We start from the raw sequence: 44,350 nt of genomic DNA on the forward strand, positions 1-44,350 counted from the left end.
CGAGATGCTTCGGCTCCGCTCAGCATGACGGTTTCTCTATTCTACCTACCGCTGGCTTTCGGCGTTGCCTGCGAGGTAGCGCCTTTGCCTGTTTCGCTGCCATTGAGCAGGCGCAGCGTGTAGGTGTAGCTGTACTTCTTGTCCAGCAAGCGGTACTGCTCGTGAGGTAGGGCGCCCCAGCTGTCGTCGCCGCCTACACCACGCTGTTTCAGGTCGAGGTGGAGGTAGGTTTGCTGGTGGGGCGGCAGGTCGGTGGGGTGCTGCTGCTTTTTGGTGAGGCCGGGGTCGAGGTCCTCGGCACGGTAGGGTAGGGCGCTGAAGCTCAGGGGCTGCTGCCCTTCCACGCGCAGGCCCTGGCCGGCGGCATCGGTGAGCGAGAACCAGCGCACATCGGTGTGGTAGCCGTTTTCCTGGGGCCGGATGTACCCCTTCACAAACTGCCCGGCCACTGAGTCCTGGTACGTACCCAGGAAGGTAGCGGTGTTACGGTCCTGGTAGTTTTCCCAGGGGCCGCGGCCGTAGTAGCGCAGCTGGCGGTAGCGCTCGGGCAGCTCCAGGCGCATCCCGAAGCGGGGCAGCTCGGGCAAGTCCTTGCCAGTCATGTCGATAGCGGCCGTTACCTGCACGGCACCATCGGGACCGATGAGGTAGGACACCGTGTAGGGCACGCCTACCGTCGTCAATAGATACTCCACCTGAATAGGTAGGCCGGCGGCCGACTGCTCGCCTACCGTCACGTTCTTCACCTCGCGGGCGGCGTGGGCCGTGCGCCACACGCCGAGCTGTTGGGGCATGCCGTTGCCGAAGTCGTTGTCGGTGGGGGCGCGCCAGAAGTAGGGCTCGGGGAAACTGCCCAGCGTGCGTTGGTTGCCACGGCGGTAGTCGGTGAGGCGGCCCTGCTTGGTGTTGAACTCGCCGCGCACGTCGCCCGAGGTGAAGGTCAGCTTGTCGCCCTCGCGCTGCACTTGCAGGGTGCCGCTGGTGGCTGGGGCGGCGGCGAAGTAGGTAGTGGCCGGCGTCAACAGAAACTGCTCGCGGGCTACCTCGTGGCCGGCGGGCAGTAGTGGCGCGGCGGCTTTGGTGGTGGCAAACACGTTCAGCACGTACTCGGTGCCGGGCTCGGTTTTCAGCGAGGGTAGGCCCAGCTTCACCTCTTTCTTCTCACCAGCGGCCAGCTTGCCCACGGCAAAGGTGCCGGTTTTGGCCACCGTGCCGTTGCGCAACAGCTCCCAACGGAAGTTGTAGTCGTTCAGGTCCTTAAAGGAGAAACCATTCAGCACCGTCACGCGGCCACTGGCGGGTTGGGCCGCCGAGAAGCGAATATCCTGGTACACCTTTTTCACCTCCAGCAGGCCGGGGTGCGGGGTGCGGTCGGCGGCAATCAGGCCGTTGGCGCAGAAGTTCTCGTCGTTTTGCAGCAGCAAGCCGCCCAGGTCGCCGCCGTAGGCGTAGAAAATGCGGCCGTCGGCGGCGCGGGTTTGCAGGCCTTGGTCTACCCAGTCCCAGATAAAACCGCCCTGCATGTGTGGCGAGCTGCGGATCAAGTCCCAATATTCCTGAAAGTTACCGTTGCTATTGCCCATGGCGTGCGAGTATTCGCACATGATAAAGGGCCGCTTCTTGTCGGTGGCCTCGGCGTAGGCCTTCATATGGTTCATGCGGGGGTACATGGGGCACACAATGTCGGTGTCCTCGTTTTCGCCGGCCTGCTCAAATTGGACCGGGCGTGAGGGGTCGCGCTGCTTGATCCACTTGTAGGCATCGTAGAACACGGGGCCGTTGCCGCACTCGTTGCCCATGCTCCAGATGATGACGGAGGGGTGGTTTTTGTCACGCTCCACCAACCGCTCGATGCGGTCGAGGTGGGCGGGTGCCCACTCGGGCAGGTAGGCCGGGTGCTTGCTCTTATCGAATCCGCCCTGCCACTCGGCGCCCATGCCGTGGGTTTCGATGTTGGCCTCGTCTACCAGGTAAAAGCCCAGCTCGTCGCAGAGGCGGTACCACCGCTCGTCGTTGGGGTAGTGCGAGGTGCGCACGGCGTTGATGTTGTGCTGCTTCATCAAAGCCAAGTCCTTGCGCATCAGCTCATCCGTCACCACGCGGCCGGTGGTGGGCTCCAGCTCGTGGCGGTTCACGCCGTGCACCTCCACGGGGCGACCGTTCACCATCAGCTGCGCATCCTTGATTTCCACCTTGCGGAAACCTACCTGGCAGCCCGTCACGGCCAGCGGCTTGCCTTGGTTGTCTTCCAGCGTCAGGCGGCACTGGTAGAGGGTAGGAACTTCGGCCGACCACGGCCGCACGTTTTTCACGGTGCCGCTGAGCTTCACCGTTTCGGCGCCGGCCGCCACGGGCTGCTGCTGGCGCAGTACGGTTTTGCCGTTGCTGTCCAGAATTTCGGCCGTGAGGCGGGCCGGGGTGCCAGCAGCCGCACCGAAGTTGCGCAGCATGACGTCGGCCGAGAACTGGCCATTTTTATAAGTAGGGTCGAGGTCGGCGTGGGTGAAGAAGTCCCAGATCGTGCGCTGGGGTAGGCTGTAGAGGTACACGTCGCGGTCGAGGCCGGAGAGGCGCCAGAAGTCCTGGTCTTCGAGGTAGGAACCGTCGTGCCAGCGCGTAACCTGCACGGCCAGCGTGTTCTCGCCCTCTTTTAGGTACTTGGTAATATCAAACTCGGCCGGCGACTTCGCCACCTTGCTCATGCCCACGCGCTGGCCGTTCACATACACTACCGCGTAGCCCGAGATGGAGCCGAAGTTTAGCAGCACTTCCCTACCCGCCCACGCGGCTGGCACCGTGAAGGTGCGCCGGTAGCTGCCCACCGGATTATCGCGCCCGCCAATGAAGGGCGGATTTTTGGGGAACGGGTAGGTGATGTTGGTGTAAATGGGCGTGCCGAAACCCTTGATTTCCCAGTTGGAAGGCACGGCAATGCTGGCCCAGCCTTTGTCGTCGAAGCCGGGCTGCTGGAACGTGGTAGGGCGCTCGGCGGGGCGAGGCACGTAGTTGAACTTCCACTGCCCGTTCAGCGACTGGTAGTAGGGCGAGCGGGCGTAGTCGTTGGCGGCCACGTCGGCGGGCTTGTCGTACACCATGAAGCTGGCGTGGGGCTTCTCCTTGTTCTGCTCAAACACCCGCGGGTTTTCCCACTCGTTGGGGGTGTTTTGGGCGGTAGCCGCGCCGCTGGTTAGGAGCAGGGCGGCCGTTAGAAAGTGAAAGTTGCGCATCGAATGGATGAGGTAAGCGAGGCAGATAGCGGCGTGGTTGGCACCGCGCAATAGGCCTCAGAAATGCATAGGCAATAGTACGCCACTCCCCGCGGAGCAACCGGGGGTATTTCGGGACAATGGCGGGGTGATATTCGTCGGGTGCAGTGGCCGGCAGCTTTTACCATGTGGCGAAGACACTGACCACAACCGCATTTAATCATCTGATTATCAACTCGCCTATTCTACCTCTGCCTCTCATTTACCCCTACCCTGCACCCGGATAACGACCAGCGAATAGGGCTGCGCTGTGTAAGCAAACGCTTTGCGCGCTTTGTAGCTCACCTTTTTAGGCAGTACCGTTTGCGGACTGGCCAGGGTGTTCTTCGCGTCCTTGTCGCCCGATAGCACGGTCAGCGTAGCGGCAGACGCCAGCCCTTTGAAAGAAGCCAGGTTGATCGGAAACGTCTGGGCCTGGGGGCTGGCGTTGATCAGCTTCAGAATCACATCGCCGGTTTGGGCGTCGCGCACGCAGGAGGCAGCCAGGGTCGTATCGGCGGCCGCGCTGGTAGGAAGCGTGACTACCCCCTGATGGTATGTATTGCCCTGGTTGTGACCAAAGAGCTGCTGCACGTAGTAGTTCACCGTGGGCACGATGGTGGTGTTGGTGAAGTAGATCATGTCGGGGTTCCACTGCGTGTGGCCTTCCTTAGCCAGGAGCGGCGCGTAGGACGCCAGTTGCACCACGTCGCCGTTGCGCTCTAGGCTGGTCATGTAGGCAGCTTCGGCCAGGGCGTTGTACACGGTATTGCCCCACGAAGCGTATTCCCCCAGATACACCTTCGATTTGGCCCGGTCGTAGCGGTCGTAGCGCTGGTTGTTGGCCCAAAACCACTTCGGTTTTTCGTAGTAATGCTCGTCTACGAGCGGCACGTCGAGCTGATTAGCCAGCGCCCAGCCCAAGTCGTAATCTTCGCCCTTCGGGCCAGGCCCTACCGTGCCCACAATTTTCAGGTTGGGGTACTTGGCATGCACCGCGTTGTAGAGCAGCGTGAAGCGGCTACGAAAATCAGGGGTAATCTTGTCTTCGTTGCCGATGCCCACATACTCCAGGTTGAATGGGGCGGGGTGGCCGGCCGCGGCCCGTTTGGCGCCCCAGGACGAGGTAATGGGGCCATTGGCCCACTCCACGAGGTCCAGCACGTCCTGCACGTAGGCGTCCATCTCGCTGAGCGGAATGGCCTGCTGCCCGACGCTCCCAATGCGCCACGAGCCGCCCGAGTTCTGGCAGCTCACGCCGGCCGCCACCACGGGAAGCGGCTTGGCCCCAATGTCTTCGCAAAACTGAAAATACTCGAAGTAGCCTAGCCCCGCGGTTTGGTGGTAGTTCCAGATGTTGCGCTGGGCCACGCGCTGCTCTACCGGGCCAATAGTTTTCTTCCAGTCATACAGGTTATCCAGCCCGTCGCCGTGGGCCAGGCAGCCGCCCGGAAAGCGCACAAATTTCGGTTTTATGTCGGCAATGGCCTGGGCTAGGTCGGGCCGCAGCCCGTTGGAATGGTTATGAAAGGTTTTCTGCGGAAACAGCGACACCATGTCGAGGTCGATAACGCCTTTGCCGGTGACCAGTACCACCAGCGTGGCTTTGTCCTCGGTAGTGCTGGGCGCGAGGGTAGCGCTGTACTGCTGCCAGTCCACCTTCTGCGCTGACAACGTGGTTTCGGCCAGCACCTGGCCTTTGGCGCCCCGCAGCTGCACCAGTAGCGGCACGGCTGCCCCCGATTTCACCCGCGCCCACATCGAGAAGCTGTACTTCTCCCCTGCCCGCACCGGTATACCATCGAAACCGGTGTTCTTTAGCCCCAGTCCTTTCTGAAACGGGTTTTCCACGCGCAGGGTCGCGTAGTGCGGATTGTTGGCGTGCAGAGGCGCCGCGCTTTCCACCGACACGCTGCCCATAGCGTAGCCTTCGTGCAGATACTCCCAGGCCGTGAGTGAGTTCCAGCCGTCATGGTCGCTCGGGGCGTACTCGAAGGAGCGGTTCTGCACCAGCTCGGCGTACAGTCCGCCATCGGCCGCGTAGTTGATGTCCTCGAAGAAGATACCGAACAAATCGGGGCTGATGGACTTGCCGGCCGGCGCAGCCTGGCCCAGCGTGAGCAAGGGGGTAAGAACAGCCAGAATGGCCGCACAAACGCAGCGTACAGGAGTGGTCATAGGCAAGGGGTGGTTGGGTTATGGTAGGACTACGGTTGCATTACGAAGCCCCTGTGCGCCGGCGGCGTCACGCTCACGGTCACTTGTACAGCGCCGTCGGGGCTATCCACGCGGATGGGCTTGGCGATGGTAGTCAGGCCTAGTGGACCAAGAAAGGGTAGGAAGCACGTGAGGGCACGCCGGTAGTGAGAGGACATCAGGTGGGAATTTAGAGGGGCTTGTGACACCTTTCAGAATGAGTAAGGCTATAGCGGCGGCGTCTTATTGTATCGCTCCCCTCAAGTTACCGTTTATCCACGTAACGGTACATCTCGCTGGCAGCCAGCAGGAAAGCCCCTACCCCAAAGTTGGACGTAGAACTCTTATCGACCACTTGGCCGGGAATAGCCTTCTCGCCAATGGGCTGCACGTAGCCGATGGCGCCGTCGGGTTGCAGGGCGGTGGTGGTGAGGTACTGCCAGCCCCGCATGGCCGTGGGCAGGTACTCTTTCTTATCTAGCACGCCGTGGTTGATGCCCCACAGGTAGGCGAAGGTGTTGAAGGCCGTGCCGCTGGTTTCGGGGCCGGGGGCGTGCGCGGGGTCCAGGAGGCTGCGGGTCCAGTAGCCTTCGGGCTGCTGGGCTTGCTTGAGGGCGGCGGCCAGACCGCGGTACTTGCTCAGGTACTCGTCGCGGTGGGGGTCGGTGGCGGGTAGGTCTTGCAGCACGCGGGCCAGGCCGGCAAATACCCACCCGTCGCCGCGCGCCCAGAAGTCCTTTTTGCCGTTCGCCGATTTATGCTGGGGGTACACGTATTTGGCGTCGCGGTAGTAGAGGCCGGTTTCCTGGTCGTACATGATGCTGTTGGCGTAGCCGAAGTACTCATGCAACTTACTCAGGTACTGCGGGTTGTTGGTGATGGTATAGAGCTTGGTCATCACGGGCATCACCATGTAGAGGCCGTCGGCCCACCACCAGTAGTCGTTTTGGGGGGTGCTCATTTCGTACTCCATCACCTCGCGGGCGCGGGCAATGCGTATCGGGTTGGGCTTTAGCTTGTAGAGGTCGGCGTAGGTTTGAAAGCAAATCTGCCAGTCGCCAAACAGCACGTGGTCAGGTGTTTCGCCGTACTTGTACTTCCAAGTGGCACGGTCGTCGGAGGTAGCGCCTTTCCAGTGGTTGTGCTCGGCCCAGGTTTCCGAATACTGCCGGTATTTCTCGTTGTTGGTGACAGCATACGCCGCCATGTTGCCGGTATGGTAGGCGGCCACGTCCCAAAACGCCCGTTCTTGCGGCGGGTGCGTGGCCTGCCAGTGGTCATTCACCTTCGTGATGAGTGCCAGCACCTCGGCCTTTTTCGGCTGCGTGTAGGAGGTGGCAGCCGTTTGGGAAGTAGTGCAGGCGGTGGGTAGCCCCAGCAGCAGGGTAGCGCCGAGTAGGTAGGTCGGAAGGCGGTTCATGGGGTGAAAGAGGGCGTTTGCAGAAAATAGTTGCCGTCCGCCGGTCCGACGCCTGCGGCGTCGAACCGGCGAACGACCTTTACGGCTGGTAGGGCTTGCCCAGCACCAGCTTGTTGCCCGACACATCCAGCGCAAACAGGTGGGGCACACGGTGGTAGCGGCCCTTGATGTCCTGGTGGCTGTGCGCGGCCATCAGGAGCTTGCCATTGAGGGTGCGGAACAGCATGCCGTGGCCATAGTTGGGCGGGGTAATGGGGTCTTTTTCCTGCACCCAGGGGCCATCGAGGGTGCCGCTGGTGGAGTAGGCCACGCCCTGGGTGTACACGTCATAGATCCAGCTGGTCCAGATCATGCCCAGGCGACCGGTGCCGGTCCGAAACAGGTAGGGACCATCGGTTACTTTGTTGGGGCGGGCCGGCCCGGTGCGCGGGTTTTCGCGGCTCCAGGGCGAGTCGCTAGCCCGAAACAGCACCTTGCTCTCCCCTACCGTACCGCTCAGATCAGGCTTCAGCTGTATCTTTTCGATGGTGCCATTCTGGTTTTGCAGCCACTCGTGGCAGTATACCATGTAGGGCTTTTTGTCCTTATCTACCCACAGCGTAGCGTCGAGGGTAGGTTTGTTAGCGGGCAGGTAGGTGGCGTCGCCGCCGGAAACGGGCACGTAAGGACCGCCCGGCTGGTTGCTGACCAGCACGTGGCAGGCCCGGCGCTCAATGGGCGTGCCCTGCACGGTGTCAATCTTGACGGCTTGGTTGGTGAAGGTGGCAAAGTAGTAGTACTTGCCCTGGTACGGGTGGATTTCAGCGGCCCAGATCATCGGTTTCGGCCCCATCCAGGAGGCAGGATCAGGCTGGGCCACGGAATAGGGTCCCGACCAGCGCTTCATGTCCGGGCTTTTCCAGAGTAGGCCGCCGGTGCCGGTCATGTAGTATTGCTTGGTTTTCGAGTCGGCGAGGATAAATGGGTCGCTCAGCCGGATGGAATCCAGCGGCACATTTTGCTGAATCATTGGTTTTCTAGCTTCCTGTGCCTGCGTGGCCACGGCCAGTACCTGGCAGCTCAGCAGCAGCGCCCAGCCTGTTTTTATCCCTATCATCTTTGCTTGTCTTAGTCGTTATTACTTCACCCATACCGGCTGAATACCGGCGTGGGTAGGCACCACAGGCTTGATGCTGCCATCAGCATTAAATTCCATTTTATCGATGCACACCTCGCGGTTGTAGCCAGCGGCGTCGCCCATCCCGATGCCCTTGGGGTAGGTGAAGCGGTGGTAGACCAGGTACCACTCGTCGCGGCCGGGCACCTGGATGGTGCTGTTGTGGCCGGTACCGTAGATGCCCTGCGACGGGTCTTTGGTGATAACCAGATTGTTGGCGGGCACCGTAATCTTGCCCAGCGGCGTGGTAGAGGTGCCGTAGCGCACCTGGTAGTTGGGCGAGCGGGTGTCGTCCTCGCTCCACATAAAGTAGTAGGTGCCGTTGCGGAAGAACACGTGGGCGCCCTCACGGAAGGTGCGGTCGGGCGTCATCACCTGCGTGGTGCCGGGCTTCAGGCTCACCAGGTCGTCGTTCAGCTCGGCGCCGGCCATGTAGCCGTTGCCCCAGTACAGGTAGAGCTTGCCGCTCTGCGGGTCGCGGAACACGGCGGGGTCTATCTGCTGGCCGCCCTTCACGCCCTCAGGAAGTTGGTTGAGTAGCGGCTTGCCGGTGTCCTTGAACGGGCCGGTAGGGCTATCTGACAACGCTACCCCAATCTTCGCGCCCGCGCAGAAGTAGTAGGCGTAGCGGTAGCCGGTGGCGGTTTTCTGCTCGATAATGCAGGGCGCCCAGGCGTTTTTCTTCTCCCAACTCACGTCCTTGGGCAGATCCAGAATCACGCCTTCGTCCTTCCAGTTCACCAAATCGGGCGAGGAAAACGTTTTGAAGTAGGTGCCCGACCAGCCCGTGAAGCCGTCGGAGGTAGGGTAGATGTAGAACTTGCCGGTTTTCTCGGAGTGCAGGATGGCCGGGTCGGCGTAGTAGCCGTTCAGGGCCGGGTTGTGCGTTTCAGTGGCCGATACGGTATAGGTGCGCTGCTGACTACCCTGCCCTACCGTGTAGGTCACGGGGCCATTGGCGAAGTTCTGCGGGCCGCTCGGCTTTACTGCCAGCCCAAACGCTGTGAGTTGTGGGTCAAACTGTTGCAGGCTGGCACCCGGCATTGCCAGATACGCCACCTTGCCGGCCGCGCTATCTACCAGCGTATTCTGCTGCCGGATGGCCTTGTTCTGGGCCGTGCCAAACAGGTCGGCCGGTGTCAGCCAGCGGGCGGCGAGGCGGGTGGCTTCCTCGGCGGTAATGGGTAGCACGGTGCCGTGGCGGGGGTGGAAGTTCATCTGCACCTCGTCGTCAATCACCTTGAAATGCTCGAAGTCAGCAGTGCGCGTGAATTGGTAGCGGCCCTTGCCGTACACGTCGTACATCAAGATGTAGTCGGTGCTGTTGTTGAGCTTGAAGGTGCCCGCACCCTCCACGGCCTCTTTGGTTTGCTGCACGTAGGGGTCGCGCTGCTTATAGCCCTCGGTCAGCTTATCCGACACGGCCACTTTGATGCCGTTGCCCTGGCCTTCGGTCTTGAAGAAGAGGTAGTACTTGCCGTCCTTCTCTGCAATGTCGCCATCAATACAAGAGCCGTTGGTAGGTGAGAAAAACAGCTGTTTGGGCTCGCCTTCCAGGTCCGTAAAGTCCTTGTTGGCGTAGGCGTAGTAGATTTTGTCGGGCTCCGAGCCATACTGCAAGGAGAAGTACACCATATACTTCTTGGCCTTGGCGTCGTAGATGGTTTGCGGGGCCCACACCCGCTTCAGGTTTTCTTGGTTGGGATATTTCTTCTGAATGTTGACGACGCTGGATTTCCAGTTGATCATATCGTTGGACTTCAGCAGCACCATGCCGCGGTTGCTGCTCCAGCCCTTGGCCGACACCATATCGGTAGCTACCATGTAGAAGGTCTTGCCGTCGTGGCCGCGCAAAATGTGCGGGTCGCGCACGCCCCCGGTCTCGCTGATGGCCGCCGAGCTGACGATGGGCCTGTTGCCGTTGAGCGCGGTGTAGTGGTAGCCGTCCTGACTGAGCGCGAAGCGAATGGCTTCCTGCTTTTTGTCGTTGCCGGTGAAGTAGGCGAACAGGTAGGCAGTGGTTTTCGGTGGCTTGGCGGCGAGCTTCGCGGGGCCTACCATCGCAAGCACCAGCAACACCCCGGCCATGCGTCCGAAGGAGCGGTATTGACCGGTGCCAGCGTGCGTGGCGCATCGGCGGCGAAATGTAGAAAGAGAGAACGTCAGCATAGGAAAAGAAAAGTATCGAAGTGGGCGCAACGCAAAAGAGTCAAATTTTGGGAGGGTAGCCAGTGCGGGCCGCGCAAAGGCTAATTTGCCCCCCTTCTTTGACCGTTCCGCCGCTACTGTGGGGCCGCAGCGGCAAGATCTAATTGGCCAGCTGATAGGCACGCCCTTTCTTGGCCTCGAATACCAGCACATAGCCACGGGCATCGTGGGTAGGGGCGGCCCGTACGCCCTTAATGCGAAAGGGCCGGGCGGCCCGCACCGCACACCGCCCCCCGGCCAGCGCCGCGAGGGTAGCCGTTTGCAGTTGGCCGTGTTGCCAAGCCATACCCACCTCGAAGCCGCCGCGGGCGCGCAGCCCCCGCACCTGGCCCGTATTCCAGGCCGTGGGGAGGGCTGGCAGCAACTCGATTTCGCCCAGGTGGCTTTGCAGCAACAGCTCGGCCATGCCCGCCGTGCCCGCAAAGTTGCCGTCAATCTGAAACGGCGGGTGGGCATCGAATAGGTTGGGGTAGGTGCCCCCGGCGCCCCTACCCGTGGCGGGCATATAGCGCAACAGCTGCCGGATGAGCGTGTAGGCGTGGTCTCCGTCGCGCAGGCGGGCCCACCAGTTTATTTTCCAGGCCTTGCTCCACCCTGTGCCCTCGTCGCCGCGGATTTCCAGCGTCTTGCGGGCCGCCCGGAACAGCTCGGGCGTTTGGGCGGACGAGAGCTGCCGGCCGGGGTGCAGCCCAAACAGGTGCGACACGTGGCGGTGCTGCGGATCGGTTTCGGGGAAGTCGCGGTACCACTCCAGCAACTGACCCTGCTTGCCCACGCGTGGTGGGTACAGCCGCTCCCGGCTGGCTACCAACTGGGCGCGCAGTTCGGCATCCACGCCTAGCACCTGCGAGGCCTCGATGACGTTGGTAAACAAATCCCAGATGATGGCCATGTCCATTGTGGCTGCCACCGACACGCTCTGCGCCTTGCCGTTCTGGTCTTTAAACTGGTTTTCGGGGGAGGTGGAGGGGGCCGTCACGAGGTAGCCGTCGGGGCCTTCTACCAGCCAATCGAGGCTGAATAGAGCGGCTTGCTTCATCAGAGGGTAGGCCTGCTCGGCCAGGTAGCGCTTGTCTTGGGTGAAGGCGTAGTGCTCCCATAGGTGCTGGCTCAGCCAGTTGCCGCCCATGGCCCAGTTGGCCCACACCGGGTCGCCGTGGCCTACGTCGCCCACGGGGCTGGTGGTGGCCCAGATGTCGGAGTTGTGGTGTGCTACCCAGCCTCGGGCGCCGTAAAACTCGCGGGCCGTGTGGGTGCCGGCCTTTGCCAAATCGTGCAACCAGCGCAGCAGCGGCTCGTGCAGCTCGCTCAGGTTGGTCACCTCAGCGGGCCAGTAGTTCATTTGGGTGTTGATGTTGATGGTATAGTTGGAACTCCAGGGCGGGCGCACCTCCCGGTTCCAGATGCCTTGCAGGTTGGCCGGCGGCCCACCCGGCCGCGACGACGCCATTAACAGGTAGCGCCCATACTGGAAATACAGCGTTTCCAGGGCCGGGTCGTAGGCGCCGCGGGCGTAGGCTTGCAACCGCTCGTCGGTGGGTAGGGCCGGGGCGGGGTGCCCGGTGGTGTCGGCCACCACCAGCGCCACGCGGCCCAGGTAGCGCTGCACATCGGCCACGTGGGCCCGCTGCAACGCCCCAAACGACTTGCTCGCTGCCCGTTGCATATTTTCCACCGCCATGGCTTTCTCGTCACGGCCTTCTTGGTCAGGGCATTTGTCGAAGCCGTTGAAGCTGGTAGCCGCCACCACGTACAGCACTACCTCGTTGGCCTGCTCAATGTGCAGTCCCGCAGGACCAGCCGATACGCGCCCGCCAGGTGCTACGGCCCGCACGCGGTACTGAAACCGCATGCCCCGGCAGCCGCTGGTATCGTCGTACACAATGTGCTCCTGGTCTTTGGGGTTGTAGTAGTTCGGGTCGACGTGGGCGGGGGCTTTGCCACTCACGACCAGCTCCTGCCCCTGCTCCACGGTCCAGCTGTGGTGTAGGGGGCTGCTAGACGCTACGTCCAGCGTGAGAGCGTGGGCCCGGCTGGCCCGCAGGCGCACCAGCAGCACGTTGCCCGGCGCCGAGGCCAGCACCTCGCGGGTGTATTCTACGCCGCCAACCGTGAAGCGCGTCGTAGTCGTGGCCGATGGTAAATCCAGCTCCCGGCGGTAGGCGGTAGGGGTAGCGGCGCCCAGGTCTTGCTGCAACACCAGGTCGCCCAGCGGCAGGTACGATTCGGTGAACAGGCCCTGCATGTGCCGCACCAGTTCGTCGGCCTTGCCATAATCTTGCTCGCGCAGCAAGGCCTCGCGCACCTGCGGCAGGTAGGAAGCCGCCTGCGGGTTAACGCTGGCCGGCACAGGACCGCCGCTATATAAAGTGCTTTCATTCAGCTGAATCAACTCTTTCTCCACACCACCAAACACCATGGCCCCTACCCGGCCATTGCCTACGGGCAAGGCTTCTACCCACTCCGTGGCCGGCTTGCTGTACCACAGCTTCAGGTCGGCGGGGGCGCGCTGGCTCTTGAGAGTCTTAGCGGTAGCCGGATTGCCATAGGGGTGCCCTTCCTGACTGCGTACGGCGGGGGTGGTAGCAGCGGCTGGCAGCGCCAGCAGCCCCCACAAAACCAACAGACAGAGAGAGTATTTCATCAGGAGAATATCAAGCGAGAAGATAAATAACACAGCACGCAGGGGCCGGGCTGGCAACAGTTCCGCCCCGACCGCCTACCCTCCAAACGGCATAGGGAAGCAACGCCCTGCAAGAGGTTCGGTAAGTTATAGCTTCACGGTTAGCTTCTTGCCCGCATAGCGAACCTCTTTGGCGGGTTCGGTGCCCTCGCCTACTCCGGTGCCGTGCTGCTCATCTACCAGTACCACCCGGAAGGTGCGCTCCTGCGCCATGCCCGGAAACGAGCCGGCGCGGTTTTCTACTGTCAGCTGCCGGGCCTTGTCGTTCCAGCGCAGGCGAATGGTGGCGTAGGCGCCTTTTTCGTAGTTGTAGTTGTCGTTTTCGTCCTCGTAGAGCATAAACTCGCCATCGGCGCCGGGGTACACGCGGAGTTCCAGCGGCGCATCGGGCTTCTCGCCGGTGTACTGTTGCAGCGGACCCAGGGGCAGCACGGAGCCAGCGCGCACGTAGAGCGGCATCAGGTCGATGGGGGTGGCGCGCTGCACGGTTTGCCCGCCGTTGTGGCGCTTGCCCGTCCAGAAATCCACCCAGCTTGTGCCCGCTGGCAGGTATACTTCGGTGTTTTTGATAGTCGAGAAATCGGGTGGTACTGGTTGGTTTTTGTCGGGTCGGTTTACGTACTGCGCCTCCACTACGGGCCTCACCAGGAAGGCCGGGCCGAACATATACTCCGAGCCCATGTCCACTACCTTAGGGTCGGTGGGGAAATCCATCAGCAGGGCCCGCATTAGCGTGCCGGCGCGGCTGGTTACGCCCCAGGCGTTAGCGTAGAGGTAGGGCTGCAATCGGTAGCGCAGGTCGATAAACTTCTTCTGCGCATCAAACGCCCAGCTGCCCTTCTCGCCAAACTGGTAAATCTCGCGGGGCGTATACTCGCCGTGGGCGCGCATCATGGGCGTGAAGGCCGCAAACTGCTGCCAGCGCGTAAACAGCTCCTGAAACGCCGGGTCCTGCACGCCCTTCGGATACTCGCCGGACGGGAAAAAGCCGCCAATGTCGCTGTTCCAGTACGGGAAGCCGGCCAGGCTCAGGCTGAGCGCGGCGGCCGGCTGCTTGGCCAGCACATCCCAGCGCGAGTTCACATCACCCGACCATACCATAGTACCATTGCGCTGCTGCCCGGCAAAGGCCGAGCGCGTGAGGATGAACACGCGCTTGGCCTCGCTGGTCTCGCGCTGGTGCTTGTACACGCCGGTGGTACTCATGAGGGGGTAGGCGTTGCGCACCCGCCGGAAGCTACCCAGCGCCGTTTCGTTGTCGTCGTCGGTATCGAAGGGGGTGAGCTGGTCGGGCTCGGTGGCATCGAGCCACCAGCCATCCATACCCAGCCGGAAGATGTTCTTATTCAGATAGCTCCAGTAGATGTCGCGGGCCGCGGGGTCGAAGGCGTCGTAGACTTTCACGTGGGGCGTGCGCGGCCAGGTGATGAAGTCGAAGAGCATGTCCTTGGCGGCAAACTCCTGGTAGGCCTTGGTCTTTTTGCCAAACGAGGGCCACACCGAAATAATCTGGTGGGCGTGCAGGGCGTGCACCTCATCTACCATGCCCTGCGGATTGGGGAAGCGCGGATTGCCGAACTCCGTGGAGTTCCAGTAGTCGTTGTCTTCGCTCCAATACTGCCAGTCCTGCACAATGCCATCGAGGGGCACGCCCAGGGCGCGGTATTTCTTCACTACACCCACCGTCTCCTCCTGACTGCGGTAGCGCTCTTTGCTTTGCCAGAAGCCCAGCGTCCAGCGCGGAAACATAGGGGCTTGCCCGGTGAGGCAGCGGTATTGTGCCACCACGCCATCGGCCGTGCCGTTGCCGTTCAGCAGGTAGTAGTCGGCGCAGTCGCCCACCTCCGAATCGAATAATGTACCCTGCTCATTGTCAGCAAACTGGGTGGTGGAGTAGTTGTCCCAGAACACGCCGTAGCCTTTGCCCGAGTGCAGTACCGGCACGGCAATATCGAGGTTTCGCTGTTTCAGCAGCACCTTCTGGCCGCGGTAGTTGAGGTGCCCGTCCTGGTGCTGGCCCAACCCGTACACTGCCTCGCCGGGAGCCAGCTGAAATAGCTGCCGCACGCGGTAAGTAGCGGCACCCAGATCCTGCTTGCTCGTGAAGCGCGAGCCGTTGGCTTTCTCGCTGATCAGCGGCTGCCCTTTAGCGGTAAGAAAACGCACCTGCCCGGTTTTCGGATCGATGCGCACCTCGGTACTGGCGCTGCTTAGGCTGATGAGGCCCTTTTTGCTCGCGTACTTCAGTTTGCCCGGCGCGGGCGTTTGTATCACTACCAGACTCTTGCGCTCGTTTTCTTTGCCCTTCGGAAACTTCACCACCCGCACAATGTCGGGGCTGTAGAATTGCACCCGCACCGTGAGCGAGTCGGTGGAAAGTTGCAGGCCGGTGGCGGTTTTTTGGTATTGCTGGGCGTGAGCAGCGGGCACCAGCAGCAGGCCGAGCGCCACCGAAAACAGAGGGTGTAGAGTGGATGTAGTCAACAGAAAGATAGGTTGAGTGTATGATAGAATAGTAGTTCGTGTAAAGCGGTGTGTAGAGACGCATACTTGCGTCTTGTCGTCCGCGCCGCGTTGCCGATGTCGTTCAACGATGAGACGCAAGTATGCGTCTCTACACCGCTACCCAAGGTATTATTCCAAACGCGCGACGCCCCACCTACCCCACGGATTCCCACGGCCGCTGAGTAAGTTATCTATAGTAGGAGCTATAACTAGGCCCGGCTGCTTCCCTAAATATACAGCCGTACCCAAGCCCCCACTAGTAGGAACGCCACGCGTTATGCGGAATATTATCTGTTGATTATCAATACTTTATGGTTTTATTTTGACCGTTTGCCATGGTCAAAGTGATGATGCCGGATTGAGCGTCGTAATGAATATTTTTCACGGGTAGCATCTCTTTGTTCGTCCATTTCTCGCCCGATTTTTTCCAGAGCAGCAAGGTGCTGAATACAACGGGGTGGTGGTTGGGCGAGGTGGTGCCCACGGCATTGAGCACGGTGCTTTGGATGGCGGCCGGGTGCAGCCCCGTGGCGTCCACCACCTGCGTTTCCGACCACCCGCTGAGCGGCACCAGCGCCAGTTGGTAGGTACCGTTGTCGATGATGTGCGCCGTGTAGCTCCCTACCTTGCGCGTGCTGAGCCGGATGGTGCCCGCGAGTTTGGGTAGGGCGTAGTGCCCCAGGCGCAGGTCGGTGGCCGCGGGGCTCTGACTTACGTCTACCCGCAAAATGCCGTTGGGGAGGGGCATTTCGGCCAGGTGCAGCTGCACGTTTTTATCGGTTTCCAGCACGGCGTCGCGGTAATACACGCCATCCTCAAACTTCTTGAAAGTGTAGAGGCGCAGGGGCTCCCACTTGCCTTGCCGGTTTTTGAACACGTAGTTCATGGCTACTTCGCCGTTGGGGCCATCGGCCTGCCACGGAAAGGCGCTGTTGTAGCTCAGGCGGTTGTAGTTTTCGTCGCCGCGGTAGGGATCGGAGCTATCCTGGTGGCAGGGGGCGCGCAACTCAGCAGCGCCCGTGTTGGGGTAGTCGGTCAGGAGGATGTTGGGGCCGGGCTCAAACTTGTTGAACACCGTGCCTTTGGCTAGGGCCGGGGTAGCCCAGGCGCCTTCGTTTTCGGTGGCGGTCCAGAAAGGCGAGTCGGCGGGCACCAGCAGGCCCAGAAAAGCCTTGGCCATCCAATACACGCTGCCCCGGCAGCTATACGGCTGCACGGCTGGCTCGAAGGATCCGTAGAAGCCCAGCGTGGGCACGTTATCTTCTAGAAAATCGGGGTGTTGTAAAAATTGCAGCATAGCCCCCGAGGCAATGCGCCGCATCCAGCCGAAGTTGGTATCGGCGGCGGGGCGCAGGCCCATTAGCGGAAACGGCACCACCGCCGCAAAGCGGTACGTAATGCTGCGGCCCCACATAATCAGGTGCCCATCGCGCCCAAACTGGTAGGGGTAGGTGTCGCGCAACGGGGCGAAGTTCTCGTTGAGCTTCGCCGCAATTTCGGGGTAGTGCTGGCGGCCGTAGTACTCGCTCCACAGCCGGCCGTACATCTGAAACGCCCACATGCTGTAGTAGTCGTAGGTAGGCGCGTCGTTGTACCAGCCCTGGCCATCGTAGTGGGTCAGTTGCTTTTGCAGGTATTCTTCCAGCAGCTTTTTGTTGACCTGGTAGCCGCGACTCTCGAAAAAACTGAGGATGAAGATGTTGAAGTAGCGCCAGTTTTGGGGTACTGTGGGGCCGTCGCCGTAGCTGAGCATGGTAGCAGCCAGGGCATCTTTGGTAGCCTGGGGCAGCGGGTCCCACAGTACCTCGGGCGCAGCAAACAGGGCGACGCCCAGCCCCCCAAACTCCACCAGAATCTGGCTGGGGCCGCCGTTTTTGGCGCGGGGCTGAATGTAGCTGGGGCTTTTCGAATCGACGAGCAGCCCCAGCTGGTGGCGGTAGTAGTTGGCCACCTTCACGCCGTTGAGCGTGAGGTTAGGGTCTTCTTTCAGCAGCGGCGCGGCCATGAATAGTGTGCGACACAAGCCCTCCAGCTTCTCGGTGGGCACCTGGCCCTCGTTGCGGGGGTAGCTCTTGCCTGGCTCCTTCGGAAACTGCATGGGGTCGTCGAGCTTCTGCACATAGCTAAATGCGCCGCCGAGCAGGTAGCGGGCCGCATCCTGCCAGTGCCGACGTGTCATGCCGGTGAACGGGCTCAGGCGCTTGTCGGGCTGCTTCACCTCAAACGGCGGCAGCTTGGTAGGCGCCGGCGCCACATGCGTATCGAAGTAGGTAGGCGAGGCAGTTTGTGCCGTCCCAGGGGTAGGCGCTAGCCACCCGCCTACTCCTAGCAAGCCCACAAGGGCAGAGCGAAGGAGTGTAGCAGGAGAAGGTGTAAGCAAGAAGGAGCGTTGGGTGGAAATGGGCACGGATTAGTTGGTCTTGCGGGCTTCACCTTCCGGCTTCAGCACGTTCAGAATGGGTTTGTCGAGGCCGGTGAGCTGGTCTTGCTCAGGCTTCAGCAGCTCCAGCACTACCACGTCGTTGCGGCCTTTCTTCAGCCACTCGGCCGGCGCGTAGAGGGTTTGCTGAGGGCCGGTTTCCCAGTAGCGACCCAAGTGGTGGCCGTTCAGCCACACGCTACCCTTGCCCCACTGGCTCATGTCGAGGTAGGTGTCGGCGGGGGTAGCGAGCGTGAAGGAGCCGCGCCGCAGCACTGGCCCGTTGCCGGCAGAGGCGCGGCTGGCTTTGGTGGCCGGCACTTTTGTAATGTCATCAAACGGCAGCGGGAAATGTTGCCAGCCGGTCAGCTCCTGGCCCGCAAACGTCACCTGCTCCGTGATGCCCTTGCGGTTCTCCAAGAGGTAGGCGCCAAAGTTGATACGGCCCAGGTTTTCCACCAGAATGTCCAGCGTAACGGTGCCAGCGGGTAGGGTGATGGTGGCTTCCTGGTGCTCACCCTTGCGGCGGTCCAGCACGGCCACGCGCAGGCCGTTCACCAGCACCACGGCGTAGTCGCGCAGCTCGGTCAGGCTGAGCACACCCGTGCGGCCGCCCGGCACTTGGGTGCGGTAGAGCACAAAGCCGTAGGGCTGGTGCAGGTCCTCAAACGTCTGAGGCTTGGCACTGGCCACGGCCTTGGGTAGCACACTCAGCAGCGGGGTAGCCTGACTCAGACTAACAGCCGGAATGCGGGTAGTGGGTTTGGCGGCGGGCACCGCGGGCAGCTTGGTCCCGGCGGGCAAGTTCTTCTCTATCACCTGCCGAAAGGCCATGAACTTGGGGGTAGCATTGCCGGCCTCGTCCAGAGGCGCATCGTAGTCATAGCTGCTGATCTGGGGTTCGTAGCGCGTGCCCTCGCCCTTGTAGTTGGCGCCGTTCATGAAGCCGCGGGTAGTGCCCCCATGAAACATATACATGTTGATGCTCACGCCCGCCGCCAACACCGAGTCGAGGCGGCCGGCATACTGCGCGGCGGGCACCGTGTGGTGCGGTGCCCCCCACCAGTCGAACCACGCGGGGTACCACTCGGCAATGAGGTAGGGGCCTTTGCCCGCGTGGTTGTCACGCACTAGCTTCTTCACCTGGTCGGGCTTGTCGAGGCCGTTCACGGCGGGCAGCAGGCCGGGTAGGTGGCCTTTCGCCACGTCGGCGGCTGGGTCGCAGGTGTAGAGCAGCCCATCGAAGCCCGCTTCGCGGAACAGCTTTTGGTTCTGGGCTAGGTACTCCTTGTCGGCGCCGTAGGAGCCGTATTCGTTTTCCACCTGCACCATTAGCACTGGGCCGCCGTGGTTTACCTGGTAGGGGGCCAGCTGCTTGGCCACGGCGTTGAGGTAGCGCTTGTAGGCGGCCACGTACTGCGGCTCCTGGCTGCGCACCTTCAGGCCGGCCACGTTTTGCAGCCAGTAGGGGTAGCCGCCAAATTCCCACTCGGCGCACACGTAGGGGCTGGGCCGTAGCACCACCCACAGGCCCTCTTCCTGGGCCATCTTCACAAAGGCGGCCACATCATGGTTGCCGCTGAAATCGTACTTGCCAGGCTCGGGCTCGTGCACGTTCCAGAACACATAGGTGCCAATGGTGTTCAGGCCCATGGCCTTGGCCATGCGCATGCGCTGGCGCCAGGCCTCGCGCGGCACGCGGGGGTAGTGCATCTCCCCCGAAATCATCTGAAAGGGCTTGCCGTCGAGCAAAAAGTGCTCGTCGCCCAGCGCAAAGGTGTGCTTAGCGGCAGCGGTGGTAGGGGCAGTTTTCTTTGCAGGCTTGGTTTGCGCCTGCGTGGTGGTAGCAAGCGTGGTGAGGCTAAGGCCGCCCAGCAGCAGCGCCCGCACAATCATCTGGTTCAGCACGGCCTAGAGGGGTTTAGTAGAGGAGTTGTTGAAGAAATTGAGGTTCCACTGGTCCAGCCACCCAATGGTAGGCTGACCATCTTTGAACTGTACCGGCAGCCACAGGTAGCGACTGTCTTTCAGGTCTTTGGGGTTCCAACGGTCGGCCATGAAGATGAAGGCGTCTTTCTTGCCCGCCACCGGCAGCACGTAGGTCGACTGCCCGCCGAAGGTGAGCTTGGCGTTGGGGCCGGTCATGGGGTCGCCCAGGGGTTTCCAGGGGCCAAAGGGCCGGTCGGCTACATGCAGGGAGGCCTGGTTGGGGTCCCAGCCGGTGCAGCCCGAGGTGATGAGGTAGTATTTGCCGCCGGTTTTGAACAGGGCCGGCGCCTCCTGGTGCTTGCTAAAGAGCAGCGAGTCCTGGGGGGTAGCCGTCAGGTAGTCGGGCGAGAGGCGGGCCAGACGCAGGTCGTAGTTCTCGCGAGCCGAGTAGATGTGGTAGGCCGCGCCGTCGTCGTCCACAAACAAGCCCATATCGCGCGACATATTGCCGTTGGGCCGGAAGCTGCTCACGTACCGAAACGGGCCGGTGGGCTTGTCGGCTACGGCCACACCGGCGCGGGCGGCTTTGTAGCCCTGGCCCTTCAGCTCCAGGTGAAACCACATCACGTACTTGCCGGTCTTCTTATTATAGAGGACTTTGGGGCGCTCCATCAGGCAGCTGGCCGCAATGTCGCTCTGCGCATCTTGGCTGGGGGGTAGGGCCACGCCTTCATATTTCCAATTATAGAGGTCTTTGGAGCTGTACACGTTCACGCCTTCTTCCTGGTGCTGGGCGCGCTTCTCGCCGTACCAATAGTAGGTGTTCCCTACCTGCAACACGCCGCCGCCGTGGGCATTGATGCGGTTGCCATCGGTGTCGTACCACAGCTCGCCGGGGCGGAAGGCGGCGGTTTTCGCCTTCGGGACGTTGCCGGACGTAGCGGGGGCTTGTGCCAGGGTAGTACCCGTGCTCAGCCCCAACCCTACCACAAGAAAAAAGACTTTCTGCATACGCATAACACTATACGGCCGACTGCACCGGCAGTCGGCCGTCTACCGATGAAGGGTAAGGTTAGTAGCCTGTGTTCTGACGGAGAGTACCGTTGATGTTCCGGTCAATCTCCGACTGCGGGATAGGCAATAACAAGTTATTGGCTGTCAACCCCGTAACGGAGGCCCCATTCAGGCGGAGCGTGCGCTCTACCAGGGTGCCCGTACGGACCAGCGTAATACGGCGCTGCTCTTCTCCTATCAACTCGCGGGCGCGCTCGTCCAGAATAAAGTTGAGCGTGATATCCGAAGCCGTTACCTGGGCAGCTTTGGCACGGGTGCGCAACACATTAATGCTGGCTGCGGCATCGGCTAGCTTACCCTGCCGGAATTGGGCTTCTGCCAGCAGCAGGTAGGTTTCGCCCAGGCGCATCATGGTTATGTCCTTGATGGTGCCAAACCCAAAGGTGTCGGTGGGGTCAAACTGATTCCACTTGGTGGTATAGGGCGTGATGTAGAAAATGGTATCCGAGCCCGTCAGGCCCGTTACACGCTTACCGTACGTGGCAGTCTGCGAGGGGTCGTTGTAGTAGAAGCGACGCTTGAGATTATACTTCGAATTGCGCATATCGGCGCTTTCATCCTTGGGGTAGAGGCGGTAGTCGACCCAGTTGCTCAAGCGCAAACGTCCCAAGCCACGGCCACCCAGCGAGTCGGCCAGGGCCATACCCTTCACGTTGTAGTAGGCCGGCACCCACACACGGCGCTGCTGGGCGCTGGTTGTGGCACCGGGTACTAGCAGCTGCTGCTCAATACCCCAAATGAGCTCGGTGTTGCCTTGGTTGCGGCGCTGGTTACCGATAATAAACATATCGGAGAAGTAGTCGCCGGGCTGATTGGATTTCACCCCGTAGCGGGCCGTGATGAGCTTGTACTGACCACCGTCGATTACCTCTTTGAGCACCTGCTCGGCCAGCGCGTTCTGATTGGTGCGCAAATATACCTCCCCCAGCAGGTGCTGCGCTGCCCCCTTCGCAATACGCCCCGAAATCACGCGGCTGGCTGGCAATAGACTTGGAATAGCTGTTTTCAGATCGTTGATGATCAACTCATTGACTTCAGCAATAGGCGCGCGCGCAAAGTCGGTGCGGGCCGTTGTGACGGGTTCCGTTATTAGCGGCACATCGCCCCAGAGTGTTGCCAAGAAGTTGTAGGCGTAGGCACGGTAGAAGCGTGCTTCGGCGCTGATGCGGTCTTTGTAGCCCTGGCGGAGCGTAGCGGGCGCCGTAGCGGCTCCGGCAATAATCTGGTTGGCGTTGTTGATCATCCGATAGGCCTGGTTCCAGAATACGTTGGCTCCCTGGTCCTGCGAGGTCAGCTGCGTGTAGTTGTAGTAGGGCACTTCCACCCCCTGCACCTGTCCCGGAATGGCCACATCGGTGCCCACCTGCATCACGCTCAACAAGCCTTGTTCGTCGGAGCGGGTGTACTGCTCGCGTACAACGGACTGCAAACCGGCCATAGCCGCCTCAAAGCCCAGCGAGTCTACCAGTACTGTTTGGGGGGTGTATAAGGATTTTGGATCTTCATCCAAGTAGTCTTCGGCGCAGGAACTGAGCAGCTGCGTAGCGCCCAGCAAGCCAAAGCAAGCAACTATAATACGTTTCATATCAGAAGCTGTAAAAGACGGGTAGGGAAGATTAGCGCAGCGTCAGGTTGAGGCCGAACACGTAGGTAGCCACATTGGGGAAGTTGGGCGGCCCATTGCCGTCGGTGTTGCCCGTACCGTTGCCAAGCGTGTAGTTCTGCTCGGGGTCGTAGCCTACCCAGTCGGTCCAGGTATAGAGGTTGCGCCCGCTGATATAGGCCGATACTCCCCCCAGTTTGAGCCGCTCTACCAGGGCCGGAGCGAAGGTGTAGTTTAGTGTTATATCCTTGAGGCGGGTGAAGCTGGCATTGCTGGGGTAGCCGTAGCCGCGTGGGTTGAAATAGTTCAGCCCAGGGCGGTCCTGGCTCATGTTCTCGGGCGTCCAATAGCCTACTTCACGCGGGGTGTTCAGGCGCCCGCCCAGGTCCAGGAAGTTGAGCGTGGGGTTGTTTTTGAGTACGCCTTGCACCGTTTGGAAGAAAATGCGCAGGCTAAAGCCTTTGTAAGCAAAGGTGTTGGTAAGACCCGCCGAGTAGTCGGGCAGCGCAGTACCCAGGTACTGCCGGTCGAGGCTGGTGATGCGGCCGTCGCCGTTGAGGTCGGCAAATTTTAGGTCGCCGGGCTTGGCACCGGGGTCCAGCGCCGAGGGGTCTTCGCCTACCTGCCATACCCCTACCTTCTCATAGTCGTAGATAGCGCTCAGCGGCTTGCCAATGAAGCGGCGGTTGCCAATATCGTCGGTGCCATTGCCGTACAGATCCAGGATCTTGTTGCGGTTGCCGGAAATGTTGAAGTTGGTGCTCCAGTTGAAGCCGTTTTTGTCGATGTTAACGGAGGTCAGCGTCAGCTCAATGCCGCGGTTCTGCACGCGGCCAATGTTGTCCAGAATGGAGTTGTAGCCCGTTATAATCGGAATCTGGCGGGCCAGCAGCAGGTCTTTAGTTTTGGCATCGTAGTACTCCACCGTTCCCGACAGACGGTTGTTGAAGAAGCCAAAGTCCACCGCGTAGTTTACGCTGGAGGTTTGCTCCCACTTCAAGTTCGCGTTGCCAAGACCAATATTACCGATAGTGCCTGCCCGCAGGGAAGTAGAAGCTACCCCACCGTATGCATATTGCCCTAGCGCCAAGCCTGTGATGGTGCCGTACGCCGGAATTGCTTCATTGCCAGTTATACCATAAGAAAAGCGCAGTTTCAGGTTGCTGATTTTGTTGTTATTGCGCAGGAAGGCTTCGTTGGCAATATTCCAGCCCACCGCCACCGAGGGGAAGATGGCGTATTTATCGGCATTGACTCCGAATACAGATGAACCGTCGCGGCGGGCCGTGGCCGTAAACAGGTAGCGGCTGTCGTAGTTGTAGTTGATGCGTCCCATCTGCGACACCAACGCCCGCCGCTCGCTGTACGAGCTGATGGTGGGCGTGTTGGAACCCGAGCCAATGCTGTTGAACCCAATTTCATCGTTGATGAAACCGCTCGCGTTTTCGGTGGTGGTGAAGTACGTATTCTGCTGGGAGCTGTACAGCGCGGTTACATCAAAGTGGTGCTTGCCAATGTCTTTGTTGTAAATCAGCAGGTTCTCGATGGTGTAGTTCATCCGCTCATCATTGACAAGCTGGGCGCCACCGCGCAGGTTGCCAAAAGCCCGCCCTTCGTAGTAGGCGTAGCGGTAGGGCCGGTACGAGTAGGTAGCGTTCAGACGGTACTTCAGGCCATCCAGGAAGTTGGGTGCTACCTCGGCGTAGCCCGTGCCTGTGAGCTGGTTGACGCGGCTCTCGCGGGTAGTGGTAAGGCCTACCAATGGGTTCTTAATCAGCTGTTCTGGGGGCTGCGGGAAAACCGTGTAGGAACCATCGGGGTTGTAGATGGTACCGTATGGGCTCGCTACCTGGGCCAGGCTGAGGTCGGCGCGGCCGCCATCGTCGTTGTTGCTGGAAAAGAACGCCGACGTACCCACACGCAGCCAGGGCGTCAGGTTGGCGTCGATGTTGGTGCGCAGGCTGATGCGCTGGAACTGAAATCCTTTTACTACCCCCTTCTGCTTGAAATAGTCGCCCGACACGAAGTACTTCACGTCGTCCGTACCACCCGACACCGACAGGTTATGATCCTGAATCATGCCCTGCTGTGAAATCTCGTCGAACCAGTCTACCGTGCGGCCGGCTTCGTAGTTGGCCTGTTCGCCGAGGTTAGGCACTGGGGTTACGTTTAGCCCCCGCTGCCGGGCAAACTCCTGATATTTAGCGGAGTAAGCAGGGCCATCGAGCGGGCGCAGCCGGTTGTTCAGGTACTCGGGACCGATATAGCCGTTGTAGCGAATCTGCGGCTTGCCGGTTTTACCTCGCTTGGTAGAGATAAGAATAACCCCGTTGGAGCCCCGCGTACCGTAAATGGCCGTGGAAGAAGCATCTTTTAGAATCTCAATGCTGGCAATGTCATTGGGATTGATGTCGTTGAGGTTACCCGGAAACGGCACCCCGTCCACAATCAGATAGGGGTCGGCGTTGGCCGTGATAGAGCGCACCCCCCGAATCCGGATGCTCGGCTGGTTGCCCGGCACACTCGATCCACCCGTAATCTGCACACCTGCCACCGCCCCTTGCAGCGCCTGCGCCACGTTCGAGACCGGCAGCTTCTCCAACCGGTCCTGCGGCACCGATACCACCGAGCCCGTCACGTCGGAGCGCTTCTGGGTGCCGTAGCCTACCACCACCACTTCCTCCAAGGCCTTGGTATCCGTCACCATTCGCACATCAAACGTGGTGCGGCTGCCCAGCGGAAACTCCTGCGAGGTGAAGCCGATGGACGAAATCAACAATGTCCCCCCCTGGTTGGCAGTGGGTACCACCAGCGAAAAGCGGCCGTCGCCATCGGTGCCAGTCCCGATAGTGGTACCTTTCACTACTACCGTCGCGCCGGGTAGGGGCTGGCCCTGGTCGTCGGTTACGCGGCCGGTAATGGTCTGGTCGACGGGAGCTGCCGCTGCCGTTGTGGAGCGCTCGTATGCTCCGGGGTGGCTGTGCGCAGCAGGCGCAACGAGGGCTACTTGCAAGGGTACAAGCGTCCCGCATAAGAGTAACGGTTTTACTCTCATAGAAGTGAAGGAATTTTGCATCTGGAGAGGACCAGTGCAAGGTGGGAGATGTAGAATTTTTCCAAAAAGTCTTCTGTAGGTAGGCGTTGTTGTCGGGGCGGGGCAGAGGGAGGTTGTTGTTCAGTGCAGACCAACCTATCCGTTTGTGGGCGTCTTCTTAGTAGTAGGTAAGCGCTGCTTTCAGCAACTACCACCGCGGTGTTGGGAACTAGCCAAATGTAGAAGGAGCCCTAGAGGAGAGTAGGGGACAATTCAATCGAAAAAAGGGGTTAAATTGGTCATCCATTCTTCACACAATCGATTGATATATACAACCAATCAAAATAACCTTTTCACCATCAGGTATTTGCATCCTTATTTAGCTCTCTTACCGCTTTTCTTTTTCTTTCTGAATGGCTAACCGCAATCGTTTGCAAACTCACCTCCGAGACATTCTAGTATTCCCTTCTACCCCATTTTTTGCGGTCCTGAAGGAGGTATGTATCCGGTATATCTGGGGTGTTTTGCTGACGCTGGCTGGAGGCCACCAAGCACTGGCGCAGAGCGCGCCCAGTGCCTTTCGCTTCGAGCACCTGACCGTCAACGAAGGCCTTTCGCACAGCGACGGCATGGCCGTGACCCAGGACCGGGCCGGCTTTATCTGGGTAGGCACCAACCGCGGCCTCAACCGCTACGACGGCTACACCCTGAAGCAGTACTCGCTGCCCGTGAACCCGCACAACGGCATTTCCAGCAATCGGATTTCGGTGCTGCATGTGGGGGCCGGGGGCCGGCTATGGGTAGGCACCGAGCGGGCGGGTCTGAGTTTATATAATGCCGATCAGGACGACTTTTTTCGACTCGATGAGCAGCACATTCCGGCGGCATACCAGGCGCAGGCGCGGCTGCTGGCCCAGTCCGACGTCACGGCCCTGGTATCGGATACGCTGGGGCGTTTGTGGGTAGGCACCGGCCGCAACGGGCTGTTTGCACTGAGCTTCGACCGCCAAGGCCGGGTGCAGCGTCTGCAACAACTGCCGCCTACCCTACCCGGCCGGGCCGCTCTCACACGCATCACCAGCCTAGCCCTTGATGTCGAAGGCAAGCTGTGGGTGGGTAGCAGCAGCCACGGCCTGTCGGTTATTCGCACCACCCAACCCCTGCTAGATCTGCATGCTACGGAGCTGTCTACCAAACCGGTACGCGTCCTGCACCTCGACCACCACGGTGACCTATGGATAGGCACCGACCACCACGTGTACTGGGTGAGTGCCGCCAACCGCCGCACCGTGCGCGAGCTGGCAGCCCACCCCCTACCCCAGGAGTTGCCGCTGGTGCAGTCGGTTTACACCGATTCGTTTGAGCGGCTGTGGGTGGGCACCATCTACGGGCTGTATGTGTGGGAGGCCGGCAACCGCACGGCCGTGGCGCCCCCGCTGCGCGCCGCAGCCCCTACCCTGTTTATGCCTCAGGACGGGGAGCCGTTCAGCATCAACTCTGAGCGAATTCATCAGATTTTTGAAGACCAGCACCAAGTGATGTGGCTGTGCGCTTCGGCCGGCGGCCTCAACAAGGTAGACTTGCGCCAGAAGCCTTTTGGCAGCATCCGGCAGCAGCTCACGGGGCGGCTGGCCTTGTCCAACAACTACGTCAACGCTATTTTCAAGGAGGAAGCGCGCAACACGCTCTGGTTTGGCACCCGCAACGGGGTAGCCAGCTACGACCTGGCCCAACACACCTACCATAACTACCTCAACCAACAGAGCGGGGGCGCCCGCGGCATCGATGTCTCGGCGGTTTTCCAGGCCACCAACGGCACGTTCTGGTTTGGCACGCGCGGCCACGGCCTGGTCACGCTCAGCCGCGCCAACGGCCAGGAAAAGCTGACCACCTACGATAAACTGCCCGACGGCTCGCTGCTCAGCAACACGGCCATCGAGCGCATCACCCAGGACCAGCGTGGCACGGTATGGGTGGGTACGTTTTCGGCGGGCTTATACTGTTTCAGCCCCGAGGGGCAGTACTTGGCCACCTACAATACTTCCAACAGTACGCTGCCTACCAATCAGTTATCTTTTCTACTTTATGATGCCAAGCGCGACGTGCTGTGGGCCAGCACCCGCGACGCGGGCCTGCTGAAACTGCGTGCTACGCCTACCGCGGTGCGCCTGCTGCACCACTACCAATACGCGCCGGGTAAGCCCAACAGCCTGCGCGTAAACTACGTGTGGCCCTTGCTGCTCGACGAGCAAAATGCGCTCTGGATTGGTACCATTGGGGGCGGCTTGCACCAGCTGCGCACCGATGCCGCCGGGCACGAAACCATCCGGTCCTACTTCAGGCAGCTGCCGGAGGAGGATGTGGAGAGCATCCTGGCCGATGAGGCCGGCCACCTCTGGATTGGCGGCACGGGCCTCTACCGCTTCACGCCCGCCACCCGCCAGTACCTGCGCTATGACGTGGCCGACGGCTTGCAAAGCAACTCCTTCAAGATTGGCTCGGCGGCCCGCGCCCAGGATGGTACTCTATACTTTGGGGGCATCAACGGCATCAATTACTTCCAACCCTCTGATATTCAGGCCAACCCCTACGCGCCGGTGGTGCAGCTGACCGACCTACGCGTGACCAACCGCCCCGTGGCCGTGGGCGACACCCTGAATGGTCGCGTGCTGCTCCGGCAGGCACTATCGGTGCCGCAGACGGTGACTATCCGCAACGCCGAAAACGACTTTCTGGTGGAGTTTGTGGCCCTGAACTACGCCAATCCGCAGAAAAGCCGCTACGCCTACCGCCTGGTAGGCTACAATGAAGAATGGGTATACCCCGCACCAGGACAGCGCACGGCCAGCTTTGCCAACCTGCCCGCGGGCAATTATACGTTGGAGGTGAAGGCCAGCAATGGCGAGGGCGTGTGGTCGAAGCGCTATGCCACCATGCAGTTTGAGGTGCTGGCGCCCTGGTGGCGCACGTGGTGGGCCTACCTACTGTACGCGATGGCTGCGCTGGGCGCGGTAGCCTGGTTTCGGCGTGTGGAAATGGCCCAGCAACAGCTCAAAAATCGCCTGGTGCTGGAGCAGTTTCAGGCCGAAAAGGAGAAGGAGCTGACCGATTTGAAGTTGGGCTTCTTCACCAATATCTCCCACGAGTTGCGCACCCCGCTCACCCTGATTCTGGGGCCGATGGAGGAAATTATGCGCGCCGCCGGCCCCGTAGCCGACCTGCGCGGCAAGGTGCAACTCATGCATCGCCAAACGCGCAAGCTGCTGGAGCTGGTGAACCAACTACTCGATTTTCGTAAGGTGGAAACCGGCCACGTGCCCCTGCGCACCCAGCGCGCCGATGCCGTGCGCTTCCTCACCGACACCTACTCCGTTTTCCAACTGAAAGCCCAGGAGCGCAATGTGGCCTACCTCCTGGACGTGCCTGCCCAACCGGTGCCACTGTATTTCGACCGCAGCAAGCTGGAGATTATCCTGACCAACCTGCTGGCCAATGCCTTCAAATACACCCGCAACAAAGGCCGGGTAGAGCTGGCGGCTATGGTTATTGGCAATGCCCAAGGCGAAGCGCTCTACCACCAGGGGCAACTTACGGGTAATTACCTGAAAATTAACGTAACAGATACGGGTGTGGGCATTAAGGCCAGCGAGCTGGGACGTATTTTCGACCCTTACTACCAAGCCTCGCACACCGATACCCTGCGCATGACGGGCACGGGCATTGGCCTGTCGCTGGCGCGGCAGTTTGCCGAGCGCCACGGCGGGCAGCTCGTCGTGAGCAGCACCCAGGGGGTAGGCACCACCTTCGAGCTGCGCCTGCCGTTGGGCGCGCAGCATCTCAAGCCCGAAGATATTCAGTCAGAGGATGTTCAGTCAGAAGAAGATACACTTCCTACCTACATCGAGTCGGAAGGGTTGTTTGATGTGCTTGAAGTAGAGGAAGTGCCGGCCACCCTACCCACCACGCCGGCTGGGCCGCCGCGCTTGCTGGTGGTGGAAGACAACGACGAAGTACGCCAGTATCTGCAACAGCTTTTTGCGGCCGAGTATGACGTGCTGACGGCTACCGACGGCCTGGAGGGCTGGGACGAAGCCCTGCAACACCTCCCCGACCTGATTATTTCGGACGTGATGATGCCGCACTCCGATGGGCTGGAACTGTGCCAACGCGTGAAGCAGCATCCCAAAACCGCGCATATTCCGCTGCTGCTGCTCACAGCCCGCACCGCCGAAACCCATCAGCTAGAGGGCTTGGGCCTGGGCGCCGACGACTACATGAGCAAGCCCTTCAATCCTACCCTGCTGCTGGCCAAGGCAGAAGCCCTACTGCGCAACCGCCGCAAGCTGCACGAGTACTACCAACGTCACATCTTACTAGAGCCCACCGAAATAACCGTTCCCGACGCCGACCGCGAGTTTCTGGAAAACGCCATGCGCGTGGTGGAAGAACACCTTGAAGACGCCGAATTCAACGTGCAGGTGTTGGTGCGAAAGGTAGGCATGAGCCAGTCGGTGTTCTATCGGCGCATTAAGAGCATCACGGGCCAGACAGTGGTCGAGTTCATCCGCGACGTGCGCATGAAACGCGCCGCCCAGCTACTGGCCGGCACCACCATGCGCGTGTCGGAGGTGGCGTTTCAGGTGGGCATTGAGGACGCCAAGTACTTCCGCAAGATGTTTCAGAAGATCTACAGCGTGACGCCCTCCGAGTACGCCCGGCAGCATCGGCAGGGCAAGGAGGCAGCTTCTGTGGAGTAGGCCTATCGAATGGGGAGGCCGTCATGCTGAGCTTGCCGAAGCATCTCGCGTGCTGACGTCTGGATTACCGTTGTAACGTCAGCACGCGAGATGCTTCGGCAAGCTCAGCATGACGGCCTCTATTTGAACTGCTAGGCGAATATCTCCCCCCTAATCTGAGGATCCGCCCCCCTACCGTGTGCGGGCAGATGCCTACTATTGTGGATACATTCCCTACCCTACTCCTATGTCTCGTTCTTTCACTCTGCGCCGTTTGCTCACTGGCGGCCTGCTTCTCACGTTGGGCCTGCATCAAGTCAGCTACGCCCAGTCGACTGCTACCGTCGATAAAGCGCTGTTCAAGCCGAAGTTCATCAAGCAGCAATTGCTGAAGACGACCAAGTGGCAGTTGGCACATCCCAAGCACGCCCTCACCGACTGGACCAACGCGGCCTTCTACTCCGGTGTGTTTGCGGCTTACCAAACCACCAAAACCAAGTGGGTACTGGACTCGCTACTGGCCATGGGCAACCGCACGCAGTGGCAACCCGACAAGCGCTACGACCACGCCGACGACATTGCCATCTGCCAGACCTACCTGAACCTGTACCGCCTCAAGAAAGACCGGCAGATGATAGCGCCTACCCTGGCGGCCTTGGATAAGCTCTACACCACGCCCGGCCCCGAGGTGCAGCGGCACGGCATTACGTGGTGGTGGTGCGATGCGCTGTTTATGGGTCCGCCCGTGCTGGTGAAGGCCGCCCTCATCGACAATCAGCCCAAGTACCTCGCCTTCAACGACACCTTATATAAGCAGACCTACCGCCGGCTCTACAACCAGCAGCAGCACCTGTTCACCCGCGACGCTTCCTACCTCTGGAATGAGGCCGGCGAGGGCAAGAAGGAAAGCAACGGCCAGCCTATTTTCTGGAGCCGCGGCAATGGCTGGGTGATGGGCGGCCTGGTGCAAATCCTGCAAGAGCTGCCGAAGGACCACCCCACGCGGCCGTTCTACCTGAACCTGTATAAGGAGATGAGCGCCCGCCTCATCGAGCTGCAACAGCCCGACGGCCTGTGGCGCGCCAGCCTCCTTGACCCCGGCGCCTACCCCGGCGGCGAGGCTTCGGGCTCGGGCTTCGATTGCTACGCGCTGGCTTGGGGCATCAACCAGGGCCTGCTCGACCAAGCCACCTACCTGCCCCACGTACAGCAAGCATGGGCTGCGCTGAACCGGTGCGTGTCGCAAGAAGGCCGTGTAGGCTGGGTGCAGCCCATCGGCGCCGACCCGCGCCGCGACTTCTCGGCCGAGAGCTGGGAAGTGTACGGCACCGGCGCGTTTCTGCTGGCTGGTTCCGAAGTTATCAAGCTGAAGTAGTCCGGCTGCTTCGTTTCACTCTTCTTTATTGTATGGAAAGACGCACCTTCGTTGCGCAGTCAGCCGCGGCTTTATCGGCACTGGCCCTACCGGGTGCCAGCCTGGCGAGCGGCGCCCTGCCCCTACCCGCCCCCGCCAAAACCACCGACCGCGAGTACTGGCTCAGCACTTTGCTGAAGGTAGTAGACCCCGTATTGACCAACGCCGCCCAAGGGCAACTGAAGGCCCAGATGCCCGTAGAATCTGCCCCCGGCCAGGAGGCGGGCCGCCGCAGTGTCACCTACCTCGAAGCCCTGGGCCGCACGCTTACGGGGCTTGCGCCCTGGCTGGAGCTACAAGCGGTGCCCGCTAACGAGCTGGCTCGGCAGCAGCGCTACCGGGAGCTGGCCCGCCAGGCCATTGCCCAGGGCGTGAACCCCCAGTCGCCGGGCTTCCTGAACTTTACGGAGGGCGGGCAGCCGGTGGTAGACGCCGCCTTTCTGGCGCACGCCATGCTGCGCGCCCCTACCCAGCTCTGGACCCAGCTACCCGACACCACCAAAACGCAGCTGGTAACGGCTCTGCAAAGCAGCCGCGTCATCAAACCATATTACAGCAACTGGCTGCTGTTCAGTGCTATCATTGAATCGGCCTTGCTGAAGTTTACGGGTGTGGGCGACCTCATGCGCATGGACTACGCCATCAAGGAACACCTGACCTGGTACAAAGGCGACGGCACCTACGGCGACGGCCCCGACTACCACTGGGACTACTATAATAGCTATGTGATTCAGCCCATGCTGCTGGATGTAGTAGGCACATTGGTTGTGGCCGGCAAGGAGCGCAAGGAGTTGCTGGAAACTTTGCGCAGCCGCGCCCGGCGCTACGCTCAGGTGCAGGAGCGTCTGATTTGCGCCGATGGGTCGTTTGCGGCCTTTGGCCGCTCCCTGGCTTACCGTTGCGGGGCGTTTCAGCATCTGGCGCAGGTTTCGTTGCAGCAGTTGTTGCCCGAGGAGCTGCCGGCCGGGCAGGTGCGGAGCGCCCTCACGGCCGTCATTCGGCGCACCATGGACCCCAAAGGCACCTTTGATAGCAAGGGCTGGCTGCAAATCGGGCTGTGTGGGCATCAGCCGGGCATTGGCGAGGTCTATATCTCTACGGGCAGCCTCTACCTATGTACCGCGGCCTTCCTACCCCTGGGCCTACCCAGTACCGACACTTTTTGGGCAGCCCCGGCGCAAGACTGGACCGCCAAAAAAATCTGGTCGGGGCAGGATGTCAAGACCGACCACGCGCTGTAAAGTCCCGCATTTCCTACCCTACCCCGACAGCCCAGGACAGTGGACCAATCCGCGTCTTTTATCTTGTTGGCTCACACTCACCTTTTGCTTATGACTTCTTCTTTCGATTTGACGGGCAAGCTGGCCCTCGTAACGGGCTGCAACCGCGGCATTGGGCAGGCCATGGCGATTGGTCTGGCCGAGGCCGGCGCCGATATCATCGGCGTGTCATCGTCGCTGGCGCTGAGCGGCTCCGACACCGAGCGCCAGGTGCAGGCGCTGGGTCGGCAGTTTCACGCCTACCAGGCCGATTTCAGCCAGCGCCCGGCCGTAGATGCCTTTCTTGCCCAAGTGCAGCAGGATTTTCCGCAGATTGATATTCTGATCAATAACGCCGGCACCATCAAGCGCGCACCCGCCGCCGAGCACTCGGATGAGCTGTGGGACGAGGTGCTGGCCATCAACCTGGACGCGCCTTTCCGGCTGGCCCGCGCCATTGGCGGGCAAATGCTAGAGCGCGGCTCCGGTAAAATCATCTTCACAGCCTCGCTGCTCACATTTCAGGGCGGCATCAACGTGCCCGGCTACGCAGCCAGCAAGGGCGCTATTGGCTCCGTGGTGAAAGCGCTGGCCAACGAATGGGCCGGCCGGGGCGTAAACGTGAATGCCATTGCGCCCGGCTACATCGCCACCGACAACACCGAGGCCCTGCGCAACGACCCCGACCGCTCGGCCAGCATTCTGAGCCGGATTCCGGCCAGCCGCTGGGGTACCCCCGACGACTTCAAAGGCCCCACGGTCTTCCTGGCGTCGTCCGCCGCCGACTACGTGCACGGCACCATCCTCACCGTCGACGGCGGCTGGATGGGTAGGTAATGTACTGATGAGTTGATTGATGTGCTGAATGTGTAGGCGTGTGTCATCCTGACGTATGTCATCCTGAGCGGAGCGAAGGAACTTCTCACGTGAGGACGAGTCGTTGTTGCGCAAGTCGTTCTGCCGTGATAAGGTCCTTCGCAAGCTCAGGATGACAGTGCCTCCACAATCAGCACATCAACAATCAACTCATCATCACACCAAAAATCAACACACTAAAACACATCAAACACCTACCATGATTCAACGATATGCTATCGGGCCGCGCGAAACGGCTATGATGAACACGGCCGAGCTACGCGAGAACTTCCTGCTGGAAAACTTGTTCGTAGCCGGTGATATTCAACTGATATACACGCACTACGACCGCATGGTGGTAGGCGGCGTGGTGCCCACCGGCGATGCCATTCCCCTACCCTGCCCCGATAACCTGAAGGCCGATTTCTTCCTGCAACGCCGCGAGTTGGGCATTCTCAACATCGGCCAACCCGGCACCGTGACCGTAGACGGCACCACCCACGAGCTGGGCCGTCAGGACTGCCTGTACGTGGGCAAGGACGCCAAAGAGGTAGTCTTTGCCAGCGCCGACCCGTCGAAGCCAGCCCGGTACTACCTGCTCTCTACGCCGGCCCACGCCACCTACCCTACTGCGCGCCTCACGCAGGCCGAGGCTACCCCCGTCACACTGGGCACCATGGAAGCCGCCAACCAGCGCACCATCTACAAGTACATCTACAACGAAGGCCTGCCTAGCTGCCAGCTGGTGATGGGCCTTACGCAGCTGCACCCCGGCTCGGTGTGGAACACCATGCCCGCCCACACCCACGACCGGCGCATGGAGGCCTACCTCTACTTCGACCTCCCGGAAGGCCAGCGGGTATTGCACCTGATGGGCCACCCCCAGGAAACCCGCCACCTGTGGGTAGCCGAGGGTCAGGCCATTCTGTCGCCGCCGTGGTCGATTCACTCGGGCTGCGGCACGGCCGGCTACACATTTATCTGGGGTATGGGTGGTGAAAACCAGGAGTATACCGATATGGATCCTGCTCCCATCGACCAACTGCGCTAGCCTGTTTCCTACCCTTTTGACTTGTCGATGAAACCGTTACCGCTTGCCCTACCCCTGGCCGCGCTGCTGTTTGCGGGCGCGGCCCCGGCGCCCCGCCCGGCTGCTACCATCACGGTGCGCAACGCCCTGAACCTGGCCCGCCGCGCCGAAACCATCAGCCTACCGCTAAGCAAGCTGCCGGCCGCCGCCCGCCAGTTGGACCCAGCCGACTTGCGCGTGCGCGACGCAGCCAGCAAATCCTTGCTGATCAGCCAGTTGGTAGACAACGACGCCGACGGCAAACCCGACGAGCTGCTGTTTCAGACGGATATGGGGGCCAGGGCAAGTAAGACGTTTATGGTGGAGCCGGCCGCGGCGGGGCCGGTCCCAACTACCCCCGATGTCACGTTTGCACGCTTCGTGCCGGAACGCACCGACGACTTTGCCTGGGAAAACGACCGGGTAGCATTCCGCACCTACGGCCCCAATGCCCAGGAGCTGGCCGAGAAGAAGGACCCCAACGGCACGCTCAGCAGCGGCATGGACTGCTGGCTGAAGCGCGTATCCTACCCCATCATCGACAAGTGGTATGGCCGCCACGTGCACGAAAAACCTTTCGCCTACCACACCGACATCGGCGAGGGCTACGACCCCTACCACGTGGGCAGCAGCCGCGGCGTGGGTGGCACCGGCGTGCTACTGGATGGGAAGTTGTTCGTATCCAAGAACTTCACCAAGTATAAGGTGCTGGCCACCGGGCCTATCCGCACGGTGTTCGAGCTGACGTATGCGCCCTACCCGGCTGGCAGCCTGTCGGTCACGGAAACCAAGCGCATTTCGCTGGACCGAGGCAGCAACCTGACGCGCTTCGAGGAGCATATTTCGGCCGGCCAGCCGCTGCCCAACTGCACCGTCGGCCTCACGCTGCACGAGCAAAAAGGCGAAGTAAAGGCTGACCCCAAAGCCGGCTGGTGCCGCTACTGGGAAAAGGTAGACGACTCCTACCTGGGTACCGGCGTGGTAGTAGCCCCGCGCTACCTCACGGACTACCAAGAGCACCGCAGCGAGCAGAAAGACCAGAGCCAGCTCTACATGGTCACGCAGCCGCAGCAAGATGTGGTGGTGTTCTATGCCGGTTTTGGGTGGCAGAAAAGCGGGCAGTTTGCTTCTGCCGATGCTTGGGATACTTACTTAGCGGAGTTTGCCCAGCGTATCAGCTCGCCGTTGGTAGTGAGTTGGAAATAATCCATCTGTCATCCTGAGCAGAGCGAAGGACCTTCTCACGCGTGAACGAGTCGTTGTTATGACCGTCGTTCACGCGTGAGAAGGTCCTTCGCTCTGCTCAGGATGACAGAGGGGGTAGGCTAACAACGCCTGTCGTTCTGGCGTGATAAGGTCCTTCGCAAGCTCAGGATGACAGACAATTTCTAACTCACAATTCCACAACCTCACCCTTCCCTACTCCACCCCAAACCGCCGCAAGTCGGCCTCTATCTGCTGGTCCCAGCGCTGCTGGGCGGCGGCGTTGGTGCCGTGGTGGGTTTCGGCGTCGTACCGTTCCTGAATGCGATTCATTTCCATGAAGGAGCGCAGGTACTGGCGCTGTAGGATGCTGTTGTAGTCCTCCACGGTGAGGCTGTCGGCGGTGGCGGAGCGGCGGAAGCGCTCGGCCACCAGCTTCACCAAGTCGAAGTGGCGCTGCTCGTGAGCCAGGTAGTAGGCGTTTTTGCCAGGGCCTACCCAGGAGGAGCTACGCACCACAAAGATTTGCAGCGTAATATCCAGCTCTAGCACGCCGTTGCGCAGGCGGGGTTTGCCCTGGTAGGAAAACCCTGGAAACACGGCCGCCGCATAGATGCCCGCCCGCGGTGGCCCTGTAAAATCCGACCAGCGCAGGGGCCGCGCCGGGTCGTAAAACAAGGTATCAGACTCGGTTTGGCGTTGGTCGTAGCGGAAGGAAGGTTGCACGCGGGTAGCCAGGCGCGCGTCTTGCTCGGCGGCTTGCAGCAACCACCTGTTGAGGTAGCGTAGCCCACCTGCTAGCACCTGCCTAAGGGCCGGCTCTACTACCGCCGCATCTGTAGCTAGGCGGCCGTAGCGGGCACCACTGCGGTACTCCGTGAGCAGCAACGGCGCGGCATCGGGCCGGAGCCAGTCGAAGGCCAACTGCACTTGTACCTCACCCTCCACGCGCCCACCTGGCACGGCCTTTTCCGTGATGCGTAGTGTGCGGATACGCACCCGAACCGGGCGCGTGCCCGGCTGGGTTGGTATGCTTTGGGCGGCAAACTGCTGCAAAGCCGCCTCAGCTCCGCCCTGCAAATCGGTTGGGCGCGGCGCGGCCGGGTTGGTACCTGGTGCAGGCAGGAGCCATGCTACGGCCCGGCGCTCGGGCCGCTCGTCGCGCACCTGCGCTACCCGGAAGGTAGGCGGCTGCAAGGCCAATGGTTCGGCGCGCAATGTCAGTGGCTTGTCGGGTAGGCTGCCTGCCGTCAGGGGCCATATCAGCAGCCACCGGTAGCCTTGCCGGAAGAAGGCGGATAGACGGAAAAGTGTAGACACATCAGCCAGACACACTTAGGCATCGGGTTTGTTCCCCGGTGTATTAACATCTCATTATCTGATATTTGTCTTACAGGATGATGATTGACCCTGTTTGCAGTGTTGAGTTGCTCGACTCATACGCTGGGCAATGTAGTTGTTGCTAGGAGAAGCTTCCGTGTACCTATGTTGCATCATGTATACAGTACACGAATGCTATGTGCAATGAACAACCTGATGAGGAAGCCAAATCAATGCTTCTTCTTGTAGCTTTATCATTTACAGCACTATACCGAGTGTAAATTTTAGATGGAGATGGGTTGTAACTCTACCTTCTCGTAGGTCGTGCTATCTTAATAGACGGCCTATCCACTGCATTGTCTACCGATCCTGGACGCATCTAAAAATATTTTGCAACATTTGTGCAAAAGAGGCGTTGTTTACGACACCCTCCGAACAAACAGCGCTTTCTTCTGCGCGTTTCGCTGCCTGCATGCTTTCTCTACGCTCTTTCATCGCCTATTTCCTCCTCATCTGCTTCGTGCGGGTGATGGTACCGGATACGTGGCTGTTGGCGTTGCATGCGCATGAGCACACGGTGCACGAGGCAACGCATAAAAAGGCCTCATCGATTTCGGCGCAGCACCAGCATTGCAGTGTCGACCAGTTTTACAACGTTCCGTTTCAGCTCTCGGCAACAAGCGTAGTCTTTGCCAGCGGCGTTACGCACGCACCTCATTGGATGATGCCGCGCCAGTCTGTGTGGAGCCAGGCCCTACCGACTATTCGTCATCTGCGCGGCCCTCCGGCAGCTTAATGGGCGTAATACACTTCGCCCACTGCGCCTGTTTTTGCTCGCCTTTTCTGCCTGCACTATAGGGCTTAAGCTACCGTAGTAGCTCTGCTCGGGTAGGCAGCCGCTTGCTGGTCTACTGACCAATTCGAGAAACTATTTCCTTGCGCAACGCTTCTGCGCAGCATAGCTACGTCGCTTAGTATGTAGCTAATCATCAGCCTCTTGCCTTTCGACATACACGGCTGACTGATCGAATAATCCCTCTCTTTCATGTTGTTTCGCTTTGTAGCGGTCTTGCTGATGGCAGGATTGTGCCTGGGCTTTGTGCATACTAGCACGGCTCAGAACGGGTGCAACCTGCCGCTGGCGGGCCGCATCACCGACCACGAGTCGCGGCAGGGGCTGGCGGGGGCTACCGTGATTGTGCAGCCCGGCCAGCAGGCCACCCAGACCGACGCCGACGGTAATTTTCATTTTCACGTGTGCCCCGGCACTTACCAGCTGGAGGTGCGCTTCATTGGCTACGCTACCGAACGGGCTGAGGTGCGCATGAACAGTGCGGCCGTGCGCAACTTCCAGCTCCACCCCGATGCCGTGACGCTGCGCGGCGCCACCGTGCGCGGCGAGCGGGTGCAGGCGCCCCTACCCCAAGCCAGCGGCTCGCTAACGGGCCAGGCCCTGCAACAGACGCGTGGCCAAGCTCTGGGCGAAGCCCTCGAGAAGCTCCCCGGCGTGGCTGCCATTCAGACTGGCCCCAGCATTTTCAAACCTATGATTCATGGGCTGCACTCCAACCGCGTGGCGATTATGAACAACGGCGTACGGCAAGAAGGGCAGCAGTGGGGGCAGGAACACGGCCCAGAAATCGACCCATTCATTGCTTCCGACCTGACGGTGGTGAAGGGCGCCGCCAGCGTCCGCTACGGCACCGATGCCGTGGGCGGAGTGGTGCTGGTGCAGCCCAAAGCCTTGCGCGATTCGGCCGGCATTGGGGCCGATGTGAACTTGGTGGGTATGTCGAACAACGGGCTAGGGGCTGTTTCGGCGGCGGTTGATGGTAACCTGCGCCGCCTACCCTCCCTGAGCTGGCGCCTACAAGGCACCCTGAAGCAAGCCGGCAACACCCGCACGCCCGACTATCGCCTCGACAACACCGGTTTCCGGGAGCACAACTTCTCGGCGGCCGTGGGCTGGCGGAAGGACACGTACGGCCTCGAAGCCTTCTACAGTCAGTTCAACTCCCGCCTAGGTATTCTGAGCAGCGCCATTGTGGGCAACCGAGCCGATCTGGAAGCCGCCATTGCCCGCGGCCGCCCCGCCATAGACCCCGATTTCACCTACCAGATCAACCGGCCCTACCAGCAGCTTCAGCACGATCTGGCCAAGCTAACCGGCTTCGTGAAAACCGGCAACGGCGGCCGGCTGACGGCCACGGTGGCCAACCAGCGCGACTACCGCGACGAGTACGATGTCATTCGATCTTCGAGTGATGCAGGCCGCCGCAACCTGCCTCAGCTCAGCTACCAGAACTACACCACCACCGCCGATGTGGTGTGGGAACACCCTACCCTGGGCAACTTTCGGGGTAGCGTGGGCTTGAGCGGTACTTACCAGTTCAACCGCTATGCGGGCGGCACGCGGCAGTTTATCCCGTTCTACACCAACCGCACGGCGGGCGCATTCGTGATTGAGCGGTGGCAGCACGAGCGCCTACTCCTGGAAGCCGGCCTGCGCCTCGACCACCGCGACCTGCGCACCCGCCGCCTCACCCGTGGCTTCGCTACCGACTCCAGCTCCTATTATGGCGTAGAGCGCAACCGCTTCCAGTTCTGGACGCCTTCAGCCTCCGTAGGGGCCGTGTATGATGCCAACGTGCATCTCACGCTGCGCGCCGACGCGGCTTTGGTGCAGCGTGCCCCAGCTGCCAACGAGCGGTACTCGCAGGGCGTGCACGGCGGCATTTATGAGGAGGGGTACGACATTTCACGGCCGGCCGGTACGCCACCTCTTCAACCCGAAACGTCGTATAACCTGGGTGTAACGGCTACCCTGCATGACAATCCGCGCCTGAACGGGGAGCTGACGGTGTATCAGAACATCATCGACGGCTACATCTACCAGGTGATAGGCGAGCCGATTACGACCATTCAGGGCTCTTTCCTACCGTGGCGCTTTCAGCAAACCGATGCCGTGTTTCGCGGCGTAGACGCTACTCTTGACTACCAATTGGCCGCCAACTGGCTGCTCAACGGCAAAGCGGCCGTGATTCGGGCGCGCAACCGTACCCTCAACGACTACCTCATCTACGTGCCCGCCGACCGGTTTGAACTGTCAGTGCGGCGCGACTGGGCTGGCCAGAAGGCCGCCCGGGCCAATCAGTTTTTTGCGTTGGTACGGGGCACGGCCGTGCGCCGGCAAACGCGCGTGCCCGGCGCCGAGTATGACCCACAACCTGCCCCCGATGGCTACGGCTTGCTGGGCGCCGAGGTAGGTGCTACCCTACGTCTGGGCAGCACGCCTGTGGAGGTGAGCCTAGCCGGCTCCAACCTGCTCAACGAGCGGTACCGCGACTATCTAAACCGCTTCCGCTACTTCGCCGACGACATGGGCCGCAACGTGACGCTACGCGTGCACCTCCCCTTGAATTTCAGCCCTAACTAAGTATTTCATTCACTTTTTCCATTTCCATTTTTTCACATGAAGACTTCACTTTTCCGTCCCTTTGCTGCCGCGCTTCTGCTGGCTACCCCCATGTTCTTTGCCTCGTGCAGCGACGACAGCGACCCAGAGCCTGAAGATGACAACGAATTCATCACCACCATTCGCTACAAACTCACGCCCACCAGTGGCACGGGTCAAGCCGTAACAGCTGAGTGGAAAGACCTAGATGGTGCCGGTGGTGCAGCCCCTACCATCACTGGCCTCGCGCTGGCGCCAAATACCTCCTACACAGGTACTATCTCTTTTCTCGATGAGACGAAAACTCCTGCTGACGACATCACTGAGGAAGTGCGGGAGGAGAACTACGAGCACTTGGTGATATACACGCCAAATCCAGCAACTGGTCTCATGAACATTACGCGCACTGATAAAGACAAAAACAATCTGGAAGTGGGATTGACGACCAATGTGCAAACCGGAACGACAAATAGCGGTAATCTGACTATTCAGCTACGTCACCAGCCTGGCACTAAAAACGGTACCGCGGCCCCTGGCTCCGACGATGCCAACGTAACCTTCCCCGTTACACTGCGCTAACACTCTGTTGATCAATATTCTGTTCACAACATACATCTCTAATGCAAAAGCGCCGGCTAGTAGCCGGCGCTTTTGTTTTTTCACTTGATTACCAACCTTACCTATTCCCAAATGCTGTTTGCCTCGGTCAGAATAATCGGCTTGTCATCCGTAATCACAATGGTGTGTTCGTGCTGAGCCACGAAGCTGCCGTCTTTGGTTACCAGCGTCCACCCATCACTGGTTTGGTGCGCTATGGAGGCACGGGTAGAAATAAACGTTTCCACGGCTACCACCGAATTCTTCTTGAAGCGCTTCAGGTTGTACCGGTCGTAGTAGCAGGGTATTTCCTTGGGCTCCTCGTGCAGGCTGCGCCCAACACCGTGTCCCACTAGGTTTTTGATAACCCGAAAGCCTGCTTTGCGCGCTTCACCTTCTATCAGCCCGCCGATATCGGCAATGCGTACGCCGCCGCGGATGCGGCTGAGGGCCGTGCGCAAAATCTGCCGGGAAGCATCTACCAAGGGCTGGTGCTGGTGAATATCGGTACCTAGCACGAAGGAGCCGCCATTGTCGGCCCAGTAGCCCCCTAGCTCCGCCGATACGTCGACGTTTACCAAATCGCCTTCCTGTAGCACTTTGCGAACCGACGGAATGCCGTGCGCTACCTCGTTGTTCACGCTGATGCACGTCCAGCCCGGAAACCCATACGCAAGCCGTGGGGCCGACTTCGCCCCTAATGACGTCAGCAAACGGCCACCGTACTCGTCCAGCTCTTTGGTCGTCATGCCCGGCTGGGCGTAGGCGCGCATTTGCTTGAGGGTAATGCCAACGGCTTCGCTGATGCGCTGTAGGCCAACTAAGTCTGCTTGGGAGGTGATGGACATAGAATAAAGGGGGTTGACTTTCTGATATGGGCCGGCGTTGCCTGATTAACACCGGGAAAGCGGCGGCGGTTTAGGCTAAAAGCCTGTTATATATCCAACCGCCTACGGGCTTGCATTCTACCCACAGCAGAGACAAACCCTGAATAAATCAAAAGCCCGGTAACAGACTGGTTTAAAGTCTACTACCGGGCTTTTGCTTGGCGCTCCCTCCTGGGCTCGAACCAGGGACCCTCTGATTAACAGTCAGATGCTCTAACCGGCTGAGCTAAGGAAGCGGTTATGGCGACGTTTATCTGTCGTTGCGGGTGCAATATTAGGGTAGATTCCCGCTTTTTGCAAATCCTGATGCAAAAAAACTTAGATAAATTTTCTAGTTATTGATGCTCAGTAAATTACCTGACACGTTGGTAGTATAGCGCCGTAGCGGCCGCGTGGCCGGGCCGGCCAGCACCTGCCCTTGCAGGTCGAAACGGGAGCCGCAGCACGAATCGACCAGAAACAGGCGCGACGAAGGATCAATGCTGACGCGGGCGCAGGCATTTTGGGGTTGGTAAGGGCAGGTGCGCTCAAAGGCAGTGTACGTGCCGCCGGGCTGTCGCACCACAATCAGCCCGCGCAGTCCCCCGGCGTGCGTCACGGCCCCGTTGTCGAAGAGCAGGTTGGCGTTTTCCTGGTTTCTCAGGTTCAGCAACTCGTTCACGATGGCGTAGGGAATCTGTGGGCTGGGGTCGTTGCTACTGTTGGAGCCGCAGCCCAGCAGCACTTGGCTCAGGAAAAGAACGAGGGCCAGCAACGCCCGGCTGGTAGTGGTAGACAGCATACAAGGGTAGCAAATAGAAGATGATAACGCCCAAAACGAAAGAACGCCCCGGTTAAGTCCCCAAGACGTTCTTTTTATTATTTCAACTGACTCTGTGCCGATGCCTACGCACCCTCAAATTGCCGCAGGAACCGCATGTCGTTTTCCGTGAACAGGCGCAGGTCTTTGATCTGATATTTGAGCATCGTAATGCGCTCGATGCCCATGCCCCAAGCGTAGCCGGAGTAGCGCTCGGGGTCGATACCGGACTGCTGGAGCACGGCGGGGTCTACCATGCCGCAGCCGCCGATTTCCACCCAGCCGCTACCCTTGCAGATGTTGCAGCCCTTGCCCTTGCATATCAGGCAGGTGATGTCGATTTCGGCGGAGGGCTCGGTGAAGGGGAAGAACGAAGGCCGGAAGCGGATCTGAATGTCCTCCCCGAACATCTCCTGCACGAAGTAATACACGGTCTGCTTGAGGTCGGCAAAGCTTACGCCTTCGTCAATAAAAATGCCTTCTACCTGATGAAACATCATGTGCGCCCGCGCCGAAATGGCCTCGTTGCGATACACGCGGCCGGGCATGATGCTACGGATGGGCGGCTGCTGGCTTTCCATCACGCGCACCTGCACCGTGCTGGTGTGCGTGCGCAGGAGGTGAGACGGTGAAGTGGCAGACGAGCTTTCATCATTCGCCAGCTCACCATTTTCTAAATGCGCAGGCGGAGCGGTAGGGGCGATAAAAAACGTGTCCTGCATGTCCCGCGCCGGGTGGTTTTCGGGGAAGTTGAGGGCCGTGAAGTTGTGCCAGTCGTCCTCAATTTCGGGTCCCTCGGCCACGTTGAAGCCGATGCGGGAGAAGATGCGCACCATCTCCTCGCGCACTAGGCTCAGGGGGTGGCGCGTGCCCAGAGCCTGGGGCACGGGGGGTAGGGTGTAGTCGAAGGTAGGGTCGGCGGGGGCATTGTTTTGGGCTGCCTCCAGCTGCTCGCGCCGCTCATCGAACTTCTGCTGAGCGAATTGCTTGAGCTGGTTCAGCTCCTGGCCCACAGCCCGGCGCTGCTCCTGGGGCACGGTTTTGAGCTGATCGAATAGATCGGCCAGCTGGCCTTTGCGGCCGGTGAAAGCAATGCGAAACTGCTCCAGCTGCTCGGGGCTGGTGATGTCGTACGCATCCATGTCGGCGCGCAGCCGCGTGATATTCTCCTGCATCATACCGCAAAGGTACAGGGGAAATGGTGAGATGGTGAAATGGTGAGGTTGTGAAGTGGTGAATCAGAAAACGGGTGTCATCCTGAGCGCAGCGAAGGACCCTCTCACGC

Annotated in this window: 26 protein-coding genes and 1 tRNA gene; 9 read left to right on the plus strand and 18 right to left on the minus strand. The window is 60.5% G+C overall.

Annotated elements, in window-relative coordinates:
- Positions 1-41 precede the first annotated feature (41 nt).
- The 13 genes from lacZ to KYK14_RS09715 all read right to left on the minus strand — a co-directional run bounded on the left by lacZ (position 42) and on the right by KYK14_RS09715 (position 25,493).
- Entirely contained in the window at positions 42-3,227 is a 3,186-nt protein-coding gene (gene lacZ / locus KYK14_RS09655; protein WP_219158659.1) for a beta-galactosidase, LacZ type, read from the minus strand.
- A gap of 237 nt (positions 3,228-3,464) precedes the next feature.
- Positions 3,465-5,423 carry an alpha-L-arabinofuranosidase C-terminal domain-containing protein gene (locus tag KYK14_RS09660; RefSeq protein ID WP_219158660.1) on the minus strand — a complete coding sequence of 653 codons (1,959 nt, stop codon included), beginning with the start codon at positions 5,421-5,423 and terminating at the stop codon, positions 3,465-3,467.
- Positions 5,424-5,452: 29 nt separating this feature from the next.
- Entirely contained in the window at positions 5,453-5,620 is a 168-nt protein-coding gene (locus KYK14_RS09665) for a hypothetical protein (RefSeq protein WP_208306802.1), read from the minus strand.
- 86 nt (positions 5,621-5,706) lie between these two features.
- Positions 5,707-6,861, minus strand: coding sequence for a glycoside hydrolase family 88/105 protein (locus KYK14_RS09670; protein ID WP_219158661.1), 1,155 nt, complete (start codon positions 6,859-6,861; stop codon positions 5,707-5,709).
- 79 nt (positions 6,862-6,940) lie between these two features.
- Positions 6,941-7,957, minus strand: coding sequence for a glycoside hydrolase family 43 protein (locus tag KYK14_RS09675; protein ID WP_219158662.1), 1,017 nt, complete (start codon positions 7,955-7,957; stop codon positions 6,941-6,943).
- Positions 7,958-7,978: 21 nt separating this feature from the next.
- Complete coding sequence (locus KYK14_RS22140; protein WP_246601773.1) at positions 7,979-10,186, minus strand: glycoside hydrolase family 43 protein; 2,208 nt, start codon at positions 10,184-10,186, stop codon at positions 7,979-7,981.
- A 139-nt stretch (positions 10,187-10,325) separates the two neighbouring features.
- On the minus strand, positions 10,326-12,869 hold the full coding sequence (locus tag KYK14_RS09685; RefSeq protein ID WP_219158663.1) for a glycoside hydrolase family 95 protein: 2,544 nt from the start codon (positions 12,867-12,869) through the stop codon (positions 10,326-10,328).
- Positions 12,870-12,995: 126 nt separating this feature from the next.
- Positions 12,996-15,392 carry a glycoside hydrolase family 31 protein gene (locus KYK14_RS09690; RefSeq protein WP_219158664.1) on the minus strand — a complete coding sequence of 799 codons (2,397 nt, stop codon included), beginning with the start codon at positions 15,390-15,392 and terminating at the stop codon, positions 12,996-12,998.
- Positions 15,393-15,714: 322 nt separating this feature from the next.
- The gene (locus KYK14_RS09695; protein WP_219158665.1) at positions 15,715-17,820 is read right to left on the minus strand and encodes a DUF2264 domain-containing protein; all 2,106 of its coding nucleotides are present in this window, start codon (positions 17,818-17,820) and stop codon (positions 15,715-15,717) included.
- Positions 17,821-17,823: 3 nt separating this feature from the next.
- Positions 17,824-19,740, minus strand: a complete 1,917-nt coding sequence (locus KYK14_RS09700) for a glycoside hydrolase family 35 protein (protein WP_219158666.1) — start codon at positions 19,738-19,740, stop codon at positions 17,824-17,826.
- A 3-nt stretch (positions 19,741-19,743) separates the two neighbouring features.
- Entirely contained in the window at positions 19,744-20,772 is a 1,029-nt protein-coding gene (locus KYK14_RS09705) for a glycoside hydrolase family 43 protein (RefSeq protein ID WP_219158667.1), read from the minus strand.
- Between the two features lie 61 nt (positions 20,773-20,833).
- Positions 20,834-22,420, minus strand: a complete 1,587-nt coding sequence (locus KYK14_RS09710) for a RagB/SusD family nutrient uptake outer membrane protein (RefSeq protein WP_208306810.1) — start codon at positions 22,418-22,420, stop codon at positions 20,834-20,836.
- Between the two features lie 31 nt (positions 22,421-22,451).
- Positions 22,452-25,493 (minus strand): SusC/RagA family TonB-linked outer membrane protein, encoded by a 3,042-nt coding sequence (locus KYK14_RS09715; protein WP_219158668.1) that lies wholly within the window; start codon positions 25,491-25,493, stop codon positions 22,452-22,454.
- Between the two features lie 503 nt (positions 25,494-25,996).
- On the opposite strand from KYK14_RS09715, the gene KYK14_RS09720 reads away from it, so the two are divergent.
- The 6 genes from KYK14_RS09720 to KYK14_RS09745 all read left to right on the plus strand — a co-directional run bounded on the left by KYK14_RS09720 (position 25,997) and on the right by KYK14_RS09745 (position 36,011).
- Positions 25,997-30,229 (plus strand): hybrid sensor histidine kinase/response regulator transcription factor, encoded by a 4,233-nt coding sequence (locus KYK14_RS09720; RefSeq protein ID WP_219158669.1) that lies wholly within the window; start codon positions 25,997-25,999, stop codon positions 30,227-30,229.
- A gap of 226 nt (positions 30,230-30,455) precedes the next feature.
- Positions 30,456-31,583, plus strand: a complete 1,128-nt coding sequence (locus tag KYK14_RS09725) for a glycoside hydrolase family 88/105 protein (RefSeq protein WP_219158670.1) — start codon at positions 30,456-30,458, stop codon at positions 31,581-31,583.
- Between the two features lie 32 nt (positions 31,584-31,615).
- Positions 31,616-32,863 carry a DUF2264 domain-containing protein gene (locus KYK14_RS09730; RefSeq protein ID WP_219158671.1) on the plus strand — a complete coding sequence of 416 codons (1,248 nt, stop codon included), beginning with the start codon at positions 31,616-31,618 and terminating at the stop codon, positions 32,861-32,863.
- A 90-nt stretch (positions 32,864-32,953) separates the two neighbouring features.
- A complete protein-coding gene (gene kduD, locus KYK14_RS09735) occupies positions 32,954-33,718 on the plus strand; it encodes a 2-dehydro-3-deoxy-D-gluconate 5-dehydrogenase KduD (RefSeq protein ID WP_219158672.1) in 765 nt (254 codons plus the stop codon).
- Between the two features lie 238 nt (positions 33,719-33,956).
- Positions 33,957-34,787, plus strand: a complete 831-nt coding sequence (gene kduI, locus KYK14_RS09740; RefSeq protein ID WP_219158673.1) for a 5-dehydro-4-deoxy-D-glucuronate isomerase — start codon at positions 33,957-33,959, stop codon at positions 34,785-34,787.
- Between the two features lie 27 nt (positions 34,788-34,814).
- A complete protein-coding gene (locus KYK14_RS09745) occupies positions 34,815-36,011 on the plus strand; it encodes a DUF4861 domain-containing protein (protein WP_219158674.1) in 1,197 nt (398 codons plus the stop codon).
- A gap of 213 nt (positions 36,012-36,224) precedes the next feature.
- On the opposite strand, the gene KYK14_RS09750 is transcribed toward KYK14_RS09745, so the two are convergent.
- Complete coding sequence (locus KYK14_RS09750) at positions 36,225-37,328, minus strand: hypothetical protein (protein ID WP_219158675.1); 1,104 nt, start codon at positions 37,326-37,328, stop codon at positions 36,225-36,227.
- A 472-nt stretch (positions 37,329-37,800) separates the two neighbouring features.
- Here KYK14_RS09750 and KYK14_RS09755 point away from each other — a divergent pair, with 472 nt between their 5' ends.
- The 3 genes from KYK14_RS09755 (at position 37,801) to KYK14_RS09765 (ending at position 41,361) form a co-directional block, all read left to right on the plus strand.
- Positions 37,801-38,124: a hypothetical protein gene (locus tag KYK14_RS09755; protein WP_219158676.1), complete on the plus strand. Its 324-nt coding sequence runs from the start codon at positions 37,801-37,803 to the stop codon at positions 38,122-38,124.
- 249 nt (positions 38,125-38,373) lie between these two features.
- Positions 38,374-40,764 carry a TonB-dependent receptor gene (locus tag KYK14_RS09760; RefSeq protein WP_219158677.1) on the plus strand — a complete coding sequence of 797 codons (2,391 nt, stop codon included), beginning with the start codon at positions 38,374-38,376 and terminating at the stop codon, positions 40,762-40,764.
- Positions 40,765-40,800: 36 nt separating this feature from the next.
- Positions 40,801-41,361, plus strand: a complete 561-nt coding sequence (locus KYK14_RS09765) for a hypothetical protein (RefSeq protein ID WP_208306821.1) — start codon at positions 40,801-40,803, stop codon at positions 41,359-41,361.
- A 101-nt stretch (positions 41,362-41,462) separates the two neighbouring features.
- On the opposite strand, the gene map is transcribed toward KYK14_RS09765, so the two are convergent.
- The 4 genes from map to pheS form a co-directional block, all read right to left on the minus strand.
- On the minus strand, positions 41,463-42,227 hold the full coding sequence (gene map / locus KYK14_RS09770; protein ID WP_185281772.1) for a type I methionyl aminopeptidase: 765 nt from the start codon (positions 42,225-42,227) through the stop codon (positions 41,463-41,465).
- Between the two features lie 198 nt (positions 42,228-42,425).
- Positions 42,426-42,502: transfer RNA gene (locus KYK14_RS09775), tRNA-Asn, on the minus strand.
- Positions 42,503-42,597: 95 nt separating this feature from the next.
- Entirely contained in the window at positions 42,598-43,047 is a 450-nt protein-coding gene (locus KYK14_RS09780) for a QcrA and Rieske domain-containing protein (RefSeq protein ID WP_185281773.1), read from the minus strand.
- A 104-nt stretch (positions 43,048-43,151) separates the two neighbouring features.
- Positions 43,152-44,240, minus strand: coding sequence for a phenylalanine--tRNA ligase subunit alpha (pheS, locus tag KYK14_RS09785; RefSeq protein WP_219158679.1), 1,089 nt, complete (start codon positions 44,238-44,240; stop codon positions 43,152-43,154).
- Positions 44,241-44,350 lie beyond the last annotated feature (110 nt).

It is taken from the genome of Hymenobacter profundi (assembly GCF_019334315.1).
In the GTDB taxonomy this organism is placed as follows: Bacteria; Bacteroidota; Bacteroidia; order Cytophagales; family Hymenobacteraceae; genus Hymenobacter; species Hymenobacter profundi.

Coding starts and splice junctions, on each gene's coding strand:
- kduI (WP_219158673.1), top strand. CDS start 33,957: ATGATTCAACGATATGCTATCGGGCCGCGCGAAACGGCTATGATGAAC.
- KYK14_RS09760 (WP_219158677.1), top strand. CDS start 38,374: ATGTTGTTTCGCTTTGTAGCGGTCTTGCTGATGGCAGGATTGTGCCTG.
- KYK14_RS09780 (WP_185281773.1), bottom strand. CDS start 43,047: ATGCTGTCTACCACTACCAGCCGGGCGTTGCTGGCCCTCGTTCTTTTC.
- KYK14_RS09715 (WP_219158668.1), bottom strand. CDS start 25,493: ATGAGAGTAAAACCGTTACTCTTATGCGGGACGCTTGTACCCTTGCAA.
- KYK14_RS09685 (WP_219158663.1), bottom strand. CDS start 12,869: ATGAAATACTCTCTCTGTCTGTTGGTTTTGTGGGGGCTGCTGGCGCTG.
- KYK14_RS09670 (WP_219158661.1), bottom strand. CDS start 6,861: ATGAACCGCCTTCCGACCTACCTACTCGGCGCTACCCTGCTGCTGGGG.
- KYK14_RS09660 (WP_219158660.1), bottom strand. CDS start 5,423: ATGACCACTCCTGTACGCTGCGTTTGTGCGGCCATTCTGGCTGTTCTT.
- KYK14_RS22140 (WP_246601773.1), bottom strand. CDS start 10,186: ATGCTGACGTTCTCTCTTTCTACATTTCGCCGCCGATGCGCCACGCAC.
- KYK14_RS09725 (WP_219158670.1), top strand. CDS start 30,456: ATGTCTCGTTCTTTCACTCTGCGCCGTTTGCTCACTGGCGGCCTGCTT.
- KYK14_RS09730 (WP_219158671.1), top strand. CDS start 31,616: ATGGAAAGACGCACCTTCGTTGCGCAGTCAGCCGCGGCTTTATCGGCA.
- lacZ (WP_219158659.1), bottom strand. CDS start 3,227: ATGCGCAACTTTCACTTTCTAACGGCCGCCCTGCTCCTAACCAGCGGC.
- map (WP_185281772.1), bottom strand. CDS start 42,227: ATGTCCATCACCTCCCAAGCAGACTTAGTTGGCCTACAGCGCATCAGC.
- KYK14_RS09765 (WP_208306821.1), top strand. CDS start 40,801: ATGAAGACTTCACTTTTCCGTCCCTTTGCTGCCGCGCTTCTGCTGGCT.
- KYK14_RS09745 (WP_219158674.1), top strand. CDS start 34,815: ATGAAACCGTTACCGCTTGCCCTACCCCTGGCCGCGCTGCTGTTTGCG.
- KYK14_RS09665 (WP_208306802.1), bottom strand. CDS start 5,620: ATGTCCTCTCACTACCGGCGTGCCCTCACGTGCTTCCTACCCTTTCTT.
- KYK14_RS09755 (WP_219158676.1), top strand. CDS start 37,801: ATGCTTTCTCTACGCTCTTTCATCGCCTATTTCCTCCTCATCTGCTTC.
- kduD (WP_219158672.1), top strand. CDS start 32,954: ATGACTTCTTCTTTCGATTTGACGGGCAAGCTGGCCCTCGTAACGGGC.
- KYK14_RS09705 (WP_219158667.1), bottom strand. CDS start 20,772: ATGCAGAAAGTCTTTTTTCTTGTGGTAGGGTTGGGGCTGAGCACGGGT.
- KYK14_RS09710 (WP_208306810.1), bottom strand. CDS start 22,420: ATGAAACGTATTATAGTTGCTTGCTTTGGCTTGCTGGGCGCTACGCAG.
- KYK14_RS09675 (WP_219158662.1), bottom strand. CDS start 7,957: ATGATAGGGATAAAAACAGGCTGGGCGCTGCTGCTGAGCTGCCAGGTA.
- pheS (WP_219158679.1), bottom strand. CDS start 44,240: ATGCAGGAGAATATCACGCGGCTGCGCGCCGACATGGATGCGTACGAC.